53 protein-coding genes (2 of these 53 cut by a window edge) are annotated in these 56,551 nt (G+C 64.5%); 33 read left to right on the forward strand and 20 right to left on the reverse strand.

Going from position 1 to position 56,551, the window contains the following annotated elements:
• From M1P90_RS16000 to M1P90_RS16040, 9 genes are all read left to right on the forward strand, one after another.
• Positions 1–749, forward strand: partial view of a protein kinase domain-containing protein gene (locus M1P90_RS16000; protein ID WP_483703937.1) — the 3' portion only. Its footprint begins 721 nt before the window's first position; only the last 749 of its 1,470 coding nucleotides appear in the window; its start codon lies off the left edge, out of view; its stop codon occupies positions 747–749.
• Positions 750–837: 88 nt separating this feature from the next.
• A complete protein-coding gene (locus tag M1P90_RS16005) occupies positions 838–2,079 on the forward strand; it encodes a vWA domain-containing protein (protein ID WP_483703939.1) in 1,242 nt (413 codons plus the stop codon).
• 90 nt (positions 2,080–2,169) lie between these two features.
• On the forward strand, positions 2,170–3,645 hold the full coding sequence (locus tag M1P90_RS16010; protein WP_483703941.1) for a zinc-ribbon domain-containing protein: 1,476 nt from the start codon (positions 2,170–2,172) through the stop codon (positions 3,643–3,645).
• Between the two features lie 114 nt (positions 3,646–3,759).
• Positions 3,760–4,272, forward strand: a complete 513-nt coding sequence (locus tag M1P90_RS16015; protein WP_483703943.1) for a PD-(D/E)XK nuclease superfamily protein — start codon at positions 3,760–3,762, stop codon at positions 4,270–4,272.
• A gap of 311 nt (positions 4,273–4,583) precedes the next feature.
• Positions 4,584–5,774 carry a BMP family lipoprotein gene (locus M1P90_RS16020; RefSeq protein ID WP_483703945.1) on the forward strand — a complete coding sequence of 397 codons (1,191 nt, stop codon included), beginning with the start codon at positions 4,584–4,586 and terminating at the stop codon, positions 5,772–5,774.
• Positions 5,775–5,858: 84 nt separating this feature from the next.
• Entirely contained in the window at positions 5,859–7,415 is a 1,557-nt protein-coding gene (locus tag M1P90_RS16025; protein WP_483703947.1) for an ABC transporter ATP-binding protein, read from the forward strand.
• Entirely contained in the window at positions 7,399–8,532 is a 1,134-nt protein-coding gene (locus tag M1P90_RS16030) for an ABC transporter permease (RefSeq protein WP_483703949.1), read from the forward strand. Before M1P90_RS16025 ends, M1P90_RS16030 begins: the two co-directional genes overlap by 17 nt.
• Positions 8,533–8,561: 29 nt before the next feature.
• Positions 8,562–9,812 (forward strand): ABC transporter permease, encoded by a 1,251-nt coding sequence (locus tag M1P90_RS16035; RefSeq protein WP_483703951.1) that lies wholly within the window; start codon positions 8,562–8,564, stop codon positions 9,810–9,812.
• Between the two features lie 275 nt (positions 9,813–10,087).
• The gene (locus M1P90_RS16040) at positions 10,088–10,957 is read left to right on the forward strand and encodes a tetratricopeptide repeat protein (protein WP_483703953.1); all 870 of its coding nucleotides are present in this window, start codon (positions 10,088–10,090) and stop codon (positions 10,955–10,957) included.
• 77 nt (positions 10,958–11,034) lie between these two features.
• Here the strand turns inward: M1P90_RS16040 and M1P90_RS16045 are convergent, their stop codons facing one another.
• The gene (locus M1P90_RS16045) at positions 11,035–12,018 is read right to left on the reverse strand and encodes an alpha-ketoacid dehydrogenase subunit beta (RefSeq protein WP_483703955.1); all 984 of its coding nucleotides are present in this window, start codon (positions 12,016–12,018) and stop codon (positions 11,035–11,037) included.
• Between the two features lie 458 nt (positions 12,019–12,476).
• Positions 12,477–13,499: a thiamine pyrophosphate-dependent dehydrogenase E1 component subunit alpha gene (locus tag M1P90_RS16050; RefSeq protein WP_483703957.1), complete on the reverse strand. Its 1,023-nt coding sequence runs from the start codon at positions 13,497–13,499 to the stop codon at positions 12,477–12,479.
• 125 nt (positions 13,500–13,624) lie between these two features.
• Between M1P90_RS16050 and M1P90_RS16055 the strand changes: the two genes are divergently transcribed.
• A complete protein-coding gene (locus tag M1P90_RS16055; RefSeq protein WP_483703959.1) occupies positions 13,625–14,311 on the forward strand; it encodes a hypothetical protein in 687 nt (228 codons plus the stop codon).
• Between the two features lie 141 nt (positions 14,312–14,452).
• On the opposite strand, the gene M1P90_RS16060 is transcribed toward M1P90_RS16055, so the two are convergent.
• Both M1P90_RS16060 and M1P90_RS16065 read right to left on the reverse strand, forming a co-directional pair.
• On the reverse strand, positions 14,453–14,926 hold the full coding sequence (locus tag M1P90_RS16060) for a metallophosphoesterase family protein (protein ID WP_483703961.1): 474 nt from the start codon (positions 14,924–14,926) through the stop codon (positions 14,453–14,455).
• 2 nt (positions 14,927–14,928) lie between these two features.
• Complete coding sequence (locus M1P90_RS16065; RefSeq protein WP_483703963.1) at positions 14,929–16,077, reverse strand: methyltransferase; 1,149 nt, start codon at positions 16,075–16,077, stop codon at positions 14,929–14,931.
• 299 nt (positions 16,078–16,376) lie between these two features.
• Here M1P90_RS16065 and M1P90_RS16070 point away from each other — a divergent pair, with 299 nt between their 5' ends.
• The 7 genes from M1P90_RS16070 to abc-f all read left to right on the forward strand — a co-directional run bounded on the left by M1P90_RS16070 (position 16,377) and on the right by abc-f (position 21,357).
• Entirely contained in the window at positions 16,377–16,823 is a 447-nt protein-coding gene (locus M1P90_RS16070) for a DUF4395 domain-containing protein (RefSeq protein WP_483703965.1), read from the forward strand.
• 123 nt (positions 16,824–16,946) lie between these two features.
• Complete coding sequence (locus M1P90_RS16075; protein WP_483703967.1) at positions 16,947–17,354, forward strand: thioredoxin family protein; 408 nt, start codon at positions 16,947–16,949, stop codon at positions 17,352–17,354.
• 197 nt (positions 17,355–17,551) lie between these two features.
• A complete protein-coding gene (locus M1P90_RS16080; protein WP_483703969.1) occupies positions 17,552–17,971 on the forward strand; it encodes a YybH family protein in 420 nt (139 codons plus the stop codon).
• Positions 17,972–18,003: 32 nt separating this feature from the next.
• Complete coding sequence (locus tag M1P90_RS16085) at positions 18,004–19,095, forward strand: DNA topoisomerase IB (RefSeq protein ID WP_483703971.1); 1,092 nt, start codon at positions 18,004–18,006, stop codon at positions 19,093–19,095.
• Positions 19,096–19,143: 48 nt separating this feature from the next.
• Positions 19,144–19,224 carry a type II toxin-antitoxin system HigB family toxin gene (locus M1P90_RS16090; RefSeq protein WP_483704649.1) on the forward strand — a complete coding sequence of 27 codons (81 nt, stop codon included), beginning with the start codon at positions 19,144–19,146 and terminating at the stop codon, positions 19,222–19,224.
• A 3-nt stretch (positions 19,225–19,227) separates the two neighbouring features.
• Positions 19,228–19,452: a hypothetical protein gene (locus tag M1P90_RS16095; protein ID WP_483703973.1), complete on the forward strand. Its 225-nt coding sequence runs from the start codon at positions 19,228–19,230 to the stop codon at positions 19,450–19,452.
• 234 nt (positions 19,453–19,686) lie between these two features.
• On the forward strand, positions 19,687–21,357 hold the full coding sequence (abc-f, locus tag M1P90_RS16100) for a ribosomal protection-like ABC-F family protein (protein WP_483703975.1): 1,671 nt from the start codon (positions 19,687–19,689) through the stop codon (positions 21,355–21,357).
• Positions 21,358–21,402: 45 nt separating this feature from the next.
• On the opposite strand, the gene M1P90_RS16105 is transcribed toward abc-f, so the two are convergent.
• Genes M1P90_RS16105 through M1P90_RS16115 form a run of 3 tightly spaced genes read right to left on the reverse strand, consistent with a single transcriptional unit; the run spans position 21,403 to position 23,156 of the window.
• Positions 21,403–21,846: a low affinity iron permease family protein gene (locus M1P90_RS16105; RefSeq protein WP_483703977.1), complete on the reverse strand. Its 444-nt coding sequence runs from the start codon at positions 21,844–21,846 to the stop codon at positions 21,403–21,405.
• 18 nt (positions 21,847–21,864) lie between these two features.
• A complete protein-coding gene (locus M1P90_RS16110; RefSeq protein WP_483703979.1) occupies positions 21,865–22,245 on the reverse strand; it encodes a hypothetical protein in 381 nt (126 codons plus the stop codon).
• On the reverse strand, positions 22,242–23,156 hold the full coding sequence (locus M1P90_RS16115; RefSeq protein WP_483703981.1) for a TIGR02587 family membrane protein: 915 nt from the start codon (positions 23,154–23,156) through the stop codon (positions 22,242–22,244). The genes M1P90_RS16110 and M1P90_RS16115 overlap by 4 nt, the downstream gene beginning before the upstream one ends.
• 369 nt (positions 23,157–23,525) lie before the next feature.
• On the opposite strand from M1P90_RS16115, the gene M1P90_RS16120 reads away from it, so the two are divergent.
• Positions 23,526–23,897, forward strand: coding sequence for a nitroreductase family deazaflavin-dependent oxidoreductase (locus M1P90_RS16120; RefSeq protein ID WP_483703983.1), 372 nt, complete (start codon positions 23,526–23,528; stop codon positions 23,895–23,897).
• A 191-nt stretch (positions 23,898–24,088) separates the two neighbouring features.
• Here M1P90_RS16120 and M1P90_RS16125 read toward each other — a convergent pair whose 3' ends face one another.
• Entirely contained in the window at positions 24,089–26,167 is a 2,079-nt protein-coding gene (locus M1P90_RS16125) for a PP2C family protein-serine/threonine phosphatase (RefSeq protein ID WP_483703985.1), read from the reverse strand.
• Positions 26,168–26,194: 27 nt separating this feature from the next.
• Positions 26,195–26,602: a PPOX class F420-dependent oxidoreductase gene (locus M1P90_RS16130; protein ID WP_483703987.1), complete on the reverse strand. Its 408-nt coding sequence runs from the start codon at positions 26,600–26,602 to the stop codon at positions 26,195–26,197.
• Positions 26,603–27,423: 821 nt separating this feature from the next.
• On the opposite strand from M1P90_RS16130, the gene M1P90_RS16135 reads away from it, so the two are divergent.
• Positions 27,424–28,359: a hypothetical protein gene (locus M1P90_RS16135; protein WP_483703989.1), complete on the forward strand. Its 936-nt coding sequence runs from the start codon at positions 27,424–27,426 to the stop codon at positions 28,357–28,359.
• Between the two features lie 152 nt (positions 28,360–28,511).
• On the opposite strand, the gene M1P90_RS16140 is transcribed toward M1P90_RS16135, so the two are convergent.
• The 7 genes from M1P90_RS16140 to cofE all read right to left on the reverse strand — a co-directional run bounded on the left by M1P90_RS16140 (position 28,512) and on the right by cofE (position 35,425).
• Complete coding sequence (locus M1P90_RS16140; RefSeq protein WP_483703991.1) at positions 28,512–29,498, reverse strand: TIGR03557 family F420-dependent LLM class oxidoreductase; 987 nt, start codon at positions 29,496–29,498, stop codon at positions 28,512–28,514.
• Between the two features lie 23 nt (positions 29,499–29,521).
• Entirely contained in the window at positions 29,522–30,298 is a 777-nt protein-coding gene (locus M1P90_RS16145; RefSeq protein ID WP_483703993.1) for a carbon-nitrogen hydrolase family protein, read from the reverse strand.
• Between the two features lie 298 nt (positions 30,299–30,596).
• Entirely contained in the window at positions 30,597–31,244 is a 648-nt protein-coding gene (gene cofC, locus M1P90_RS16150) for a 2-phospho-L-lactate guanylyltransferase (protein ID WP_483703995.1), read from the reverse strand.
• 39 nt (positions 31,245–31,283) lie between these two features.
• Positions 31,284–32,219, reverse strand: coding sequence for a 2-phospho-L-lactate transferase (gene cofD / locus M1P90_RS16155; protein ID WP_483703997.1), 936 nt, complete (start codon positions 32,217–32,219; stop codon positions 31,284–31,286).
• Positions 32,220–32,770: 551 nt separating this feature from the next.
• Positions 32,771–33,943, reverse strand: a complete 1,173-nt coding sequence (locus tag M1P90_RS16160) for a GNAT family N-acetyltransferase (RefSeq protein ID WP_483703999.1) — start codon at positions 33,941–33,943, stop codon at positions 32,771–32,773.
• Between the two features lie 25 nt (positions 33,944–33,968).
• Positions 33,969–34,673, reverse strand: a complete 705-nt coding sequence (locus tag M1P90_RS16165; RefSeq protein ID WP_483704001.1) for a nitroreductase family protein — start codon at positions 34,671–34,673, stop codon at positions 33,969–33,971.
• Positions 34,670–35,425, reverse strand: coding sequence for a coenzyme F420-0:L-glutamate ligase (gene cofE / locus M1P90_RS16170; RefSeq protein ID WP_483704003.1), 756 nt, complete (start codon positions 35,423–35,425; stop codon positions 34,670–34,672). Before cofE ends, M1P90_RS16165 begins: the two co-directional genes overlap by 4 nt.
• Before the next feature lie 230 nt (positions 35,426–35,655).
• Here cofE and M1P90_RS16175 point away from each other — a divergent pair, with 230 nt between their 5' ends.
• The 4 genes from M1P90_RS16175 to serC all read left to right on the forward strand — a co-directional run bounded on the left by M1P90_RS16175 (position 35,656) and on the right by serC (position 40,803).
• Entirely contained in the window at positions 35,656–37,383 is a 1,728-nt protein-coding gene (locus M1P90_RS16175; RefSeq protein WP_483704005.1) for a peptide ABC transporter substrate-binding protein, read from the forward strand.
• A 62-nt stretch (positions 37,384–37,445) separates the two neighbouring features.
• Positions 37,446–38,387 (forward strand): ABC transporter permease, encoded by a 942-nt coding sequence (locus tag M1P90_RS16180; RefSeq protein WP_483704007.1) that lies wholly within the window; start codon positions 37,446–37,448, stop codon positions 38,385–38,387.
• Positions 38,388–38,471: 84 nt separating this feature from the next.
• Positions 38,472–39,419: an ABC transporter permease gene (locus M1P90_RS16185; RefSeq protein ID WP_483704009.1), complete on the forward strand. Its 948-nt coding sequence runs from the start codon at positions 38,472–38,474 to the stop codon at positions 39,417–39,419.
• A 301-nt stretch (positions 39,420–39,720) separates the two neighbouring features.
• A complete protein-coding gene (serC, locus tag M1P90_RS16190) occupies positions 39,721–40,803 on the forward strand; it encodes a 3-phosphoserine/phosphohydroxythreonine transaminase (RefSeq protein ID WP_483704011.1) in 1,083 nt (360 codons plus the stop codon).
• Positions 40,804–41,215: 412 nt separating this feature from the next.
• On the opposite strand, the gene M1P90_RS16195 is transcribed toward serC, so the two are convergent.
• Positions 41,216–43,444, reverse strand: coding sequence for an antitoxin AF2212-like protein (locus tag M1P90_RS16195; RefSeq protein ID WP_483704013.1), 2,229 nt, complete (start codon positions 43,442–43,444; stop codon positions 41,216–41,218).
• Between the two features lie 77 nt (positions 43,445–43,521).
• Complete coding sequence (locus M1P90_RS16200) at positions 43,522–44,403, reverse strand: metallophosphoesterase (protein ID WP_483704015.1); 882 nt, start codon at positions 44,401–44,403, stop codon at positions 43,522–43,524.
• 269 nt (positions 44,404–44,672) lie between these two features.
• Here M1P90_RS16200 and M1P90_RS16205 point away from each other — a divergent pair, with 269 nt between their 5' ends.
• The 10 genes from M1P90_RS16205 (at position 44,673) to M1P90_RS16250 (ending at position 54,160) form a co-directional block, all read left to right on the forward strand.
• A complete protein-coding gene (locus M1P90_RS16205; protein ID WP_483704017.1) occupies positions 44,673–45,038 on the forward strand; it encodes an FmdB family zinc ribbon protein in 366 nt (121 codons plus the stop codon).
• Between the two features lie 168 nt (positions 45,039–45,206).
• Positions 45,207–45,974: a serine O-acetyltransferase EpsC gene (epsC, locus tag M1P90_RS16210; protein ID WP_483704019.1), complete on the forward strand. Its 768-nt coding sequence runs from the start codon at positions 45,207–45,209 to the stop codon at positions 45,972–45,974.
• A gap of 90 nt (positions 45,975–46,064) precedes the next feature.
• Positions 46,065–47,486: a cysteine--tRNA ligase gene (gene cysS, locus M1P90_RS16215; protein WP_483704021.1), complete on the forward strand. Its 1,422-nt coding sequence runs from the start codon at positions 46,065–46,067 to the stop codon at positions 47,484–47,486.
• Positions 47,487–47,634: 148 nt separating this feature from the next.
• The gene (locus tag M1P90_RS16220) at positions 47,635–48,603 is read left to right on the forward strand and encodes a 50S ribosomal protein L11 methyltransferase (RefSeq protein ID WP_483704023.1); all 969 of its coding nucleotides are present in this window, start codon (positions 47,635–47,637) and stop codon (positions 48,601–48,603) included.
• Positions 48,600–49,547 carry a hypothetical protein gene (locus M1P90_RS16225; protein WP_483704025.1) on the forward strand — a complete coding sequence of 316 codons (948 nt, stop codon included), beginning with the start codon at positions 48,600–48,602 and terminating at the stop codon, positions 49,545–49,547. The genes M1P90_RS16220 and M1P90_RS16225 overlap by 4 nt, the downstream gene beginning before the upstream one ends.
• A 35-nt stretch (positions 49,548–49,582) precedes the next feature.
• Entirely contained in the window at positions 49,583–50,413 is an 831-nt protein-coding gene (locus M1P90_RS16230) for an RsmE family RNA methyltransferase (protein ID WP_483704027.1), read from the forward strand.
• A 61-nt stretch (positions 50,414–50,474) separates the two neighbouring features.
• Complete coding sequence (locus M1P90_RS16235; protein ID WP_483704029.1) at positions 50,475–51,824, forward strand: S41 family peptidase; 1,350 nt, start codon at positions 50,475–50,477, stop codon at positions 51,822–51,824.
• Between the two features lie 130 nt (positions 51,825–51,954).
• A complete protein-coding gene (locus M1P90_RS16240) occupies positions 51,955–53,442 on the forward strand; it encodes a phytoene desaturase family protein (RefSeq protein ID WP_483704031.1) in 1,488 nt (495 codons plus the stop codon).
• Between the two features lie 147 nt (positions 53,443–53,589).
• The gene (locus M1P90_RS16245; RefSeq protein ID WP_483704033.1) at positions 53,590–53,973 is read left to right on the forward strand and encodes a hypothetical protein; all 384 of its coding nucleotides are present in this window, start codon (positions 53,590–53,592) and stop codon (positions 53,971–53,973) included.
• 16 nt (positions 53,974–53,989) lie between these two features.
• Positions 53,990–54,160, forward strand: coding sequence for a hypothetical protein (locus M1P90_RS16250; protein ID WP_483704035.1), 171 nt, complete (start codon positions 53,990–53,992; stop codon positions 54,158–54,160).
• A gap of 542 nt (positions 54,161–54,702) precedes the next feature.
• Here the strand turns inward: M1P90_RS16250 and M1P90_RS16255 are convergent.
• A complete protein-coding gene (locus tag M1P90_RS16255; protein WP_483704037.1) occupies positions 54,703–55,449 on the reverse strand; it encodes a 3-oxoacyl-ACP reductase family protein in 747 nt (248 codons plus the stop codon).
• A gap of 257 nt (positions 55,450–55,706) precedes the next feature.
• Positions 55,707–56,551 carry the 3' portion of an ACP S-malonyltransferase gene (gene fabD / locus M1P90_RS16260; protein ID WP_483704039.1) on the reverse strand. It continues 82 nt past the right edge of the window, so the window shows 845 of its 927 coding nt (coding positions 83–927); its start codon lies beyond the right edge, outside the window — the gene reads right to left on this strand; its stop codon occupies positions 55,707–55,709.

The following is a 56,551-nucleotide window of genomic DNA, read 5'->3' on the forward strand; positions in this document are numbered from 1 at the left end:
CGCCCGAGCAGTATGGGCGCGGCCAAACCGATGGGCGCTCGGACATTTATTCGCTTGGCGTGCTGCTCCACCAGCTGCTCACCGGCCACGACCCGACGCTCACGCCCTTCCGCCTGCCAGCCGCCCGCCAGCTCAACCCGAACGTGCCGGCCGCCCTTTCCGACGCGCTGGCCCGCGCCACCGACAGCGACCCCGACCGGCGCTTTGCGACGATTGGCGATTTCCGTCAGGCGCTGCTGGGGGGCAGCGGGCAGGCACCCATAACCGGGCAGACACTGGTGCAGCCGCAGGCGAGCTACGCGCGGCCGGCTTCCACGCCCTACGCCCAGCCCGGCTCGCAGCCCTATTCGCAGCCCGGCTCGCAACCATATGATCGCCCGATTTCGCAGCCGTATGGCGAGCCAGGGACACAGCCGCTCACCACGCGCCTCGCCAACACTGCGCGCTGGATCAGCCTGGGGAGCCTGGCGCTGATGGCACTGTCGGCGCTGGTGGTGGGGCTGGCGAGTGCAACCAGCAACAGCAGCGGCACACTGGCTGGCCTGGGCTACATTCTGGCGTTTCTGCCGCTGCTGGGCGGGCCAGTGGGCGTGATTCTGGGCATCCTTGCGCTGCTGCAAACCAACACGCCGTTCACACTAAACGGGCGCAAGCACGCCGCGATTGCAATTGGCGCGGGGCTGGCAACGCTGCTGCTGTGCTGCGTGATTGGCTATATGGCTGGCACGTATAATGCATCGGGCGATTAGCGCGCCCGGCTGCAACATCGCGCGCGCCGCCAGCGTAGATCTGGCAAGAACTGTGTACGAAGCACACCGCGTGTGAGGAGATATGTTCATGGCTGATACTGTGACGCTAACATGCACCTGGGGCCGCGCCCCGCTGCCGGCCGGCGCAAGCCCGCAAGCCGCCTACCTGCTGGTCGAGGCGCAGCCCGGCGCGAAAAACGAAAGCGTGCCGCTGAACTTCTGCCTGGTGCTCGACCGCTCGGGCTCGATGCAGGGGCCGAAGCTGGCCGCAATGAAGGACGCCACCAAGCGCGTGATCGACACGCTCACGCCGCAGGATATTGTGGCGATTGTGCTGTTCGACGACACCGTGCAGGTGCTGACGCCCGCCACGCCCGCCAGCGATAAGGACGCGCTGAAAGCCCAGATCGACTCGATTGAGGAAGCCGGCGGCACTGCCATGTCGGGCGGCTTGCAGGCCGGCCTGGCCGAGCTGCAAAAAAACGCCACGCCCGACCGGGTTGGCGCGCTGCTGCTGCTGACCGACGGCCAGACCTGGGGCGACGAAGATCAGTGCCGCGCGCTGGCGAAAGACGTGAACGCGGCCGGCGTGCGCATCACCGCGCTGGGCCTGGGCGCGGAGTGGAACGAGAAGCTGCTCGACGACCTGGCCGAAACCACTGGCGGCGCTTCCGACTATGTGGCCGATCCGGCGCAGATCACCGGCTTCTTCCAGCGCGCCGTGCGCGCCGCGCAGGGCACCATCGCGCAAGACGCGCGGCTGCTGCTGCGCCTGGCGCGCGATGTTACGCCGCGCGCGGTGCATCGCGTCACGCCCGTCATCGCCAACCTGGGCTACCAGCCAATTGGCGCAAACGAAGTGGCTGTGAAGCTCGGCAACCTCGAAGCCGGCACAGCTGCCAGCGTCGTGATCGACCTGATGGTGCCGGCGCGCGCGGCTGGCTCGTTCCGCATCGCGCAGGCCGAGCTGCACTACACGCCGCTGGGCGGCAGCGAAGAAATCGTCAAGCAGGACATCCTGCTGGAATTCAGCGCCGACGCCAGCGCGCCGCAGTACGACCCACGCGTGATGAACCTGGTGGAGAAAGTCACCGCCTTCAAGCTGCAAACCCGCGCGCTTTCCGAAGCCGAAGCCGGCAATGTGGCGGGCGCAACCCAGAAGCTGCGCGCCGCTGCCACCCGCTTGCTCGACCTCGGTGAGCTCGACCTGGCGCAGAAAGCGCAGGAGCAGGCCACGCAGCTTGAGCAGGGCCAGAGCGTCAGCGCCGAAAGCCAGAAAGAGCTGCGCTACGCGACCCGCCGCCTGACCCAAAAGCTCGAGGAGCAGTAGACTTCCGGGTTTTGCACGCAAGTTGACAAACGCTATATAATTCGCACTCAGAAAGCAAAACTCAGAAGGTTTTGATATGAAGGAGCAACCATGAAATGCCCAACCTGCGGGGCCGACAACGAAGCTGGCAACCGTTTCTGCGAACAGTGTGGCTCGCGGCTTGATGTTGCGGCTGGTAGCCCAACAGCGCCAGCCAGCGTTGCCGCCCCGGCTGCGGCCGCAACCGCCACCTGCCCCTCGTGCGGGGCGACGGTTCTGCCGGGTGAGGCGTTCTGCGACGAGTGCGGCGCGTCGCTCAGCAATGTTGCGCCAGCGCCTGTTTCCCTGAACGACGCGCCAACCGTGCAGGCTCCCTCGGCCAGCAGCGCACCCAGCAACGGCCAGAGCGTGACATGCGCGGCCTGCGGCCACCAGAACCTGCCCGGCGACAGCTTCTGCGACAATTGTGGCGCATCGCTGAGCCAAGCCGCCGCTGCGCCAACCGCGCCGGCCATGCCGGTGAATGTGCCGCCGCCCGCCGAGCCCGCGCCTGCCGAGCCCGCGCCTGCCGCCCCGGCAGCGTCGGTGCCGGCCCAGGCCGACGCGCCCACTGCCGAGCACCCGATTATTGGCGGCCCAGCCGGTGACGATGCCCAGGCAGCCTACGACGCTGAAGTGGCGCGGCTGAACGACGAAATTGGCCGCCAGCAGAAGATCATCGAGCAGTTCGAGCAGATGCAGTCGATGTTTGGCGCGGCCACGCCGCCAGCCGTCACTCAGGGCCTGAGCGACGCCCGCGACGCCAAGACCCGCCTGGAAGGCGATCTGGCTGCGCTGCCGCCGCCTGCCCCGCCCGCTCCCGCCGTCGACCCGGCCGAGGTGGCGCGGCTGAACGACGAAATTGGCCGCCAGCAGAAGATCATCGAGCAGTTCGAGCAGATGCAGTCGATGTTTGGCGCGGCCACGCCACCCGCCGTCACCCAGGGCCTGAACGACGCCCGCGATGCCAAAGCCCGCCTTGAAACCGAGCTTGCTGGCCTGGGCAGTGGTGCTGCGGCTGCGCCGGTTGCTGCGCCCAGCAAGCCAGCACCGCCCGCCGAAAGCGCCCCGGTGCAGCCGGCCGAGAGCGCGCCCACGCCGCCCGCCCCCGAAAGCCCGCCGTCAACGGTTGAGGTTCCGCCCGAGCTGAATGTGCCCGCCCCGCCGCCGGTTGCGCCAGCAATGCCCGCCGAAAGCGCGCCCGCCACGACCGCGCCAGCCGCCAGCAGCGCGCCACGCCTGGTATTCGACGACGGCAAGCAGTTTATGCTGCCCACCGACAAGCGCGATCTGGTGATTGGCCGCGAAGACCCGATCAGCGGCATCTTCCCGGAGATCGACCTGACACCCTATGGCGGGGAAACCGGCGGCGTCAGCCGCCAGCATGCGCGCCTGACCAACACCAACGGCCAGTGGATGGTGACCGACCTGCACAGCACCAACTACACCCGCGTCGATGGCACGCGCGTCGAGCCCGATGTGCCGGTGCCGGTGAATAGTGGCGCGCGCCTGCAGTTCGGCCGCGTGACCATGGTCTTCCAAAGCTAAATGTAGGTGCATGGCGCATCACAAAAGGGCGAATGGCGTGCTTGCCATTCGCCCTTTTCATATTATGTTATACTACGGCCATCAATCGCCAGATTTTGATGAATGGTACGCCGTATGCCACCTGAGCGCGCCCGATCATTACGAGCAGAGGCCACCGGCAGTGTTGCCGAATCGACTGTGCGCGGTGTATTGACTGGCCGCGGTTATGTCGAGCTTTCGGTGCACGAATCGCAGCTCGCCGAGCCGGTGGCCGAACAAACTGCCATGTTCCGCGATTTTGCGCGGCGGCCGCGCCCGGCACGCCTGTTCGTGGCGCAGTACCCGATCGGGCCGAGCATTTATGGCCTGCCGCTCAACGCCGACTTCTGGATCTTTGGCGCGCCGCTGTTCCCCAGCGGGCTGGTGATCGAAGTCAAGTGGCAGCAATCGACCGGCAGCGTCGACGAAAAATTCCCCTACCTCGTCCACAACATCAAAGAATGCTACCCCTGCCCGGCGCTGGTGATTGCCGACGGCGGCGGGCAGCGCCCCGGCGCGCTGCAGTGGCTGCGCGACCAGGCCGGCGAGAACCTGCTGGCAGTGTTTTCGCTGGCCGAATTCCTGGCCTGGGCCAACCGCAAACTGTAGCGCGTGCCCCGAGACGCAGCGCATCAACGTGCCATCACGCTTGATACTCCCCTGGCTCGTACAGGCGCGATTTCCTCCTAACACCTGCACGCATCCCACACCCGCACATTCTTCACTTTGGTTGCGCAAACCAGGCATGGCTGCTATAATCGCTGCCACCCAAAGCCTCAAAGCGGATGCCTTGATGAAACACACTGATAGTGGCAGGTGCCGCCACGCGAGCACCCGCCCTTTCTATTGTTAAAGCAAGGCAGATGCCCGAGCAATGGGCCAGACTCCTGGTATGTCTTCACACAAGGAGGAAGATTCCAATGAAAAAGTCGCTGAGTGCGATGCTTCTGATGCTGGCGCTGATTGTGCCAGTGTTGGCAGCCTGCGGTGGTGCCGCCACCACAACCCCGACTGCCGCGCCGGCCGAGGCGCCAACCGCCGCTGCCGCGCCGACGGCTGCCCCTGCTGAGGCGCCGACCGCGATGGCCGAGCCGACTGCCGCGATGGCCGAGCCGACTGCGATGGCCGAGCCGACCGCGATGGCCGAGCCGACGGCTGCCACAACTGGCGGCACGGGCGCGAAGATCAAGGTTGGCCTGGTTACCGATGTTGGCAAGGTCAACGACGGCACCTTCAACCAGTACGCCTACGAGGGCCTGCAGCGCGCCGGCAAAGAGCTGGGCGTTGAGGTTGCGTTTGTTGAGACGCAGGCCCAGACCGACTATGACAAGAACCTCGAGCAGTTTGCCAGCCAGGGCTTTAACCTGATCATTGGCGTGGGCTTCCTGATGGGCGATGCCGTGAAGGCCGCCGCCGAGAAGCACCCCGACATCAACTACGCGATTGTTGACTTCGCGTACGACCCTGTGGTTAAGAACCTGCGCGGTCTGGTCTTCGCCGAGGACCAGGCGGCCTATCTGGCCGGCGTGCTGGCCGCATCGATGAGCAAGAGCAACAACATCGCCGTGGTCGGCGGCGTTGAGATCCCGCCGGTGCAGAAGTTCGTGCTGGGCTACGAGGCCGGTGCCAAGTCAGTCAAGCCCGACATCACCGTGCAGAAGGTCTACATCGACAGCTTCACCGACCGCGCGCGCGGTGGTGAGGCCGCCAAGAACTTCATCTCGCAGGGCGCGGATGTGATCTTCGGCGCGGGCGGCCAGACCGGCTCGGGCGGCATTCAGGCCGCCGCGCAGGCTGGCGTGTATGTGCTCGGCGTCGACCAGGACGAGTATGTCACGACGTTCCAGGGCGGCAAGGCCCAGGGCGCCGACAAGATCATCTCCAGCGCCACCAAGCGCGTCGACAATGCCGTGTTCCAGGCCATCAAGCTGGCCGTGGACGGCAAGTTCGAGGGCGGCACGGCGGTTGGCGATGCGTCGAACGAGGGTGTGGGCCTGGCGCCGTTCCACGACGCCGATGCCGCCATCCCGGCCGATGTCAAGGCCAAGCTTGAGGAGACCCTGAAGGGTCTGGCCGATGGCTCGATCAAGACCAACGTAACCCTGCCGTAACGGAAGGTTGCCGCGTACAGGTTCCGGGCGTGAGCCGGCATTGCGCCGGCCCGCCGGGAACCTGTACTTGCTTAGGAGACGCCGATGCCTCCCGTCCTCGAAGTGCGCGATATCACCAAGCGCTTCCCCGGCGTTCTCGCGAACGACCACATCAGCTTCACGCTCGAACCCGGCGAAATCCACGCCTTCCTGGGTGAAAACGGCGCGGGGAAGTCGACGCTGATGAACATCCTCTATGGACTGTACGACCCCGACGAAGGCCAGATTTTCATTAATGGCAAGCCCGCGACGATCACCGGCCCCAACGACGCCATCGGCCAGGGCCTCGGCATGGTGCACCAGCACTTCATGCTTGTGCCAACCCTCACTGTGGCCGAAAATGTCATGCTCGGCACCGAGATCACCAAAGGTTTGCTGCTCGACGAGCGCACCGCCAACACGCGCATCCGCGAGCTTTCCACGCGCTATGGCCTGGAAGTGCCGCCCGATGCCATGATCGAAGACCTGCCGGTAGGCGTGCAGCAGCGCGTCGAAATCATCAAGGCGCTCTATCGCGGTGCCGACCTGCTGATCCTCGACGAGCCCACCGCCGTGCTCACCCCGCAAGAAGCCGACGACCTGTTCGACGTGATGCGCTCGCTCAAGGCGCAGGGCAAATCGATTATTTTCATCAGCCACAAGCTGAAAGAAGTGCTCTCGATTGCCGACCGCATCACCGTGCTGCGGCGCGGGCGCGTGGTTGGCTCGGCCGACCCGAAAACCGCCACCGAGAACGAGCTGGCGGCGATGATGGTTGGCCGCGCTGTGACGCTGACGGTCGATAAAGAAGAAGCCACGCCCGGCGCGGCCGTGCTCGCGATCGACGACCTGGTGGTGCTCGACGACCGCCGCTCGATTGCCGTCGATCATCTTTCGCTGGAAGTGAAATCGGGCGAGGTGCTGGGCATCGCGGGCGTGCAGGGCAACGGCCAGACCGAGCTGGTGGAAGCACTGACCGGCCTGCGCGAAGTCGTATCGGGCCATGTCGAGCTGCTGGGCAAAGACGTGACGGGCGCGGTGCCGCGCACGGTGCTGGAAGCCGGCGTGGCGCACATTCCCGAAGATCGCCACCGCCACGGCCTGGTGCTGAGCTACCCGATCGCCGACAATCTGGTGCTTTCCTCCTACTACCACGAGCCATTTGCGCACGGCATTGTGACCGATGAAAGCGCGATTGACGCCAACGCCGAGCGCTTGATCAAAGAGTTCGACGTGCGCACGCCCAGCATCCGCACGCCGGCCTCATCGCTTTCGGGCGGCAACCAGCAGAAAGTCGTGATTGGCCGCGAATTTTCGCGCCCGATCAAGCTGCTGATTGCGGCGCAGCCCACGCGCGGCCTGGATGTCGGCTCGATCGAGTTTATTCACAGCAACATCATTCGCCAGCGCGACGAAGGCGCGGCCGTGCTGCTGGTTTCAGCCGAGCTGGACGAGATCCTGGCGCTTTCCGACCGCATCGCCGTGATGTTCAAAGGCAAGATCAACGCAATCGTATCGGCGGCTGAAGCCACGCGCGAAAGTGTCGGCCTGATGATGGCCGGCGTTGTTGGCGAGGATGCAGCGGCAGCCCACGTGGAGGACGCGCATGTCAACCGCGCCTAAAAATGCCCCCAGCGATGCCGCCGCGCCGCCGCGCTTTACGATCAACTGGCGCAGCCTGCTCACCGAGCTGCTGGTGCCGCTGCTGGCGATCTTCACCGCGCTGGCAATTGGCGCGCTGATCATCCTGTCCACCGGTGCAAGCGTCGTTTCAGCCTATAATGGCCTGTTCTTTGGCGCGCTGGGCAGCCCGGTGGCGCTGGCGAATACGCTGGTCGAAGCCACGCCGTATATTTTCGCCGGCCTGGCCGTGGCGCTGGGCTTTAAGTGCGGCCTGTTTAACATCGGCGTCGAAGGCCAGCTTGGCATGGGCTCGATTGCGGCGGCAGTGGCGGGCTACGCGCTGACTGGCCTGCCGCTGATCATTCATCTGCCGCTCGCGATCCTGGCTGGCGCGCTGGGCGGCGCGCTGTGGGGCGCCATCCCTGGCTACCTGCGCGCAAAAACCGGGGCGCATGAAGTCATCACGACGATCATGCTGAACTACATCTCCATCCGCCTGACCGACTACCTGATCAAAGGCCCATTCCGCGACCGCAGCTCCAGCGCGCCGCGCACGCCATTCATCCAGCCTTCGGCCGAGCTGCCCTACCTGTTCGGGCCGAACTACCGCCTGCATGCCGGTTTTATTCTGGCGCTGATTATGGTGGGCGTGATCTGGTGGCTGCTGAACAAAAGCACGATCGGCTTCGAGATTCGCACCGTGGGCGCAAACCCCAATGCCGCGCAGTATGCCGGCATGAGCATCACGCGCAACTTCGTGCTGGCGATGGCGCTGAGCGGCGGGCTGGCTGGCCTGGCCGGCGCCAGCCAGGTGCTCGGCCTGGAGCACAACCTCAAAGCCTCGTTCTCGGCGGGCTATGGCTTCGACAGTATTGCGATTGCCCTGCTGGCGAAAAGCAACCCGATCGGCATTATTCCTGCCGCGATCTTCTGGGGCGCGCTGCGCAATGGCGCGGGCCTGATGCAGCTCCAGAGCGGCATTTCGATCAGTCTGATCAACATCATCCAGGCGCTGGTGATTGTGTTTGTGGCCGCCGACGTGATTGTGCGCTGGATCTACCGGCTGCCACGCGGCAGCGGCGAGCAGGCCGTGTTCACGCGCGGCTGGGGCGGCTAGGCCTTCCGCGAGGATAAAGGACGAGTGTTATGACGGGCACATTTCAGCTTGGCCGCCACCGCATTGTCGCGATCCTGGGCATTGTCATCGCGGCAATCATGTTTCTGCTGGCGAGCGCCCGCGTGTCGGCCGGCAAAATCACCTACCTGCGCATCACCTACCCCGGCGCGGCGGTGGCTGCGCCCCCGCTGGTCGACATCCCGCTGCCAACGATCATCACCATTGGCATCATCTGCGCGCTGCTGGTTGGCGTGGGTATCTGGCTGTTTATTCGCCAGCCCGCCCACCTCACCCCGGTCTACATGGGCGCGCTGATCTTCTCGGTGATTTTTATCATCCTGATCTGGGCTGGCGCCGGCAACCGCATCGACATGGTCGATATGCTGGCGCGCATGGTGCGCCTGGCTACGCCAATCGCGCTGGGCGCCATGGCGGGCATTCTGTGCGAGCGCTCGGGCGTGACGAATATCGCCATCGAAGGCCTGATGCTGATGGGGGCGTGCGTGGGCTTTATTGCCGCCCTGCTGACAGGTAACACCTGGCTGGGCGTGATGGCGGCGATTGGGGCGGGCGGCATCACGGTGCTGCTTCACGCGCTATTATCTATTCGCTTCAAAATCGACCAGATCATCAGCGGCACGGTGATCAACATTTTGTCGATTGGCGTAACCGGCTTTTTGCGCAACAACGTCATTCTGCCGATGCAGCAGGAAGGCCGCGTTGGCAACGCATTGCCGGTGCTGCCCATCCCGGGCCTGTCGCAGATCCCGGTGATCGGCCCGCTTCTGTTCAACCACCAGCCAATTGCCTACGCTATGCTGCTGCTGGTGCCGCTGCTCAGCGTGCTGCTGTTCCGCACGCCGTGGGGTCTGCGCACGCGTTCGGTGGGCGAGCACCCGCGCGCCGCCGATACCATGGGTATCAACGTCAACCGCATGCGCTACATGAACGTCTTCCTCTCGGGCCTGGTGGCGGGTCTGGCGGGCGCGTGGTTCTCGCTTGAGGCGTCGTTCAACTTCGACGACCTGATGACCAACGGCAAGGGCTTTATTGCGCTGGCTGCGGTGATCTTCGGCAAGTGGACGCCGCTGGGCGCGCTGGGCGGCGCGCTGATCTTCAGCTCGGCCGACGCGCTCCAGATCAAGATTCAGGGTTTCAGCTTCGAGCTGCCCTCGCAGTTCCTGCAAATGCTGCCATATGTCATCACGATTGTGGTGCTGGCTGGCATCATCGGGCGGGCGCGGCCACCGGCGGCGGTTGGCAAGCCCTACGAGAAGTAGGCTGTCGGCACGCGCACCTCAGCTTTTCAAGAAAGCGTTGGCGCTACGAGCGATGTTTTCAGCACCGTAGTGCGTCATGCGCAGCCCGTGTTCTGGTAGCGTTCGAATTGAATATCAGCAAAAGCGTGGGTGGCCGGGCCGCCCGCGCTTTTTTTGTTGGGCCGCGCAGAACGGGTGTGCAAATTCCTGGCACACCTTTTGCACATGTGACAGTAGTTGTCACACAGATGTGCTACACTCGTACATAGAACCGAATGCCAGGAAAGGAATAGGGCATGGCGAGATTGCAGACCAGCGCCGCACCCAGTCGCCTCAGCGTCACTGCCGACGGGCGCGCGTTCCGCATGCTGCTGCTGGCACCCGAGGCCCCGCTGATTGTTGTGCTGATGGGCGTGTACTGGGCGATGGGCGACCCGCCGCTGGTCGGGGTGCTGCTGGCGCTCCTGATTGTGGGCTTTATTGCGCGCTGGCTGGCGCTGGAAGGCGCGCGGCGCTCGTACACCGTCGCGCACTACCGCGAGGCCAGCACGCTGGCGCAGCTGGCATTGTTTCTCAACCCCTGGTCGGCCGACGCGCTGGCGCTGCGCGGCTCGATCGCGCTGGCGCAGGGGCAGGCTGCCCGCGCCGAAGCGGCACTGCGCCGCGCCGCCCGCCTCATCCCCGACAGCGCCGGCATTCACACCGCCTTCAGCGGCGCGCTGCTGGCGAATGGTAACCCCGCCGAGGCAGCAGTTGCCGCGCACCACGCGCTGGCGCTGGCCCCAAACACGCCCCTGGCGCTGCTCTACCTGGCCGAGGCCGAGCGAGCGTTAGGCGTGCCCACGCTCGAAGTCGAGGATCGGTTGCGCGCCGGGCTGGCGCTGGAGCCCGCGCCCGAGGCCGAGGCTGCGCTGCGCTGCGCGCTGGCTGCGCTGCTGTTCGCCGAAGAGCGCGAGGCCGAGGCGATGCTGACGCTGCGCGGCGCCGAGGCGCTGCTGCCGCGCTGCCGCCCGGCCAGCCAGCTCGAGCTGCGCGTACGCCTGGGCGAGCTGATGATTGCGCAGGGCCAGCTCGAACGCGCCCGCGAGCAGTTCCGCACCGTCGCCGCGCTCGACCCGGGCGGGCGCTACAATGGCGCGGCCTGGCGCGCGAGCCACCTGCTGTAAGCTCAAAACCAGCCACAGAGCGCACAGAGGCCACTGAGGAAATACATCTCAGTGGCCTCTGTGCGCTCTGTGGCTTCTTAATAGGCCGCCAGTGCGCGGATCGCGTCAGCGATTTTGGCCGGGTTGAGCATGAAGTGCGCCTCAAGCGCGTCGTTGAAGGCCACGGCGTGCACGTCGGGCGAGGCCAGCCGCCGCACCGGGGCATCGAGCGCCTCAAAGGCGTGTTCGGCAATCAGCGCGCTGATCTCGCCGCCCAGCCCACCAGTCAGCTTGTCCTCGTGCACAATCAGCGCCTTGCCGGTTTTGCGCACCGAGCCAAGAATGGCCTCGCGGTCGAGCGGGTAGAGCGTGCGCAGGTCGATCACTTCCACATCGATGCCCTCGCCCGCCACAGTTTCAGCCGCTTCCTGGCTGTACTGCGCCATCAGCCCAAACGTGAACAGGCTCATATGCGTGCCGTCGCGCCGCACCGCCGCCTTGCCCAGCGGCTCGGTGTACGCGCCCTCGGGCACCTCGCCACGTGCGCCACGGTAGAGCTGCTTGTGCTCGAAAAACACCACCGGGTCGGGGTCGCGGATGGCGGCGATCAGCAAGCCCTTGGCGTCGTAAGGCGTCGAGGGCGCAACGACCTTGAGGCCGGGCGTGCTGGTGAACAGCGCCTCGGTGCTCTGCGAGTGGTAGAGCGCGCCATGCACGCCCGCACCAAACGGCGCGCGAATCACCAGCGGGCAGCTCCAGTCGCCATTCGAGCGGTAGCGAAAGCGCGCCGCCTCGTTCAAAATCTGGTCGATGGCGGGGTGAATATAGTCAGCGAACTGAATTTCGGCCACCGGGCGCAGGCCATGGAGCGACGCGCCAATCGCCATGCCGGCGATCCCGGCCTCGGCAATCGGCATGTCCACCACACGATCTTCGCCAAAGCGCGCCAGCAAGCCCTCGGTTGCCAGAAACACGCCGCCTTTCACGCCCACATCCTCGCCCAGCACAAACACGCGCTCGTCGGCGGCCATCTCGTCGTGGAGCGCGCTGCGAATCGCTTCGATCATATTGAGCTGGGGCATACAACCTCCCCTTGGAGTGTGCGGATACTGCGAAGAGAGCCAACGAAGGGCGTATTGCTATACGCCCAGACCAAGAACCGTAACCACCAAGACACCAAGGCACCAAGATCTGAAAGAACCGTAACCACGAAGGCACGAAGGCACGAAGAAAGAATTACATGCATTATTTGGTATATCTTAAATCAGCATGACTACTCTGGAAAATACGTTATTTCAGGCAACGGGCAAGCTTCCAGGAAGCTCATCTGGTTATCAGGTTGAAACAAAACTGGCTTTAGCTTCCTGGAAGCTGAGTACAGGGAAATTTATTTTCCAGAGTAATGACTTTCACTTGCTCAAATTACTGCTTCATTCCTTGGTGTTTTTGCGCACAGCGCAAAAACACCAAGAATAAATCGTAAAGTACCATGCTGCCGCAGGCAAGTAGCAACAAGCGAAAATGCGAAGGGAAAACTTCACTACTCACCATACAAATGATGAAGAAGTGAATCCAGCGGCGGCCCGGGCGCGCGTTCCGCTTCGTCAATTGCCACGTCAACGTCGGCCGCGACTGCCGTACGAAGATCGGCAAGCCCGGCAGAGTCGAGTAGCTCGCTGTGAAGCGCGTAGCGCTCCAGCCGCGCAATCGGGTCGCGCGCGCGCCAGCCATCGACTTCTTCGGCGCTGCGGTATTTGCGGTCGTCGTCGGCGTTGGAGTGCGGGCGCAGGCGGTAGGTTTTGCACTCCAGCAGCGTCGGTCCACCGCCGTTGCGCGCGCGCTCCATCGCCTCGTGCGCGGCGGCATACACCGCCAGCAGGTCGTTGCCATCCACAATCACGCCCGGCATGCCATAGCCGGCAGCTTTCGCCGCCACGTCGGCCACCGGCACCTCGCGCGCCTGCGGCACCGAAATGGCATACTGGTTGTTTTCGCACACAAACACCACCGGCAGCTGGTGGATGCCCGCAATCGTCATCGCCTCGTGCCACGCGCCCTCGGCAGTCGCGCCCTCGCCAAAAAACGTCATCGCCGCCACGCCCGCTTCTCGGGTGATGCGCAGCGCCCAGGCCAGCCCCACCGCGTGAATCGGGTGGCTGCCCACCGAGCTGGAGCCGCTGACGATGCGCAGGGCGCGGCTGTTGAAGTGGCCAAACATCTGCCGCCCGCCGCTGGCCGGGTCGTCGGCGCGGCCAAGCGCGTGGAGGAAAATGTCGAGCGGCGTCTGGCCGAGCGCCAGCGCCAGCGCCATGTCGCGGTAGTAGGGCACCACATAGTCGCGGCCAGCGTGTGCCGCCAGCCCGCAGCCAAACTGCGTGGCCTCGTGCCCGGCCGAGGTGATCACAAAATGTGCCTTGCCCTGGCGGCTCAGCAGCCACAGCCGGTCGTCGACAGTGCGCGACTGGATCATGCCGCGCAGGGCGGCTACTACCTGCGCGTCGCTCAGGCCCAGCGCGCCGTGGTCGCCCTGGAGGTCGTGCGGGGCGGGGGCGGGTTCATTCATCGGCGGCCTCGTATGAACAGGTGGATCGCGGCTATTGTAGCATTTCCTGCCCGCGCCGCTGCGGCGCACTTTTCCAATACAGCACGCCGCAGGGGTGGTATAGTGGCAGGGAGAAAGGAGCGGCAATGACAAAGAAGATCGAGGTCTATTTCGAGACGGGCGCGAAAAAGACGTTTGCGGGCGCGCTGGAGTGGCCGGGCTGGTGCCGGATCGGGCGCGACGCCGATGGCGCGCTCCATGCGCTGCTGGAGTACGCGCCGCGCTACGCAAACGTCGTGAAGGGCAGCGGCGTGGCATTTCACGCGCCCAAAGACGTGAGCGAGTTCACGGTGGTGGAGAAGCACCCCGGCGGCTCGGGGATCGATTTCGGCGTGCCCGAAACCGCCCTCGACGGCGACGACGCGCCGCTGAAGACCGCCGAGCTCAAGCGCATGGAGGCGATTCTGGCGGCTTGCTGGGATGCGTTCGCGGCGGCGGTGAAAGGCGCGCAGGGCAAAGAGCTGCGCAAAGGCCCACGCGGCGGCGGGCGCGATGTGGACAAAATCGTCGAGCATGTGCTGGGTGCCGAGGGTGGCTATATTTCGCGCCTGGGCATCAAGCTCGACAAGGAAGACGAGCCGGACACGCTCGCCAAACGAATCGCGCAGCTGCAAAAGCAGGCCTCGGCGGCGCTGGCGGCCAGCGCGCGCGGCGAAGCGCCGGAGCAGGGGCCGCGTGGCGGCGTGATCTGGACTCCGCGCCGCTTTGCGCGCCGCTCGGCCTGGCATATCATCGACCATGTGTGGGAGATTGAGGACCGTGTTGAGGAATAAGTGTTAAGTGTTGAGTGCTGAATGTTGAGTTACACTGGGCAGGTTGCAGTTTGCAGTTTGCAGCTGGCAGTAGACAGTAACCTGCAACGTTCTAACTTTCAACACGCAACTCAAAACCTTCGTGTCTTCGTGCCTTCGTGGTTAACGGCCTTCCAGCGGAACAATGTGCGCGCTGGCGCGGCCTTCTGTGATGTCGAGCAGCGCAACCGAGAGGCCGCCACCAAAGCGTGGCCGGCCAGCCGCGCCCGGGTTGAGGTAGAGCACGCCATCAAGTGTTTCGAGCAGGGCAGTGTGCGTGTGGCCGAAGATATACACGTCCGGGCGCGGCGTGGGTAATACGCGGGCTAGCTCGGCTGGCCGCCCGCCGATATGCGTCATGTGGATGGCGACGCCGCCGCGGGTGATGCGCTGCGTGGCCGGGTAGCGCCGGCCCATCGGCCCGTCAGCGTCGGTATTGCCGTGCACCGCAATCACGGGCGCAATGCGCTCCAGCGCCTCGATGATCGCGGCGGTGCCGATGTCGCCGGCGTGGAGGATGTGCTCGACCCCAGCGAGTGCCGTGATGGCGCGTGGATCGAGGGTTCCGTGGGTGTCGGAGATGACGCCAATACGCATGATTATTCCTTTTCCAGCACGTAGATCGTTGGGTGGCTGCCAAACAGGCTGATCACCAGCTCGCGGGCCGGGCGCAGCGCGGGCAATTCGGCCAGCGCCGCGCCGACCTCGGCCACACGGTCGGTGAGCAGCACGGCCCGCCCGCCCGGCCGCAGCACACGCGCCGCCTCGGCCAGCAGCGCGCGGTAGAACGCGCCCATGTCGGCGTCGGGCAGCACCTGCCGGCCCCACGGCGGGTTGCACACCAGCGCGTCGATGCTGCTTGCGGGCAGGGGCAGCGCGCCCGCATCCCCGTGGAAGAGCACGACGCCCGGGCTTTCTGCGGCGGGGTTGAGGGTTGCGCCCGGCGCGGCCACGCGAACCGGCGCTCCGCACGCTTCCAGGTTTGTTTTCGCCAGCTTCAAACCCTCGGCATCCACGTCGCCGCCGAGCAGCACGCCATCGGGCAGCAGGGCCAGCGCCTCGGCCAGGATCGTGCCCGCGCCGCAAGTCGGATCGAGCAGGGTCTGGCCGGGCGTGGGGCCAGCCAGCAGCGCCAGGCAGTAGGCCACTGGCGGCTTCAGCGCGCCGGGGCGCGCGGCCAGGCGGCCGGCGCGGCGGTGCAGCGGCGACTCGCCCAGGCGCAGGCCGAGCAGCGCCCAGTCGTCTTCCAGCAGCACGCGCAGATCGAGGTCGGGCTCGGGCTCGTTGGCGTCGTTCAGCACGAAGCGCCAGGGCAGCATCGGCGTCAGCGCCTGCTCGGCCGCGCCCTCGACATCGTAGCGCGAGTAGTTGCGCCGCCCGAGGTGGCTGGCGGTGACGCGGTATTTGGGATATTCGGGCAGAGCGCGGGCGGCGGCCACGGTGGCGAGCGCGGGCGCAAAATCGACCTTGCTGAGCTTGCTGCTCAGGCGCAGCAGCGTGAGGCGCGTGTGATCCAGGCCGTTCAGGCGCGCCACCAGCGCGTAGACATCATCGACACTGCGCAGATCGAGCAGCGTGGCGGGCGGCGCGGCGCAGGCGAAATCGACGCGGCGGTGGCCGATGCCGAGCAGGCGCGCGCCGGTGCGGGCGGCGATGTCGTCCCACGCCACCGACTCAAGGCCGGCGCTGACGCGCGCGAAGTAGCGGCGCTCGTGGGTGGCGGGTTGTGGCGCGTCGGTGTCGGTCATGGCTGTTATCAGGTTTGCAAGTCACAGGTCGCAGGTTGCGAGTTTGCAGGTTGCAGGTTTGCAGGTTGCAGGTTTGCAGGTTTGCAGGTTGCAGGTTTGCAGGCCGGGGCCTATTGCATAGGCCTGTTTGCGGGTTCTCTGCGTAGTATACCGCGCTTTGGCGCTTACATCAGCGCATCCTGCTTCGCTGGCTCCCGATCAGGCAGAGCAGGCATATGTCAAAACCGCTTGACAATATTCTTACGTGAGTTTATCATATTAGTACACTTATTTCAGCGAAAGAAACTGGAGGCTCCCCGATGCGGAGTATATCGGCCACGCAGGCGACGGCAAATGGGCGGGTGGATCGAACGGCACTGCGCACGAATCAGGCGTTTATTATCGCACTTCTGGCGCTGGCATTTGTTGCCGCGCAGCCCTGGCTGGTGGCGTTTGTCTGCGCTGTGATGGCGCTCGGCACCGCCGTGCCGCAGGCGGCCCTGTTCCAGCGCATCTACCGCGATGTGCTGCGCCCGGCTGGCCTGCTCAAGCCCGACGTGCACGAAGAAGACCCGGCCCCGCACCGCTTTGCGCAGGGCATGGGCGCGGCCGTGCTGCTGGCAGCCAGCGTGGCGCTGTTTGCAGGCGCAACGACGCTTGGCTGGGGACTTGCCTTTGTTGTCATCGCGCTCGCGGCCGTGAACCTGTTTTTTGGCTTCTGCGCGGGCTGCTTTGTGTATTTCCAGCTGGCGCGTCTGCGCGGCTAAAGTCGCGACTTTAATCCACAGATTTCGCAGATTGCACCGATTGGCATTCGCAAACGAAATCTAATCTGCGGCATCTGCGTAATCTGTGGATAAATGCTTTTCTCTGGTAGAATGGAAACCCCAATGATTGAACGAATGCTTATTCTTGGCGGGCTGGCGCTGGCGATTGTGGCCGGCTGGGCGATGGTGCGCGTGTGGCGGGCCTGGAAGCTGCGCGGGCTAGCGAACGACGCGCCGCTGGCGGATGTCGCGCCACTCGGCCGCCCCGCAATTGTGTCCTTTTCAACACCCAGCTGCGCCGAATGCCGCACCCGCCAGTCGCCCGCGCTGACGCGCCTGGCCGCCGCGCTTGGCGACGCCGTGACGATCCGCTCGCTTTCGGCGCTCGAACATCCCGAGCTGGTCGATCAGATCGGCATTCTGACCGTGCCCGCAACAGTTGTGCTCGACCGGCGCGGCGCAGTGCGGCACCTGAACCTGGGTTACACCAGCGACCAGAAGCTGCGCGAGCAGCTCGCGATGGTGGGCTGAGCGACGTAACCACGAAGACACGAAGGCACGAAGGTTTGAAAGCGACTGATGAAGCTCGAAACTGACTCCTGACTCCTGACTACTCGCAGAACGCGCTGGCTGGAAGGCATATGTCTTCCAGCCAGCGCTTTTTTCGCGGGTATCGTTCTTGCTTCCCCTCTATAAGCAGAACTGAGTTTTCGCGAAGGAGCATAAGAATGAGCAAAGATCTTCAGGACTTCGAGCGCTTTATGCAGCAGCGCGAGGCCGCCGCGCGTGCCTATGTTAATGGCGACCCCGCGCCGCTGGCCGAGCTTTCCGCCCGCACCGGCGACGCGACGTTTTTCAGCCCCTTAGGCAGCGTCATCAGCGGCGCAAGCACGGTATCGAAACGCTATGCGGAAGACGCCAAAGGCTTTGCGACCGGCAGCGACACGCATTTCGAGATTTTGCAGATGGCCGCCAGCGACGGCATTGCTTACTGGACCGGCTACCAGCGCGCCATGGCCAAACTGCGCGGTAAAGACGAGCCGGTGCCGTTCGACCTGCGCGTGACCGAGATTTACCGCCGCGAGGGCGACAGCTGGAAAATGGTGCACCGCCACGCCGACGCCGTCAGCGAAAAGCCTGCAAAATAAGTTCTGCGCCACGCAGCTAGAAATACGACCTTATGACAAGCGAAATGCTCGAACAAACCCGCCCCGACCCGGTTGCGTCGGCCAAAGAAGCGGGCCTGCGCTATGTGGCCGACACTGCGCCCGGCATCACGCGCAAGCGCGCCGGGAAGGGCTGGAGCTACACTGGCCCCGATGGCAGGCGCGTCACCGACGCCGCAGCGATCAAACGCATCAATAGTCTGGCGATCCCGCCGGCCTATACCGATGTGTGGATCTGCGCCGACCCGAACGGCCACCTGCAGGCCACTGGGCGCGACACGCGCGGGCGCAAGCAATACCGCTACCACCCGCGCTGGCGCGCCGCCCGCGACGACACCAAATACCACCGCATGATTGCCTTCGCCCAGGCGCTGCCAGCCATGCGCAAGCGCGTCGATCACGATCTGGCGCTGCCCGGTTTGCCACGCGAAAAGGTGCTCGCCGCCGTGCTGCGCCTGCTCGAAACCACGCTCATCCGCGTTGGCAACGACGAGTATGCGCGCACCAACAACTCCTATGGCCTGACGACCATGCGCGATCGGCACGTGGATATTGCGGGCGGCACGGTGACCTTTCATTTCGTGGGCAAGAGCGGCAAGCAGCACGAAATTACCATGAAGGACGCGCGGCTGGCGAAAATCGTGCGCCGCTGCCGCGACCTGCCCGGCTACGAGCTGTTTCAGTACCTCGACGACGACGGCAACCGCCAGGACGTGAAATCCGACGACGTGAACACCTACCTGCAAGCCATCAGCGGGCATGATTTCACCGCCAAGGATTTCCGCACCTGGGCCGGCACCATGCTTGCCTGCATTGCACTGCAAGAGTTCGAGGCGATCGACAGCGAGGCACAGCGGAAAAAGAATATTGTGCGCGCTGTCGAAAGCGTGGCCGAGCGCCTGGGCAACACGCCCGCCGTCTGCCGCAAGAGCTATGTTCACCCGGCCGTGCTCGATTGCTACCTCGACGGCACGCTGCTCGATATGTTGCAGCAGCGCGTAGAGCAGGAGTTTGCGGCTTCGGCCAGGCAGCTGCGCCCCGAAGAAGCGGCTGTGTTTGGTCTGTTGATTCGCCGCCTCGCGCAGGAGCAGGCGAAGGCGAGGTAGAACCATATATTCTGCCTTCGCCCATGTCGCTTTGCAGTTCGTGTTCCAATGAACTACATTCGTCAAAAAGTGTATATTCGCGCAGTTCTGACGCATGCGGAATATGATGGCGGTTCGTGGAAGGAATAAGCAATGACGACAAGCGAGATGGAAACCGTTGAGCAGGTTTGGCCTGCTTTAGCGCCACTGTTATTCGTACCGCATACTGAATACGAGTACGACCGCTTGGTTCAGATGCTTGACACCTTGATCGATGTGGTTGGCGAAAACGAAAGTCATCCACTTGCCTCGCTCATGGAAATTATTGGTGTCCTGATCGAGAAATACGAGGATGATCAGGTTCCCGAACTTGCATAATTTGGTTGGGGTGGCCCAATCGTTCGGATTGTGACGGCTTCATTGCTCCACCTTTCGGCGGATTGCGCACTTGCGCCGGCTGCGGTATCATACCGGGTGCCACGCCCCGGGCCACCCGCGGCCGGCTGAATTGTCCCAAGCAAGGAGCAGGCATGCTATCGATCTCTCACTAATACGCTGCGTACACGCTGCGGAGCGCCACCCCCGGCGGCTCCATTGTGAGAGGAAGATAGTATGCTTCAGGTTCAGAATCTCCAGAAATCGTACGGCATTGCCACGGTGCTTGCCGGCGCTTCTTTCATCATCAACGACGGCGAACATGTTGGGCTGATCGGCCCGAACGGCGCGGGGAAATCGACCCTGCTGCGCTGTATCGTTGGGCAGGAACAGCCCGACAGCGGCAGCGTGATCTTCTCGCCGGCCGGGCAAACGCTGGGCTATGTGCCGCAGTCGTTTGGCGAGCTGCTGGGCGGCAAAACCATTGCCGAGGTACTGGCCGGCGCGCAGGCCGCCTACAGCGCCGCCGAAGCCGCCCTGGAGCAGGCCGGCGCTGCCCTGGCCGACGCTGCCGACATGGACGCGGCGCTGGCGGCCTATGACGCGGCGCTGGCGCAGTTCGAGGCGCTGGGCGGCTACGAGCGCGAACACCGCGCCGCTGCCGTGCTGGAAGGCCTGGAGCTGGGCGCGCTCGACCCGGCCACGCCAGCGCGCACGCTCAGCGGCGGGCAGAAAACACGACTGGGACTGGCGGCACTGCTGCTGAGCGCGCCCGACCTGCTGCTGCTCGACGAGCCAACCAACCACCTGGACGTGGCCGCGCTGGAGTGGCTCGAAACGTTTGTGCGCGGCTATGGCGGCGCGGTGCTGGTGGTTTCGCACGACCGCGAGTTTCTTGATCACACCGTTGGGCGCATTCTCTACCTCGACCCGCTCGCGCGCACGGTCAAGAGCTACACCGGCAACTACAGTGATTTTGCCGACGCGCGCGATCAGGAGCGCACGAACCAGCTTGAAACCTGGAAGAAGCAGCAAGACTACATCGAACAAGTCGAGACGGATATTGCGCGCTTGAAGGGCCAAGCGCTTGGCGTGGAGTTAAGCACCACCCCGGCGCAGCCGACGATTCGCCGCTATGCAAAAAAAGTGGCAAAGAAGGCGAAATCGCGTGAGCGCAAGCTCGAACGCTACCTTGAGTCCGACGAGCGTGTGGAGAAGCCGAAAAACAGCTGGGGTCTCAAGCTCGACTTTGGGCCGCCGCCGGCTGGCGGGCGCGCTGTGCTGCGCGTGGACGATGTGCGGTTCGACTACAGGCGGCGGGCGGATGCACCGCTGCTGGCAGATGTGAGCTTCGAAGTGGCGTATGGCGAGCGCGTGGCGCTGGTGGGGCCGAATGGCGCGGGCAAAACCACGCTGCTGCGCCTGATTACGGGCCAGCTCGAACCGCAGGCTGGCGTCGTCAGGCTGGGCGCGAACGTGCGCCTGGGCGTGATGGCGCAGGAGCAGGAAACGCTCGACCCGCAGGCGACCGTGCTGGCAACCGTGCTGAACGCCCGCGCCATGAGCGAAACCGAGGCGCGCAACTTCCTGCACTTCTTCCTGTTCGGCGGCGACAGCGTGTTCCGCCCGGTGGGCGCGTGCTCGCTGGGCGAGCGGAGCCGCCTGCAACTGGCGCTGCTGGTGCTGCGCGGCTGCAACCTGCTGGTGCTCGACGAGCCGCTGAACCACCTCGACATCGAGGGGCGCGAGCACTTCGAGCAGGCGCTGGATGCCTTTGAAGGCACGGTGATCGCCGTGGCGCACGACCGCGCCTTTCTGCGCAGCTTCGCCGAGCGCGTGATAGAAGTGGCAGGCGGGGGCGTGCGCGTCTTTGCCGACGACTACGATGGGTATCTGCGGCGGCGCTAGATGCGGCAGCGGGCGCGTGGGCAATGGCTCACGCGCCCGGGCTGGCTACGCCGCACTTTTTTCTTCCTCACGGTCCTCGATCTCATCTTCCAGCGCGTCGAGATGCTTTTCGACATGCTCTTCCACATTGCCGCCCTGTTCTTCGCGCATCTGCTTGAACTGCTGCTGCAAGCGGCGCAGCTCATCGTCGGAAAGGTCTTCCAGATCGACCAGCTCGTCGCGTGCGCCTTCCACGCTGCGGATCAGCTCGTCGAGCTTGAGGTGAATGGCCTTGGCGTCGCGGTTTTGCGTGTTTTGGATGAGAAAAACCATCAGGAAGGTGATGATCGTGGTACTCGTGTTGATTATCAGCTGCCATGTGTCGGAAAAGCCGAAAATCGGGCCGCAGATCGCCCAAATGATGATAACGCCTGCAGCGATAATAAACGCCCACGGCGAACCGACGATCTCAGAGGTTTTGTTGGCAAACTTGCGGAATAGATCGTTCATTGTTGTTCCTGGCAGCGATCATGGGGTTGTGTACCCCACAATGCGCGTTGAAAGCGCTCCGCTGCGAGGATCGCTGGAAAAGGTCGCCCAGCCGTTGCCCTCGCCGCCACCGGGCAGGTAGCTAACCGAGAACTCGGCTTCTTCTGGCTCGCCGCCGCTGTCGAGCGTGACGCGAACTACCACGTCTTCGGCGGGGCCATCGCCCTGGTTGCTGACGGCAACCGGAATGCTGTAGTGCTGACTTTGCTGCACTGGCGCGCCAAGCTGCACCACCAGGTCGGGCGGGGCATCGCCCTGAGTCACGCCGGAGTAGAGCAGGTAGGCAAGCACGCCGGCAACCAGCAGCACGCTCGCGCCAAACACCGTCCATTCCAGCCAGTTTTTCTTGGGCAGATTCATGACGTTCCTTGCTCCCCGCTTGCCGCTTGAATCAGCAGCCGGCCCGCCGATGCGCCCAGCGTCGAGGCCACGCCCAGCACCACCACGGCGGCCATGCCCGTGGTGGTGCCCAGGCCCGACAGGCTATCGAAGAACCACAGCGCGCCCGCCGAGGCAAGCAGCGCGATGGCGTAGTTGACCATTGCGCCCGTAACGATGGAAAGCGGGCCTTGCTGCGGGCTCACCCGGTCGGCGGCATGAAAACCGCTAAAGAAGAGGATGAGCGCGGCCAGCAGCAGCGAGACGGCCGCCAGCCCAACGACATACCAGGGCGGCAATTCGACCGCCAGCTTGATGATTTCTTCGGTGGGCGCGACATTGCTGGCAATCAGCATGGCTCCGCAGAAGCCGAGCACGACCTGGCTGGCGAAGGTCGGCGTGGCATCTTCTTCGTCGTCGCCGCCCTGATCGTCGCCATCGGTGTCGTCGCCGCTGGTGCCAAGCTGGGCGGTGCCAATCGACACACCGATTGCCATCGTCATCGCCTCGACGACGATTTTGCCCATGATTTCATTGGCAGGCATGGCGGTGGTGATACGACCAAGCATAATCAGCAGGACGGTTGCGAGCACAAAGCCCAGCCCCAGCTCCTCAACCGAGTCGATTGCGATCTCGGTCCAGCCGGCGTCTTCGCGCAGGCCGGCGTAGCGGTTATAGCCCAGCAGAAGCACAATCGTAGCAATTACTCCGCCGAGCAGCCGCAGCGGGTGCATGGTGATGCCGGCCTGCCACATTTCCATGGTGTAGAGCAGTGGCAAACTGAACAAGAGGCCGCCAGCAATGCCGCGCCCATACTCGCGCAGCGAGTCGGCCACGCTGCGCTGGCTGGTTGCTTTCTGCCGGGAGCTTGTCTGCGCCAGAGTCGACTGCATTGTCCGCCTTCTTTGCGTGCAGGTCATACACCTGCGGAGAGGCATAAAGCAAACATCGCGCCACGAATGGTTCGGGGTGGCGACGACCGGCGACCGACGAATGACGACCGAAAGATTCACCACAGAGACACAGAGGCACAGAGGTTTTTGAGTTGCGGGTTTACAAGTTTGCAAGTTACAGGTTTTACGATTCTCTTCGTCCTTCGTGTCTTCGTGCCTTCGTGGTTACAGTTTCTGGTTCTGCGCTCACCCCTTCACCTCTTCACCCGTTCACCCACACTCTTGCCCGAAAGAACAGGTTGACACACCGCGCCTTTGCCGTGATGATCAAGCACGCATTTTGTTCTCACAGAAATTGGAGAAGCCAACATGGCAAGCGATTTCCAGGCATTTGCCGAGGATGATTTCTGCTACCTGACGACCACTGGGCGCGTCAGCGGGCGGCCACACACCATCGAGATCTGGTTTGCGCTGGAGGGCGGCGCGCTGTATATGCTGGCCGGCGGGCGCTACGACGCCGATTGGGTGAAGAACCTGCTGCGCACGCCAGCGGTGCAGGTGCGGCTGCGCGACGACGTGTTCGCTGGCACGGCGCGCGTGGTCGATGCGCCAGCGGAAGACGCGCTGGCGCGCGAGCTGGTGGTGGGCAAATACACCGCGCGCGGCGAAGGCGATCTGGACGAGTGGGGCCGCACGGCGCTGGCGGTGGCGGTGGATATGGGCGACAGGGTGACAGGTTAGCAGGTTTCAGGTTTGCAGGTTGCGCCGGGGCGTATTGCATACGCCGATTGCAGGTTGCGCTGGGGCGTATTGCATACGCCGATTGCAGGTTGCGCCGGGGCGTATTGCATACGCCGATTGCAGGTTGCGCCGGGGCGTATTGCATACGCCGATGGCAGGGTGCGCCAGGGCTGATGCATACCTACGGTTGATTACGCCGCGCCGGCCAGCACGCGCACCACAATCAGCGTCAGGTCGTCGTGCGGGGGGACGGGGCCGGTGTGCGCGCCAACGGCGGCCAGCACGCCCGTGAGGATGGCGTGCGCGTCGGCGTCGGCGGGCAAAGCGCCCACCACGCCAGCCAGGCGCTCGAAGCCATACATCTCGCGCGCGGCGTTCATCGCCTCAACCACGCCGTCGCTAAACAGCAGCAGCACATCGCCCGGGGCAAGGTGGGTGTGCTGCTCGCGCCACTGCGCGCCGGCAAAGGTGCCAAGCGGAAAGCCGGCCGTCTCGATCCAGCTACAACTGCCGTCGGCGCGGCGAAGCAGCGGTGTCACCGCGCCCGCGCCCACAGTTTGCAGCGCCCAGCCGCCCGTTTCCTGCGTGAGCAGGCAATAGCAGAACGCGATTGTCATGCGGCTGCGGCTGGTGTAGGGGTGCATAGCCTCGTGCAGCGCGCGTGCCACCTGGGCGGGCGGGGCATCGCTGGCGGCGACCGTATTGAGCGCCACAACCGTTCCACTCAATAATAATGCGGCCGCCAGACCCTTGCCCGAAATATCGCCCACGGCCACGCCCAGGCGGCGCTGCAAGCCAGCCTCGGGCTCGGCACCGCGCGGGAAATAGCCCACAAAATCGCCGCCGATCTCGGCTGCGGGGCGAACCAGGGCCGCAATGTCGAGATCGGGCATAAGCGGCGGCTGGGTAGGCAGCAGGCTTTGCTGCATCCGGCTGGCAATCGCCAGCTCGGTTTGTTCGTCTTCAGGCAGTTCGCCGGGCACGAGCGCCGCGCCCACAAAACGCTCGGCCAGCAGGCGCTGCGCCCATTCCGGCTCGATGCCGTGGCCGGCGGCGTAGACCAGCAGCGGCTCGATCGTGTCGGGCAGCCACCAGTTGCAGGTCAGCAGCTCTTGCGCGGCGGCGTGGCCCAGGAAAGCGCGCAGCCCCGCCTCAAGCAAGGCAGTGTTGCCCAGCGCCATGCCAGCGGCGGCGCGGTAGAGCTGCACGCTCACCACGGCATAGTTGAAATCGGTGGTCTGGTAGAGTTCGATTGCCTGATCGAACAGGGGCAGCGCGGCGGCGGGCTGGCCGCTGGAAAGCTCGACCAGGCCAAGCAGGAAAAAGGCATCGCCTTGCGAGCTGGCGGCCGGGCTGATGCGCTGCAGCATCTCGCAGCTCCAGCGCGCTTCGGCCAGGTGGCCCTGGCGCAGCTGGATGAAAGCCGGGCCTTCCGGGTCTTCGCCCCAGCAGTTTGCAAGCTGGTACGCCGCCAGCGCCGCCTCCAGCCGATCCTGGTCGCGCAGCACATGGCCCTGCGCGGCAACCGCCCAGCGCCACAGCTCGCGGTGCTGCCACTGCTCGGCCAGGCGGCGCGCGTGGTCGAGGGTTTCGGTGGCGGCGGCAAGCTGCCCGTAGCGCCAGCGGGCCAGCCCCAGCTCGTAGAAGCACCAGGGCTGCATGTCGGCGGTGTCGGCGTGGGAGTGGGCCAACGCGGCGGCCTGCTCGGCGGCAGCAACCGAGCGGCGGCTTTCGCCATAGTAGTGGTAGCCGGCCGCAATGTTGCGCTGCATCTGAATGCGGCCAATCCGTTGCAGCCAGGGGTCGCTTTCGCCCTCAAGCGCATCGAGCGCGGCTTCGCCGGCCGCAACCGCATCGCGCACATTCCCAAGCCCAATCGCGCACAGGAAGTGGCCGAACAGCAATTCGGCGCGCAGGTAGGGGCGCATGGGTTGGGCCAGCGCGTCGAACAATTCTTCCAGGCCAGCGGTGAAATCGCCGTTGTGGTAGCGCATCACCAGCCACTCGGCCAGCGCCCACAGCTCGCCCTCGCCGTCGCCAGCGGCGCGGAAATGCGCCAGCGCCGCGTCGATCAGGATGGTGGCTTCCGCGAAGCGACTATGCAGGCGGCACAGGCGGCGGCCCTGCAAGAGCGCGGCCCAGGGCAGCGCCAGCAGCTCGGGCTCGGCAAGCGCATCGAGACGCGCCAGCACCTCGTCGGGGTAGCGGCGTTGTTGCAGGGCTGCGCGCGCGGCGCGGCTCAGATCGTTTGGCGGCGTGTGGTGCGTCATCGTCGGAGCATTGTACCATGCCGGGGTCTACCAGTGCTCGCTGACGCGCTCGATTGTCATGCGCAGGGTCACGCGCTCCTGGCGCGAGAACTGGTTTTCGACCATCTGCGCAGCTTTTTCAGCGGGGTGGTAGCGATGCGCCAGGTGCGCGATGTCGGCCTGGGCGGTGGCCTGATCTTCGACCAGGCGCACTGTGCCCGTCACCGTGACGTACTGGTAGCCTTCTTCAAAGCACAGCGCCACGCGCGCATCGCGGCGCATGTTGCGGTCCTTCAGGCGGCCGGCGAGCGTGTTCATCATGATCTCGTCGCCCTGCAGTTCGTACCACATAGTGGTGAGCTGGGGCGAGCCGTCGGCGTTGATAGTTGCGAGCACACCAAAGCGCGGTTCGGTCAGAAAGGCGCGAGCGCGCTCGCTGAGCTGATTCGTGGGCATGGGCTTCTTTCTATTCAGTATGCGTCGAGAGCCGTGGAATCAGAATCATCCACAGATTACGCAGATTATGTACGCTGTGCTTTTGCCTGCGGCAGCAAGGTAGAAACGATCATTTTGAGTGCGATTTTCTGCGCTACGACATGGTTTCAGGCAGACCAAGCCAGCTTTACAGTCTTTCCCTGCCTGCTGACAGACAAACTCCCTAGTGGTATGGTTGAAGGGCCAACCACAACCAATCACTAGGGAGAACCCAATGGGTCGCACACATCCTAGCACGCCCGAGATGCGTGCACAATCCGCAGCGCTGCTGCTGGCACATCAAGGCGAGTATGGTATCGTGACACGCCTCAGCCGCATACATCACGTCTCGCGCCCGACCTTGTATGCTTGGCGCGAGCACGCCCGACGCGCCATCACGGCTGCCTTTTCGCCGCCGTCTGCTCACGCGCCTGCCCGCTCCAGCGCTCGCCACATTCTGACGCTGTGGATCGCGCATGCCTCTCAGCGTGGCATTCAAGCCGCGACCCAGGAATTGCTCGGACAGGGCCTCAGTTTGCCCACCATCGTCGCAGTCCTGCACCAGGCTCAGCAGCGCGCTCTGACCTGGATGCACACGCACCTTCCTTCTTCCACTCGCGCCTTGGCGCTCGACGAAATCTTTCCCGCTCACGGTCGAGCCGCCTATCTGAACGTGGTCGATGTGCACAGCGGCGCAGTTTGGGCCTCTGAAGGACCGCTGGCGGTCGATACCGAGAGTTGGACCTTGCTGTTGTGGAGCTTGCAGGAGCGTGGCCTGCGATGGGAGCGGGTTGTGATGGACGATGGCGCACCCATGCACAAGTGCCTGCCAGCACGTCACGCCCGATGTGCTGGTGCAACTCGACCACTGGCATCTGTTCCAAGCCTGCTCGCTGGTGCAGGCTCGCCTGCAGCGCCGCCTGAGCCAGATGCACGCGCGTACAGCGGCAGTTGAGCGCCAAGCTGCCTGCCTCGAGCTTGGGACACGTCAGCGCGGTCGGCCGACCAAGCGCACGCTTGAGAGCCACAGCCAGGAATTGGCGGCAGCGACCGATGGTGTCGCTGCGCTGGCCTATTTGACCGACGAGTTGCATCGATTGCTGGCGGTGGTGGTGGTCGGGCGCAAGCGGTTGCTGAGCTTGGCCGAGCGGCAAGACGAACTGGACGCGCTGCTGAGCTTGTTGGACGAATTGGCAGAAAGCAGCGCGGGAGAGCAGCAGGCCGAACTGGGGCGCCTGGCGCGCCGCATTCGGAGGCAAATGCCAAAGCTGCTGAGTTTTGGTGCCCAGGTGCAGCAGGTGCAGCAGGAGCTGAGTGGAGTGCTGGCAGCCGAGCGGCAAGCGCTGCTGGGATGGGCTTGGCTGAGGCGGAAGGAATTGGCGTGGACCGATGCGGAGGTGATAGCGGCGGTGCCAGTGGACTGGCGTGCGGCGGCGCGAGTGCTGCTGACAGCCTGGCAGGAGGCGGTGCAGGTTTCGAGCGCGGTGGAGCGGTGGCATAGCATCCTGCGCCCACATCTGGCGGTGCGGCGAAGGCTGACAAACGGTATGCTGGCGTTGCTGGCAGTTTGGCACAACCATCGTGTGTTTACTCGTGGGAAGCATAAAGGTCAGAGCCCGCTGCATCTGAGCGGGATGCGCGATGCGCCGACTGACTGGCTGGTGGCATTAGGCTATCCACCAGCCAGCACGGAGCATTCACCAGCGCATCTGATGCCTGAGTGGACGCTGGCCGCCTAATCACAAACTGTAAAGTACCTACAAACCATGTCTACGCGCAGAAAATCGCACTCAAAGAAGAAACGAGTACAGCGGTTCCCGAACTTGATGAGGGGCTAACGCCTACGCCCAAACCCTAACCCCTATTCCCTAACCCCTGCGCTGAAAGCGCACTAATGCAGCTTGGAAATGACCTGCTCGCCAAAGGCCTTGATGAACTGTTCCTGGTTACGCCCAACGTTGTGAATATGAATCTCGTCGAAGCCCAGGTCGATGAAGCGCTGAATGTACTCGCGGTGCTCATCGAGGTCGGGTGAGATCAGCATGCGGTTCTTGTAGTTCTCGGGCCGCACCAGCTTGGCGATCTCGGCAAAATCCTCGGGCGAGCGGATGTCTTGCTTCGGGAAGGGCATGCCGCCGTTCGGCCACTCGACCATGGCGTTTTGCGTGGCTTCTTCCTGCGTGTCGGCCCAGGAAAGGTGCAACTGCAAGAGCTTGGGCATCTTGGCCGGGTCTTTGCCGCCAGCGCGCGCGCCCTTCTCAAAGGCGTCGAGCAGGCCCTTGAGCTTTTCCAGCCCCGCGCCCGGCGTGATGATGCCATCGCAGTTTTCGCCGGTCCATTTCGCGGTGATCGGGCCGGCTGTGGCGACAAAGATCGGGCACGGCTCGGGCGGCAGCGTCCACAGGCGCACACGCTCCATGGTGAAATATTTGCCGTCGTCGTGCCGCGCGACCTTGCCGGTGAACAGCTTCTTGATGATGTCAATCGCTTCCTGCATCATCTTCAGGCGCACGTGCGGCTCGGGCCACACCCCGCCGACGACGTGCTCGTTCAGCGCCTCGCCACTGCCCAGGCCCAGCCAGAAGCGGCCAGGCGTCATGGCGGCCTGCGTGGCGGCGGCCTGTGCGATCACGGCCGGGTGGTAGCGGAACGAGGGGCAGTTCACGCCGGGGCCGAAGGTGACTTCTTTCGTCGTCGCGCCGAGCGCAGCCATCCAGCTCCACACAAAGCCATTGTGCCCCTGCTGCGGCACCCAGGGCTGGAAGTGGTCGGCGGCCATAATTCCCTTGAAGCCGTGCTGCTCAGCCAGCTGGCTGTATTCGAGCAGCTCGGTGGGGTGGAACTGCTCAAGCGCGGCGGCGTAGCCAATCGTTGCCATGGTTCTCTCCTTATGGAAAAACGCTAGTCGCGCACATAGCGCGGGTAGGTTTGCCTGGCGTGCTCGGCCTGCGCGAGGTCGAGCGTGGCGGTGGCGAATGGTTCGTCTTCGGATGTGAGCGCCAGCACCGCGCCGTCCGGGTCGATGATCCAACCCTGGCCGCCGAGTGTCACCAGCGGGTTGGGACGGCTGACAAGGTTGGAAGAAAGCACGAACGCGCCCGCGATCACGGCGGCGGCGCGGCCGCCCGCCAGCCACTTGTCGAGCGTTGCCAGCTCGGTGGCGCGCGGAACGGCCAGCAGGTGCGCACCGGCCTGCCCGTAGGCGCGGGCGTGCTGCGGGAACCACAGCTCGGTGCAGATTTGCATGCCAGCCAGCGCCGCGCCGCACGCGAACGGCTCGAAGCTGCCGTCGCCGCGCCCGTACCACGACGCTTCCCAGAATCCCGGCTCGTCGGGCAGGTAGTATTTTTCGTGCACGGCGCGGTAGCCACCCTCGGCGTCCCACACAAAGCCCTGGTTGCGACGCTCGGCACCCACGTCGAGCGGGCGCGTGCCAAGCACGGTGGCGGGCGCGAGGTCGCCCAGCTGGAGCATCCAGGCATCGTGCGCGGCCACCGCCGTGAACCAGACGATCATATCAAAGCGGCGGGCCACTGCGAACCAGGGCGCAAAGGCCATTTCCGGCAGCACAACCACGTCGCTCGCGTTTGCGCGCACGTGCTCGGCAAGCCGCTCCCAGTCGTCGGCAAAGTCGTCGGGCGTGTTGCGCAGCTGGCAGACCGTGGCGCGAATCTGCATGACAATGACTTTCTGCTATACCAGGCCTGCTAAAAACGTAACCACCAAGACACCAAGACACCAAGAGAATATACGCCTCTTTCTATGGAGCCTTGTCTCTTGATGTGATGGTAATCCGATTTTTCAAGACCAACGATCACCAACAGCGCTATTGGCAGTTCCCAGCAGCAATCATTCGTCCTTCGTCCTTCGTCATTCGTCCTTCGTCCCTCGGCAACCTATAACCTTCAAACCTGCGAACATTCAACCCTCATTGCCTCTGTGGTGAATCTTCCCGTGGTCGGTCGTCGGTCGTCGTTCACACACACATCACGCGCTCGGTGACGCTCAGTTCGCGCAGCAGGCGCTGCGTGGCGGTTGCGCCTTCGCGCTCGGCCAGCAGCAGCAGGTCGTCAGCATGATCGACATCAAGATTCACGCCAGCGATGTCGGCCACGACGAACGGCAGGCCACGCTCCTGCGCGGCGCGCGCGTGCTGCGCGAGGCTGCCCGGCCCAAAGCGGAACGGCAGCGCCAGCGGCGGCCGCACCAGCAGCGCATTCGTGCCGCCATCGCGCGAAGGCACAATCACCGCGCCCTGCTCTGGCGCTGCCGAAATTAGTTGCTCCAGCGCGGCAGGCGTGGCCAGCGGAACGTCGGCTGGCAGCACCAGCACGCCCTGCGCGCCCTCGGCAGCGTAGTAGCGGGCGGCCTGCGCCAGCGCGGCATTCAGGTCGGCGGCCTGGTCGCGCAATGGCTCCGCGCCAAGCGCGCGCGCCTGCGCCAGCACATCGGCGTCGGCGCTGATCACGCCCACGCGGGCGATGCCGCTGGTCGCCAGCAGGGCATGAAGCACATCGCCAAGCATGGTTTGCACCAGCGCGCGGCGCTCGGCGGGGTGCAGAACACGCGCCAACCGACCTTTGGCCTGCGGGAGCGTTTTCACCGGAACAATTGCAGCGAGCATGGGTGCCTATCGTTCAGAACCGGAGGCCAGCGCGCCCGCTTAAGCCGCGACCTGGCGCGCCGCGTCGAGGGCAGCCTGCGCCAGCGCGCGCTTCTCGGCCGGCCCACGCATGATCGTATCCGTCACCACCACCTCGATGCCCATTGCGCGAATATCGTCGGCCAGCGCCGCGTCGACCTGATCAATCACAAGCGCGTCGATCAGGCCAGCGTAGCACTGCGCCACGCCACGCGCCGAGACTTCGTAGCCCAGCGCGGTGAGCATGGGTGCGGCCGGCCCCTTGATTGCTGCGCCGCCCACAATCGGGCTGACGGCCACCACCGGCGCGGCGCTTGCCTCGATTGCGGCGCGCACACCCGGCACCGCCAGAATTGTGCCGACGCTGACGATCGGGTTGCTTGGTGCGATCAGAATCGCCTCGGCGTCGCGGATGGCTTCCAGCACGCCCGGCGCGGGCTGCGCTACATCTGCGCCAACGAACTGCACGCCACGCACGGCATCCTGCGCGCGCCGCTGCACCAGAAAGTGTTCGAAGTGCATCAGGCCCGCGTCGGTGTCGATATGCGTGCTGACTGGCTCGTTGCACATCGGGATGACCTGCGTGGCCACGCCCAGCGCGCGCCGAAATTCATCCGAAATCTCAGCCAGCGTGCGCCCGGCGCGCATTAGCTCGGTGCGGCGGATGTGCACGCCCAGGTCGCGGTCGCCCAGCAGAAACCATGTGTCAACGCCAAGCTGCTTGAGCATGCCCAGGGTGTTGGTGCTGTCGCCGGCGATGCCCCAGCCGTTCACCGGCTCGACAATCCCGGCCAGCGTGTAGGTCACAATATCGACGTCGGGCGAGATATACAGGCCGTGCAGCGTAATGTCGTCGCCCGTATTGACGATTGCCGTCACCTGCTCGGGCGGCACCACCTGCACCACGCCTTCAAGAAATCGGGCCGCGCCCACGCCGCCCGCAAGCGTCACGATCATGAAAAACTCCTCGTTCGTTGGGAGAACCAAGAACCAAGAACCACGGAACCGAGAACCAAGAACCACGGAACCGAGAACCGGCAACATGCAACCTGCCAACATTCAAACCTGCAACCTGCAACCGCAGAACCACGGAACCGAGAACCAAGAACCACGGAACCGAGAACCGGCAACATGCAACCTGCCAACATTCAAACCTGCAACCTGCAACCGCAGAACCACGGAACCGAGAACCAAGAACCAAGAACCGCAGAACCACGGAACCCGTAACCTGCAACCTTCAAACCTGCAACCTGCAACCACAGAACCAAGAACCAAGAACCAAGAACCAAGAACCAAGAACCGCAGAACCACGGAACCCGTAACCTTCAACCTTCAAACCTGCAACCCGTGACCTGCCAACATTCAACTTAAAAACATCATGCCCTGACGCGGTGAAATCGTGCCTTCGTCGGCCGTTATTCATCTTGCCACGCGCCCTTCGATACGCGGCTGCGCCGCACTCAGGACGCTATACTTGATATTCGTCCTTCGTCCTTCGTCCTTCGTCGCTAGAACATATCAGGCAGCCACGGGCGCGGGCCGGCGAATACCAGCCCGGCGGCGGCCAGCGCCTCGGGTGGTGCTTGGAGCATACCTGCCGCCACCAGTTCGTGCGATGTCAGGTAGCCGGTGTAGAGGGCCGCCAGCGCCCGCGCGTCGAGCTTGAGCGTGCCGCTGCCGCCTTTTTCCACGGTTCCACGCCCATCGGCCACGCGCAGCACGAAGTGCCCGCGATTATTCGGCAGCAGGGCATCGTCCACGTCGAGGTGCAGTTCGGCCTGCACGCCGGGCGAATAGCCGCGCGCCGTCAGCGCGCCCGCCACGTCGAGCACGCGCAGCATCAGGTCGAGCGACCAGTGCGTCTTGTGGCGCTGCTCGGGCATCAGGAACAGCAGGCCATCGTTTGCGCCGCCGGGGATGCGCATGGTCTCCAGCATCGAGCGATGGTCGGCCAGCAGCGTCAGAATGCGGCGACCGGCGGCCGGTGTGAGCGCCACGTAGTCGCGCACCTGCAAATGTTCGCCAAAGCTGGCGTGCATAAAGACCACGTAGCCCTCGGGCACGCCGTCGCGCCGCACAATGAACTTGTACGAGCGTTTGGTCTTCGGTTCGAGGAAGTTGTCCCAGTAAAACGCCGGCCGGTCGATCAGCGCCGACGACTGCGCGGCCTTCTGGGCGTAGATCTGCTTGATCAGCGCGTATTCTTCGGGCGCGGCCGGCGCGGCGTCGAGTGTGTAGTCGCGCACGCCAACCCCGCTGAGCGGCACCTCGTAGATAATGCGGTGGGCGGCGCGCTCAAAGCCCGAGCGGCGATAGAAGTTGGTGGTGGCCGGGTAGAGCGTGGTGATTGGCGCGCCCTGGCGCTGCTGCTCGATCAGCGACTGCTGGAGCATAAACAGGCCCACGCCGCTGCCGCGCTGGTCGGGCGCGACGCCCACAGCCGTGATGCCGCCAGCCGGCACGCTGCGCCCGCCAAAATAGTGGCCCATGGGAATAATGCCCATGCCCGCGACCACGCGGCCATTCCTGCGCACCACGCGCACGTTCTCGTGGCCGAGCGTGGCGAGCCACTGGCCCATATCGCCAATCGGGAAGGTCAGCGCCTGCTCAAGCAGGGCGTTGGTCGTCTCGACTTCGTCCTCGCGGATCGGGCCAAACTCAAGCCCATCGTGATGGTTCATGCTTTCTCCTTGTGCGGCCAGCCACCTACTCAAAATGCACAATCAGCTCGTCGAGCGGGCGGCGCGGCCGGCGCACCGGGTCGGCGGCGGCGTAGCCCAGCGTGATCAGCGCGTGCGGCGTGAGGCCGGGCGCAAGCCCAAGCGCCGCCGCGACCACGTCGGGGCAGAACAGCGGCGCGCACATCCAGCCGCCGTCGAGGCCCAGGCCATAGGCCATGAGCAGCATGTTCTGCACGGCGCAGCCCAGGCTCTGCACGGCCATGGTCGTCTCGGCGGCGTCGCGCTCGGCGTCGGGGTATTTGTCGAGGTCAGCCAGATACAGGCAGGGAATAATGATAGCTGGCGCGCGCAGAATGCGCTCGTGCGACTTGCGCCGCCGCAGCTCGATCACCGCCGCGTCCTGCCCGTCCATCGCCAGCTGCCGCCGCCATTCCGCGCCCATCGAATCGGCTAGGCGCTGCTTGGGCGCGGGCTGCGTCAGCACCGCAAAGCGCCAGGGCTGGCGGCCGTGCGGCGAAGGCGCCCAGCGGGCAGCTTCCAGCACCTGCTCAAGCAGCTCGCGCGGCACCGGGCGTTCCTGGTACTGGCGCACTGAGCGGCGACCGCGAATGATTTCCTGCAAAGTCAGGTCTGTACGCCCATCCGACGAAAGACGAACGACCGAGGACGAAGGGTCGCCTGACATCGGTCGTCGGTCGTCGATCGTCAGTTGTTGGTCGTCGGCCATCATCGAAAGAGATCCTTTTCGGGCGCGCGGATGAGCTGCTGCGCGCTGGCTTCGGCCGGCACATACGGGTAGCCGCGCACAATCGCCACCGGCACCGCGTCGACTTTGCCCATCACCAGCTCAGCCGCCGAGGCCAGCTCGTCGGCGACGGCGATGTTGCTGGCGTGCATCACATAGCCATAGGCGTCGGGCTGGTTGGCGTAATCGGCCAGCGGCGCGATGCCGGCCACGCCGATCGCCACATTCACCTGTCCTTCGCGCCAGGGCCGGCCAAACGTGTCGGAAATGATCACCGCCACGTCCACGCCGGCGCGCTCGCGAATAGCCGCGCGCAAGGCCCGCGCCGACGCATCCGAATCGACCGGCAAGAGCGTCACGGTGCGCCCGCCCGCCACATTCGATTCATCGACGCCCGAGTTGGCGCAGATCAGGCCGTGGTGCGTTTCCGTCACCAGCACGCCGCGATCCATCTTGACGATGCGGCGGCTTTCGCGCAGCACCACCTCGTAGTAGTTCGCGTCTTTATGGCCCTGCGCGGCGGCCATGCGCGCCATGTGCGAAGGCTCAACGTCCTGCGGGTCGACAATGCGATCTTCGGCTTTGGAGATGATTTTTTGGGTAACAACCAGCACGTCGTGGTCGGCCAGGGGCTGCTGTTCGTGCGCCAGCGCCGCGAGAACAAGCGCCGCGACATCGTCGCCGGGGCGCACTTCGCCTATGCCGCGCACCGGGATGATCCGAATCTCTGAGGGCATACGATTATGAGACTTTCTCCTGGGCAATGTTCCGAGCGCGTATTGTACCACGCAGCGCCGGGCGAGTGGGCGCGCACCACAGCGCGGGCCGCGAAATCGGCCAAAAGGCGGAGCCCCACGCCTTGACAAGCCCATGCCTATGGCTTTACACTCCCTTGCGCACCTCACCACCAATTGACGTCAGCGCCAAACCAGAATCGGGCGACCGGCGGTCGCAGAAAGGCTTGTGTATGCGCGCGCGGATGTTCCCAGCCTTTGGGGTTCTTATTGTGCTGGCTGCGCTGCTCATGGCAGCCTGCGGCCAGGGCGGCGCAACCGAGCAGCCCACGGCGGCCGGCGCGCAGCCCACCGCCGCATCAGATGCCCTGCCAACTGCCGACATGTCGAGCGTGCCAACCGTGGCCAGCGAGCCAGCCGGCAACGCCCCAGCCGACACCCTGCGCTGGCCGGTCGAGGGCCTGAGCGACCTGACCACGCTCGACCCGGCCAAGCCCGGCGATGCGCCCAACAACACCGTTATTTCGCTCATTTACGCCGGCCTGGTGCGGCTCGACCAAAACCTCGAAGTGGTGCCCGACGGCGCTGAGAAGTGGTCGGTGAGCGGCGAAGGCAAAATCTACACCTTCACCATCCGCGAGGGCCTGAAATTCGGCGACGGCTCGCCCGTCACCGCGAACGACTTTGTCTACTCGTTCAACCGCGCGCTTTCGCCCGAAATTGGCGCGTTTGGCGCGTCGGCGCACTTCGGGCATATTGTTGGCGCGCAGAATGTGATCGACGGCAAGGCCGAAACCGCCAGCGGCATCAAGGCGATTGACGACAAAACGCTTGAGATCACGCTCGATGCGCCGATCGCATACTTCCTGGCGCTGCTAACCTACTCCGACACGTTTGTGGTGCAGCAAAAGCTGGTGGAAAGCGGCGCAAACTGGCCTGACCAAACCTATGGCACTGGCCCATACATGGTGAAGGAATGGAAGCGCGGCCAGTCGATTGAGCTGGCAGCAAACCCGAACTACTGGCAGGGCACGCCCGGCGTCCCGAAGATTCTGATGCCCTTCACCAAAGACAGCGAGACGGCCTACCAGCTCTACCAGACCGGCGAGCTTGATATTCAGGGCAGCGGGCAGAACCCGGTGCCAGCCGCGCACATCCCCGACGTTCAGAGCCTGCCCGATTTCAAATCGGCCGCGCAGCTCACCACCCGCTACATTGGCTTTAACACCGAAAAGCCGCCCTTCGACAACCCCGACGTGCGCCGCGCCTTTGCGCTGGCCACCGACAAAGCCACACTCGCCAACCAGGTGCTTGTCGGCAGCGTTGTGCCGGCCGACCGCATCCTGCCCACGGGTTTGGTTGGCACGCAACTGCCGATCAAGCCGCTGGCCTACAGCCCCGACGATGCCAAGGCTGCGCTTGCGACCGCCGGCTTCGCCAACGGACAGGGCTTCCCTGAAATTACGCTCGCCTATGGCCAGGAAGGCGACAACGAAACCGTGGTGCAGGCGCTGCAAAGCATGTGGGAGCAAAACCTGGGCCTGAAGGTCAAGCTCCAGTCGTTTGAGCTGGCCACCTTCAGCAAGAACCTCGACACCACCTACTACACGCCAACCGAGGGCTTGCAGTTCTACTACAGCGTCTGGGGGGCCGACTACCCCGACCCGCAGAATTTCCTGTCGCAGCTGCTCCACACCGGCAACCCAAACAACAACGGCCACTTCTCCGACCCGCAGTTCGACCAGCTGACCGAAGAAGCCGACACCATGGGCGACCGCGCACAGATCGAGCAGCGGCTCCAGCTCTACAACCAGGCCGAGCAGATCGCGATCGACAAAGTCGCCTGGATTCCGCTGTTCTACCCCAAGCTCAACATCCTGGTGCGCCCGCGCGTCGAGGGCATGGTGCTCACGCCGCAGGGCCTGATCGTGCCCGACTGGTCGCAGCTTAAATTGAAGTAGCCGCTTGTGGGTAGGAAGGCGCGTGTGCGGCGCAGCCTTCCCGTTCGCAGGTGCACACTGTTATGGTTCGTTTTTTTGCCCGCCGCGCGGTAAGCCTTGTGTTTGTGCTGTTCAGCCTGACGTTTCTGACGTTTCTGATCGGCCATCTCGCGCCCGGCGACCCAATTCTGGTGCTGATGGGCGCGCGCCGCGACCCGGCCACCTATGCGCGCCTGGAGCACCTGTACGGCCTTGATCAGCCACTGCTGGCGCAGTATGGCAACTATGTCATGGGCCTGCTGCGCGGCGATTTCGGCCTGTCGTTCCAGTACGAAGGCCGGCCCGTGAGCGCGCTGCTGCGCCAGGGCGTGGGCATCTCGCTGATGGTGGGCGGGCTGGCGCTGATCTTGAGCATTGTTGTGGGCGTGCCGCTGGGCATGCTGGCGGCGCTGCGGCAGCACACCCTGGCCGACCGGGGCATCGTTGGTGCGGCGCTGGTGCTCTACTCGGTGCCGAGCTTTGTGCTCATCCCGGTGATCTGGTCGATCAACCTGGCAGCCTACCGCGCCGGGCTGCCAAACCTGCCGCAGGCGGGCTGGGGCCGGCCCGAACACGTCGTTCTGCCCGTGCTGGTGCTGGCCGCCGCGAACGTCGGCTATATCATCCAGCTCACGCGCGCTTCGATGCTGGAGGTGCTGCGCGAAGATTATGTGCGCACCGCACGCGCCAAGGGGTTGCCCGCCTTTCTGGTGTTCAACCGCCATGTGCTGCGTAACGCCGTGCTCCCGCTCATCACATTCGTTGGGCCAGCGGCGGCCTTTCTGGTCACTGGCGCGTTTGTGGTCGAAGTGCTGTTCAACATCCCGGGCATGGGCCGCATCGCCGTCGAAGCGGTCGGTCGGCGCGACTACCCGGTGATCCAGGGCACTACCATCATTCTTGGCATCGCCGTGGTCGTAATGAACCTGCTCAGCGACATGCTGTACCACGTGTTCGATCCGCGCATTCAGCTTTCCGAAGGCTAAGCGGGCGCAGCGAGACAAAGGGGTTTGTGACATGATGACGTTCGCCGTAATTGTTGCCGGAACCGGCGCACACCAGGCGCGCTGATGCGTGCGACCCGGCCGCAACCACATACCAGCAAGCGCAGGCGCGCCCCGCGCTGGTGGGAACTGCCCGGCCTGGCCGACATGCGCCGCCCGCAAAGCTTCTGGCGGCGGCTGCGGCGCAGCCGCACCGGCTTCGCCAGCCTGATTGTCGTCATTCTGCTGGTTGCAACCGCGCTGCTCGGCCCACTCCTCTACCCAATCTCCCCGGCGCTCACCGACTTCGGCCATATCAACGCCGCGCCCTCGCTGGCGCACCCACTCGGCACCGACCGCCTGGGCCACGACACGCTGGCGCGCCTGATGGCCGGCCTGCGTGTGTCGCTGCTGGTGGCGGGCGTGGTTGAAGCAATCAACATCACCGTTGGCGGCATACTTGGCCTGCTGGCCGGCTACTTCGGCGGCTGGGTCGATCTGGTGATTTCGCGCCTGGCCGACCTGCTGTTCGCCTTTCCCGGCCTGCTGCTTGCCATTCTGGTGGCGGCTGTGTTCGGCCAGTGGGTGACCGACCACTACGGTGGCACGGCGCGGCTGGTGCTGGTGGCCGCCTCGATCAGCCTGGTGAGCTGGCCGCTGATGGCGCGCTATGTGCGCGGCCAGACGCTCAGCCTGCGCGAGCGCGATTTCGTGCTGGCGGCGCGCGCCATGGGCCAGAGCGAGCTGGGCGTTCTGCGCTACCATCTGCTGCCGAATGTCGCTGGTCTGGTCATCACCGCCGCCACGCTCGATGTCGTGAGCGCGATTGTGGGCGAAGCGACGCTCAGTCTGCTTGGGCTCGGCATTCAGTCGCCCGCCACCAGCATCGGCAAGATGATCGTCGAAGCCACGCCGCAGATTTCGCAAAATGCCCTGCTGGTGCTGGCCCCCGCTGCCACGCTGGCGCTGCTGGTGCTGGCATTCTCCTTTCTTGGCGACGGCCTGCGCCAGGCATTCGACCCCGACGGGCGCTAGCGCGCTTTCGCGCAGGTGGTCGGCCATCTGTGGTCGTCATCATTCAGCAACCAGAATCCATTTTCGCCAGAGCCATGCCATCATTCATCCACAGATTACACAGATTGCGCAGATTATAGCTCCCATATCTGTGTAATCTGCGTAATCTGTGGATAGATCACGTTCCCATTCCAACGTTGACATGGTTCTGGTATTTCGAAAAGCTGCGCTAGAAACACGCCAGGGATGTGCTATACTCGCGGGCGCTGCAATCGCGCATCCGCGCGGCCGCTGTGTCGCGCTCTACCAGGAGGTTCTGCCGATGTCTGTTTTTAACTTCAACGCCGGCCCGGCCATTTTGCCGCAGCCCGTGCTTGAGCGCGCCCGCGCCGAGCTGCTCGACTACCAGGGGCGCGGCATGTCGATCATGGAAATGAGCCACCGCTCCAGGGAATTTGAAGCGATCAACAGCGGCGCCGAAGCCGCCTTCAAGCGGCTGATTGGCGTGGGCGACGACTACCGGGTGCTGTTTGTGCAGGGCGGCGCGAGCACGCAGTTCGCCATGCTGCCCATGAACTTCCTGCCGCCCGGCGGCGCAGCCGACTACATCGTCACTGGCGCGTGGGGCGAAAAGGCGCAGGAAGAAGCCAGCAAGTTTGGCCGCGCCAACATCGCCGCCAGCACCAAAGACAGCAACTACTCGCGCAACCCGCGCGCCGACGAAATCACGCTCAGCGACGACGCGGCCTATGTGCACATCACCTCGAACGAGACGATCCAGGGCGTGCAGTTCCCGAGCTTCCCCGACCTTGGCGCGCGCCCGCTGGTGGCCGACATGAGCAGCGACATCCTGTCGCGCCCGATCGACGCCAGCAAATTCGCGCTGATCTACGCGGGCGCGCAAAAGAACCTCGGCCCCTCGGGCGTGACGGTGGTGCTCATCCGGCAAAGCTGGCTCGACACGGCCGCGAAAACCCCGCCGACGATGCTGCGCTACAGCACGCACGCCAAGAACAATTCGCTCTACAACACGCCGCCGGTGTTTGGCGTGTATATGCTGAACCTCGTGCTGGAGTGGATCGAAGAGAATGGCGGCGTGGAAGGCATGGCCGCGCGCAATGAGCAGAAGGCCGCGCTCATCTACGGGGCGATTGACGGCAGCAATGGCTTCTACCGTGGCCACGCCGCCCCCGCCGACCGCTCACGCATGAACGTCACTTTCCGCCTGCCCAGCGAGGCGCTGGAGAAGCAGTTCGTGGCCGAGTCGGTTGCGGCGAATATGGTCGGGCTGGCGGGCCACCGCTCGGTGGGCGGCATTCGCGCCTCAATCTACAATGCCATGACGCCCGAAGGCTGCCAGGCGCTGGCCGCGTTCATGGGCGAGTTTGCGCGCAAGAACGGCTAGCGCGCCAATCGAAACCACGAAGACACGAAGGCACGGAGAGAAGGCTCTTCGTGCCTTTGTGGCTAGTGATAATCGTTTTACAATGACCCTGCGCCACAGCCCTCGCGGGCCATGCCGGCCTTACGCGCCCGCGCAATCGCCTGGGCGCGAGCAGAAACTTCGACCTTGCTGAAAATGGCAAGTGGTACCCAAGAATGAGCCACAGAGAGCGCTGAGTATTCTGGAAAATAAATTTCCCTGTACTCAGCTTCCAGGAAGCTCAAGCCAGTTTTGCTTCAATCTGATAACCAGATAAGCTTCCTGGAAGCTTGCCTGTTGTAGAAAAGAACTTTCTTTCCAGAGCACTGAGGGCGCAGAGCGAGAAACGAAACTCGGTAGCTCAATAAATTGGCCTTCGGCAGTGCTTGTACCCCTAGCGCAGCGTCAGCTCGCGCAGGTGAATATGCACATCTTCGGTGGGCTGCAATTCGCTAAACTCCAGCCGCAGCTGGCTCACAGTCTGCGCGCCATCAGGGAAGCGGAACTCCGTCACCGTATCATCAGTGATGGTGGGGTAAGTCTCAGTATAGGTTTTGGGCGGCGCAGCATTCGGGCCAGTCGCCACCACTTTCAGGCCCAGGTGCATGTTGGCGGTGCGCAGCGTAAAGCCGCTAAGCTGGCGCGGCGCGGGGAAGCGCAGCTCGACAATCAGCGGGTTGGCCTCGCGCCCGCGTATCAGCGTTTGGGCGCGGCCATCGAACAGGTCGGCAATCTGCCCAATGTCAATGGCAGAAAAGCGCACATTCACCTGCTGGCCATCCAGCTCAATCGTCTGCTCTTGCAGCGTCAGGCGGGCGGCTGCCTCAGCGGTAAAAATATCGTCGGCCCGGTCGCTGTAGCGCATGCGCTCGAAATAAAAGCCCGGCGTGCCGTCGGGGTAGGGCAGCACCTGCTGCGGCTCGAACACGAATTTACCGCTTTCCACGGCCTGCTTTTGCTCGTTCGGCGGCCAGACATACAGCGCATTCGGGTCGAGTTCGCGCCGCTTCGCCAGGTAGTAGTTGATGTCGCGCAGGGCCAGGCGCGGGCGCAGCACCTCGGGCACAAAGAAGTTCATGAGTGCGGTGGTGTTGTTGGCCCAGTTGGGCGAAATAACGATGTGCATGTCTGGATTCACCGCCAGCTCATTCGTAATCGCGCCAAACGCCTGCTCGGCACCATACTGCATGCCATACAGCCCATAGTCGGGGTACCACGTCGGCCCGTCGGCCAGCGCCGCGCGCAGCATCACCGCGCACAGCACGCACAGCGCCGCGCCACTGCCAAGCGCAAACCAGCGCTGCCGGCGCGGCGCGCGCAGCCACACCGAAATCTGCTCGAAGCCCAGCCCGATCAGCAGCGCCGCCGGCACAATCATAAACAGCACGCGCGGAATGAGAATCGCCACCAGCGAGGCCGAAAAGGGCGCGGCCAGCAGTGCGGCCAGCACCGCGCGGTATTCCGGCCCACGCCAGCGCCGCAGGCACACAATCAACCCGATCAGCACAAACGGCAGCGCCAGCACCGAAAGGTGGCCTATGCCCTTCATCTGGTGGCGCACCAGGTCGGTGGTGTTCGGCAGGAACCAGTACAGCGGGCTGATTCCCTGAAGATATGTTTGGCCGAGCAGCAGCAGCTTCTGGCTGAGCGGAAATGGTTTCAGCCAGTAGGAATCGAGGGTTTGCAGGTGATAGGCGACTGCCTCGGGGTGCAGCAAACGAAAGCGCAGATATGGCGTGGCCAGCAGCAGCACCAGCAGCGCCGCCGTGACAAGCGTGCGCCAGCTTTGCCGAAAATGGTAGCGCAGGTCGGAAAGGAGCAGCAGAATGCCGACCGCCAGCATCATGCCCTGGCCGTTGGCATAGCTATAGAAGGTTGCCGCGCCACACAGGAGCGCCAGCGGCAGCCAGCCCGGCGAGACGCAGCGATACAGCAGGTAGGCGCACAAAAAGCACGCAAAGAACGACACCGCCAGCACCGTTTCGAAGCCAGTGCGCGCATGGAGAAACCAGGCCGGCAGCGCGGCCACCACCAGCGCGCCCAGCCACCACGTGCGCGCCTTGAACACCAGCTTGAGCGCCAGCGCCACCGCCAGCGGGCAGAGCATGCTGATCAGCGCCGAGATTCCGCGCGTCACCAGCACCGATTTGCCGAACAGCGCCACGCCGATCAGCTGCGCATACACGCTCAGGCTCAGCGTCCAGCGGTCGTCGTTTTTGAAGTAGGGCGGCAGCCAGGTGCCAGTCGCGTCGCGCAGGCCGTTGCGCAGCAGTTGCTGGGCCAGCAGCGGGTTTACGGCTTCGTCGGAGAAGAAGTAGATTGGGAAGCGAGCAATGCCAACGAAGCGGGTGAGGGCGTAAACGGCCAGGCCAAACACGAGCAGCAGGGCATCCTGGCGGGTAAAGGCGGATAATACGCCCGCGACCAGCGGCTGATCAAGTGGGCGGGGAGTGGGGAGAGGAACAGATCCTGCCGCAGCCTCAGCGCCATTCGGCACCAGCTGCACGCGCACATGCGCGCCTGGCTCCAGGCTCAGCGGGGCCAGCGGCTTGAGCACGCCGTCTTCGTAGATCGCATCAAACGCGCCAGGCGCGCCGGCCGGCTCGTGGGAATCAGCAGCCATTGAACGATGACGCTCTGGCGAGCGCCAGGGCGCTCGAATGGATACGCGGTGGGGTTGCGCTCAGTATACCAAGTGCGTCAAGCCAGCGGCTCGTCTTCGGCGCTCACCACCATGTCGTCGAGCGCCTCGAGCGGCTCAGCCGGTGGGGGCGGGCCGTGCAGCACCCAGCCGTCGGCGGGGCGATAGAGGAATCCAGGGCCGTCGAGGTACATCCCACCATCAACATTGACGCAGACGCCATTTGCATAAATCATCGGCCCAAGCACTTCTTCTGGCAGGCAGCGCCGCACCGAGCTGATCGGCGTGTGGCCGTGGATGATCTGCTGCCCGCCAAAATCGAGCAGCATCTGCGCGGCGCGCAGCGGGCCGTCGGGGTCGTCGTCAAGGAACTCTTTGCGCCCGCTAAACTGGTCGAGCAGGTGATCCCAGGCGGGTGGGTCGTCGGTGTGCAGCAGGGTGCGCAGCGCGCGATTCACCTGGTCGATGGTTGCGCCGTAGCTGGTGTAGAAGGAGGAATCGGCGTGAATCAGCAGGTACTCATCGACTACTGCCATGGCGGGCAGGCTGCTAAGCCACTCGATATGCCTGGAGGTCAGCCGCGCCAGGTCGTTGTCGTCGCCGCCGTTGCGCCGCCACGACCACAAAAAGGTGCCGCTGCGCGCGGTTCGCGTTTCGCCAAAGCGCTTGGCCGCCAGGATCAGCGGCTCGTGGTTGCCCAGCAGCGCCTCGACCTGCCCGCCCGCGTCGGCGGCTTCGGCCTGCAGGCGCATCACCATGTCTACCGTCTCAATCGCGCCCGGCCCACGGTCGAAGAAATCGCCAATAAACCACAGCCGCGCCGCGCCGCCCATCCAGCTCAGCTCATCGTCCACCAGCCGGGCGTCGCGTAGCAACGTGGTCAGCTTTTCAAACTGGCCGTGAATATCGCCCATGATATACAGCGGTGCAGAAAGTGTCATAGCGCTCGGTTCTCCTTGCCGTGCCGAAACGCGGCCGTCAGCAAGAGCGGATGCAGCGCATGCAACGACGGGGCATGCGCACCCCCGGCCACTTGGTATGTACCACGCTGATTGTACACACGAAATGTGATCCAAACATAAAGATCAGTGATCCAAAAGCTGACCGATCTCTAACAAAACTCCAACTCGCGGCGGTTTGATTCGCGCACCCGGATCGTGTAAAATAGCGCAAGGTTTACAACACCAGGTTTCAGGAGGATCTCAAGGGTATGCCTACCTACGTCTACGCCTGCGATTCATGCGGGGCACAGTTCGAGCAAGTGCAGTCGTTCAAAGATGACCCACTGCGAACATGCCCATCGTGCGCGGGGCCGATTCGGCGCGTGTTTCAGCCGGTGGGCATTGTGTTCAAGGGTTCGGGCTGGTATATTACCGACAGCCGGAAGTCGAGCAGTGCCAGCGTCGCAGCCGACGATTCCGCCAAATCGGAAACCAAAAGCGACACCAAGGCCGATACCAAAGCCGACACAAAAGCCGACACCAAGACCGACAGCTCAGCGAATGGCGCGGCCGCCAAGCCCGCGCCGGCAAGCGAAACCAAGAGCAGCAGTGACACAACACCTGCCAAAGCATAAGCGCTCAACTCACCTCTTCGCCGCTCAAACCTCCCTGCCACCTCGGCGCCGCGGGGGCAAGGCGGTGGTCTGCGTCTGTCGTTAGGGGCGTCATCATCCCGATGGCGTCCCTGATCGCTGTACCACCCTTTGCACGTACCGGCACCGACTGTCACGGGAGGTTTTTCCATGTCTTTCTCCGAGCAACTGCAGGCCCTGCGCGCCGATGTGCAGGCGATTTTTCGGAACGACCCGGCCGCGCGGAATATTGCCGAGGTGCTGCTGTATCCCGGCCTGCATGCGATCACCCTGCACCGCGTGGCCCACGCGCTCTGGCTGCGGCGCGTTCCCTTCCTCCCCCGCCTGATCTCGCAGATCGGGCGCTTTTTCACCGGCATTGAAATTCACCCCGGCGCGACCGTCGGCAAGGGCTTCTTTATCGACCACGGCATGGGCGTGGTGGTGGGCGAAACCTGCGAGATCGGCGACAACGTCACGCTCTACCAGGGCGTCACGCTTGGCGGCACCGGCAAGCAGCGCGGCAAGCGCCACCCCTCGCTGGAAAATAACGTCACCGTGGGCGTGGGCGCGATTGTGCTGGGCGCGATTACGCTGGGCGAAGGCTCGCGCATTGGCGGCGGCGCAGTGGTGGTGAAAGATGTTCCGCCGCACTCCACTGCCGTGGGCGTGCCGGCGCGCATTGTCGCCACGCGCGACCCGCACACCGGCGCGGCGCGGCGCGTCGAGGATCTGCCCGACCCCGAGGGCCAGATGCTGCGCGGCCTGCGCATGAAAGTGCTGGAGCTGGAAGAGCGCATGACCGAGGTCGAGGTCGCGAACAACCAGCACCACATGGAGCACCACCTGGCCTTCGATGCGCTGCCTGCCGGCCTCTGGGCCACCCTGGGCGAGAACGGCCCCGCCGACGACGAGTTCACGCTGGGCGCAGGCATCTAGCACCGCTGCCCGAAAACCAGCCGGCCCGCGCGTTTGATCGGGTAAGCCGGCGCGCGCCGGTGCCGCCGAAATATTTGAAGGACCGAGCACATGACCATCAGCATGTATAACACCCTGAGCCGCAGCAAAGAGCCGCTCGAAACCATCGAGCCGGGCGTGGTGAAAATGTATGTCTGCGGCGTCACCGTCTACGATCAGGCCCACATCGGCCACGCCATGTCGGCGCTGGTGTTCGACATCATCCGCCGCTACCTCGAATATCGCACCTTCGAGGTGCGCCATGTCGTCAACTTCACCGACGTGGACGACAAAATCATCAACCGCGCCAACCAGCTTGGCCGCGACCCGAAAGAGCTGGCCGAGTCGTATGTGACCGAGTTCATGGATGACCTGAAGGCGCTGAATGTCCAGCCCGCGCAGGAGTATCCGCGTGCCACCGAAACCATGGGCGAAATCATTCGCTTTATTGCCGGCCTGATCGAAAGCGACCACGCCTACGAGGCCGGCGGCGATGTTTACTTCAGCGTGCCATCCGATCCCGACTACGGCAAGCTTTCGGGCCGCAACCTGCAAGACATGCTTTCGGGCACACGCTTCGAGGTCGATGAGCGCAAGAAGCACCCGGCCGACTTTGCGCTGTGGAAAGCCGCCAAGCCCGGCGAGCCTTCCTGGCCCAGCCCGTGGAGCGAAGGCCGCCCCGGCTGGCACATCGAGTGCTCGGCCATGAACCTCAAGCATCTGGGCGAGCAGATCGACATCCACGGCGGCGGCAACGACCTGGTGTTTCCGCACCACGAAAACGAGATCGCCCAAACCGAAAGCCTGACCGGCCACCCCTTTGCGCGCTTCTGGGTGCATAACGGCATGCTCCAGATCCACACGCGCGCCGAAGATGGCAGCATCAAGATCGAAAAAATGTCGAAGTCGCTCGGCAATGTCGTGACGATCCGCCAGTTCCTGAGCGAGCACGACGCCGACGTGCTGCGCCTGATTGTGCTTTCGAGCTACTACCGCAGCCCGCTGCTGTATGGCAGCGAGATCGTGGCCGACCAGGAGCGCAAGCTGGCGCGTCTGCGCGGCGCGTTCGAGCCAGCGCACGGCAGCACCAGCAGCGGCCCGCTGGCCGAGCAGCTGAACGGCATCGCCAGCAGCGCCCGCGACCGCTTCACCGAGTCGATGGACGACGACTTCAACACCTCGGGCGCGCTGGCCGCGCTGTTCGAGCTGGTGCGCGCAATCAACACTGCCCGCGATGCGGGTGTGGGCGGCACGCCCTTTGCCGAGGCACAGGCCACCCTGCGCGAGCTGACCGGCGTGCTCGGCCTGTCGATTGCCGCGCCCACGGCCAGCGCGCAAGAAGCCGCGCCCTTCATCGAGCTGCTGATCGAGCTGCGCGCCGAATTGCGCAAAGCCAAGCAGTTCGCCCTGGCCGACATGGTGCGCACGCGCCTGAGCGACCTCGACATCACGCTTGAGGACGGCCCGCAAGGCACACGGTGGAAAACCAAATAATATTTACGATTTTGGATTTGCGATTTACGATTGATAAGGCATTTGCCGCCTCGTACATCGCTACGTAGAAAGTGATTGGACCGGTTTACGATTTTGGATGTACGCTGAAACAAAGCTCGTAAATCCAAAATCGTAAATCGTAAATGCTATGACCTGGCTAGAACTTTCCGTCGACGTCGAGCCCGAAGCGGTCGAGTCGATCAGCGAGCTGCTCGCGCACTATGGCTACAACGGCGGCGTCGTCATCGACCAGCCGATCATTACGGGCGCGGACGGGCCGGACTACACCTTCGACACCAGCCGCCCGGTGACGATGCGCACCTACATCCCGCTCGACGCGCAGGCCGAAGAAACCCGCCAGCGCGTTGAGCAGGCGCTCTGGCATTTCGGGCAGATGCGCGCAGTTGGCCCGCTGACGGTGCGCTCGCTGGAAGAAGAAGACTGGGCTAACGCCTGGAAGCAGCACTACAAAGTCCAGCGCATTGGCCGACGCACCGTAATCGTGCCCTCGTGGCTGGAGTACGAGCCGCAGGACGGCGATATTGTGCTGAAGCTCGACCCGGGCATGGCTTTCGGCACCGGCCTGCATCCCACCACCCAGCTTTGCGTCGGCTTTGTCGAGGATTATGTCAAATCTGACATGCAGGTGCTCGACCTGGGCTGCGGCTCGGGCATTCTCGCCATTGCCGCCGCGCGCCTGGGCGCGCAGGTGCTTGCGCTCGACACCGACCCGATTGCCGTGACGGCCACGCAGGAAAATGTGGATCGCAACGAGGTGGCGGCACTCGTGCGCGCCGCCGAAGGCAGCCTGGGCGCGGGCGTGCAGATGGGCCACTGGCTCTACCCGAATGCCACCGAAGCGACCGCCATCCCTGCTACGCCCGCCGATCAGCCGCTGTTCGACGTGATCGTCGCCAACATCATTGCGCGCGTGCTGGCCGCGCTCGCGCCCGACATGGCCGGCGCGCTGCTGCCTGGCGGCACGCTGATTGCCTCGGGCATCATCGCCGAGCGCGAGGCCGAAGTGGCGGCCGCATTCGCCGCAGCGGGCCTGGCAGCGCGCCAGCGCCAGCAGGACGGCGACTGGGTGGCGCTGGTGTATGGGAAAGAAGCATGACAGAGACGCCAAACGATCTCAACGAAGCGTATGGCTGGGGCGGCGACGGCAGCGACCTGCACGACCCGGTGGCCGCGCACGTTCGCGCTGCCCTCGCCAGCACCGACGCGCCTTATCCCGCGCCGCTCGACCAGCTGCTGAAGCTGGGCGACCCGCGTGAGGGCAGCGGCGACAAGCTGGCTGGGTTGGAAATCACGCAGGAACACGTGCCCGATCTGGTGCGCATGGCCCGCGACCGCGCGCTCAACACCGGCCAGAGCGACAGCACCGAGGTGTGGGCGCCAGTACACGCGCTCGACGCGCTCGCCAAGCTCGACGCCAGCGCGCACGTGGACGAGCTGGTGCCGCTGTTCGATGTCGATACCGACATCTTCGGCGAGCGCCTGAGCGCGGTTCTCGTGGCTATTGGCGCGGCTGCGCTCGCGCCCTTGCGCGCCTATATTCAAGACCCAACGCGCTGGATATATGGCCGCGCCAATGCATCGGATATGCTGCCAAAGTTTGTCGAACACCACCCCGAGCTGCGTGGCGACGTTGTGCAGATCATAAGCGATACGCTCGCCCAGCAGAAGGGCGACTATCCTGAGCTCAATGGCATGATCATGGGCGACCTGCTTGAGCTCAAGGCGGTTGAGGCACTGCCGGTTATTCGCCACGCCTTTGAGCGCGACCTGATCGACGAAACGCTATCTGGCGACTGGGGAACCGCGCTCAAGGAGCTCGGCCAGCCCGTCGACAAGCACGACCCGCTGGTGCATCGCTCGCGGCGGCGCTGGGATGCGAAAAAAGCCGAAATGCGCGCCATGCTGCCGCCAGCCTGGCGGCCCGAACCCGAAGCGAAACCTGCCGCCGCTGCGCCCAAGCAGAACCCGAGCGCCGCCCGCAAAAACAAGCGCAAAATGGCGGCGTCGTCGCGCAAAGCCAACAAGAAAAAACGCAAATAACCCGCCCGGCCCAGCCGCCAGCAAAGTGGACCAGCATGCCAAAACGTTCGCGCGCCCCACAGCGCCAAACGATCAGCAGTAATACCTACCGCTTCTTTGTCGAAACCGGCGCGCTGCCGGGCCGCGAGGTCGAGATCGACGACACGGAGCTGGCCCACCAGCTTGGCACCGTGCTGCGGCTGCGCCCCGGCGAGCGCGTGGTGCTGCTCGACAACAGCGGCTGGCAGTTCACGGTGCTGCTTAGCGCGATTGAGCGCGGGCGCGTGGCTGGCACCGTCGAGCGCAAGGAACTGGCCGGCGGCGAGCCGCGCACTAAAATCACGCTTTACGCCGCACTGATGCGCCCCGAGCGCTTCGAGTGGGTGCTTCAGAAGGGAACCGAGCTGGGCGTTTCGGCCTTTGTTCCCCTGATCTGCGAGCGCAGCACTATCGCCGACGCCGACGCCCTGAGCGAGCACAAGCAGGAGCGCTGGCGGCGCATTATTCGCGAGGCCGCCGAGCAATCGCGGCGTGGCAAGCTCCCGCGTCTCGCGCCGGCTGTGTTGTTCCCGCCCGCCTGCGACCAGGCCACCAAGCGCGGCACCGCTCTGCTGCTCTGGGAAGGCGCGGGTGTGCCGTCCCTGCGCCATGTTCTCCACACCACGGTTGGCCGCGCCGCCGATGGCGTGCCCGCCACTCCGCCCGCGCAGCCTTTCTCGGTTGCGCTGTTCAGCGGGCCAGAAGGCGGTTTCAGCCAGCAGGAATTCGAAGCCGCCAGCCGGTATGGTATGATACCCGTGACGCTCGGGCCGCGCACACTGCGCGCCGAAACCGCGCCGCTGGCCGCTACGTCGGCCATCCTCTACGACATGGGCGATCTCGAATAACGCCGACACCTGGCCCCGGCACGCGCCACAGCCCTTGGTGTCGCTAGCACCGGGGCTGCGAATGCGCACACACACATTGTTGATCATCCAGCGCGGTATTTTCGCCGGTATTCTGCTGTGCGGCGGCTTTCTGGCCGGCTGGTTCAGCGCCATCCTCCTCGGCGGGCGCATCCCCTACGACGGCGATTTTGCCGCCTTGTTCGGGCCGGGCCGCGCCGCCAACCAAAGCACGCCCGCCGAGCTGCGCACGCAGTTCAATGTCTTCTGGGAAACCTGGAACCTTGTCGAAGGCGAGTTCTATCACCGTGCCCCGCTCGACCGCACCAAAATGATTCAGGGCGCGATTCGCGGCATGCTCGATTCGCTGGGCGACCGCTACACGGTCTACCAGGAGCCCGATCTGGCCGCGCAAACGCAGGATCACATGCAGGGCAAGCTTGGCGGCATTGGCACCTACCTGCGCATCACCGACGGCAAAGCTTTTCTCTACAAGCCATTTGTGAACGCGCCCGCCGCGCAGGCTGGCCTGAAGCAGGACGACGAAATCGTCAGCGTCGATGGCACCGCAATCGAGCCGCTGATCGCCGGACTGGATGTCAACCAGTCTGCCGTGAAGGTCACCGCCCTGCTGCGCGGCGACGCCGGCACAACCGTCAGGCTTGGCATCCGGCGCAGCCAGAACGCGCCGTTCGACGTCACGCTCACCCGCGCCGACATTGTGGTGCCCAGCGTCGACAGCCAGCTCTTACCGCAAAACCTCGCCTACATTCACATCAACGAGTTCAAAACTAACACTACCGCCGAGTTCGACGCCGCGCTGCGCGAGCTGCTGCCCAAACAGCCACGCGGCATCATCCTCGATCTGCGCAACAACCCGGGCGGCTTCCTGCAAAATGCCCAGGACGTGCTAGGCCACTTTTACGATGGCGTTGCGCTGTATGAAGATAAAAATGGCCAGGATTTGCTGGAACTGCGCACAAGCGGAAGCGCAAACGCCACGCGCGCCTTCGACGTGCCACTCGTGGTGCTGGTGAATACTGGCTCGGCCAGCGCCAGCGAAATTGTGGCCGGCGCGCTGCGCGACCGCCGCCCCAACACCGTCCTGATGGGCGAAACAACCTTCGGCAAAGGCTCGGTGCAGAACATTCACACGCTCAGCGACGGCGGCAATGCGCGCATCACCATTGCGCACTGGCTCACGCCCAACAAGAACGAAATTCATGGCATTGGCATCACGCCACAGTATCTTGTGCCTTATAGCGAAACACCGGCCGACGCCGCGCCCTGCGTGAGCGACCGCAAGCCCGCCGAGGGCGCCAGCACCTGCGCCGACTCGCAGCTCGCCAGCGCGATCACGCTGCTGAGTACCGGCCAGGCGCCGCCGCCCGTCACGCCCACGCCGAAGCCCTAGTGCGCTTTCAGCGCAGGGATTAGGGAGTGGGGAATAGGGTTTGGTTATTCAAAAGCGGAAGTTCTTTCCTGATTTCCGCGCCGCTTTCCTGATCATGCACTAGCCCGCGACTAGCACGGTGAGTAGAACTGTGAAAGAATCAACCATCATCGTTGGCGGCGGGCTGGGCGGGCTTGCTACCGCCATTCACCTCGCCGCCGCTGGCCAGCGCGTGATTGTGCTGGAGAAAAACGAGCGCGTGGGCGGCAAGCTCAATATTGTGGCCGAAAACGGCTACACCTTCGACACCGGGCCGTCGCTGCTGACCATGCCGTGGGTGCTGCGCGACCTCTACGCCACTGCTGGCGCGCGCCTGGAAGACGAACTCGACCTCGTGCCGGTCGAGCCGACCTGCCGCTACGCCTGGCCCGACGGCACGCGCTTCGACGCCTGGCAGACCATGCCGCTGCTGCTCAACGCCATCGGCGCGCTGGAGCCGCGCGACGTGGACGGCTTTCTGCGCTTTATGGCCTACACCTCGCGCATCTACGGCGCGGTTGTCGGCCCCTTCCTCACCGAGCCGTTCGACAGCCTGCGCGAGCTCATCACGCCCGCGCTCTTCCGCGATAGCTGGAAAATCGACCCGCTGCGCACGGTCGATCAGGCGGTGCGCAGCTTTTTCCACAACCCCTACCTGCGCCAGGTCTTCAACCGCTACGCCACCTACAACGGCTCATCGCCCTACCGCGCGCCCGCAACCTTTAACCTGATCGCCTATGTCGAGTTTGCCGAGGGCGGCTGGTACCTGCGCGGCGGCATGTACACGCTGGCGCGCGCGCTGGAAAAACTGGCCCGCAGCATGGGCGTCGAAATCCACACCAGCACGCCCGTCGAGCGCATTATGCTGCGCAACAACACCGCCTGTGGCGTGGCGCTGGCCGATGGCGAGCGCATCGATGCCGCGCGCGTGGTGGTGAACGCCGACCCACGCTACGCCTACACGCACCTGCTGCCCACCCAAACGCGCACCGCCGCCCGCCTGCGCCGGCTTGAGCCGTCGTGCAGCGGCTTTATTCTGCTGTTGGGCGTCGACCGCATCTACTCGCGGCTGGCGCACCACAATATTTTCTTCAGCGACGACTACCCGGGCGAGTTCGCGGCCATTTTCGACCACCACATCCCCGCGCCCGACCCAACGATCTACGTCTGCAACACCTCCGCCGCCGACCCCGAGCACGCGCCGCCCGGCCATAGCAACCTGTTTGTGCTGGTGAACGCGCCCGCGCTGAGCCCGGCCACCAACTGGGAACATGAGGCCGGCCCGTACCGCGACATTGTGGTGGAAAAGCTCTCACAGATGGGCCTGCCCGACCTGAACGAGCGCATCGCCTACGAGCGCATCATCACCCCCGACGACCTGCAATCGCGCTATAATGCGGCGGGCGGCGCGATCTACGGCCTCGCTTCGAACCAGCCCTTTACAGCATTTATGCGCCCGCCGCTGCGCGCGCGCGACCTGGATCGGCTGTATTTTGTGGGTGGGGGAACGCACCCCGGCGGCGGAATTCCGCTGGTGCTGCTCTCGGGCCGCGCCGTTGCCCGCCGCGTGCTGGCCGACAGCACAGGCCGCCGCGCCTAGCCAAAGGAGGCCAACCTGCGAACGCATTTCCTGCTTGTCGCCCTCGCCGGCGCGCTGGTTGCCTGCGCGCAATCCCCAGCCGAGCGCGCCACGCTCCCCACCGCCAATATCAATCTCGCCCCGGCGGCGCCAGTTGTCGCCGCGCGCGTGCAAAGCGCCGCAGCATCGCCAATCCCCGCCCAGCCCACGCCCGAGTTGCCCACACCTGTGCCCGCCACACTCCCGCCCGAAGCGCCCGCGCCGCCCGCCACCGATTTCGAGCAGTTCCGCCAGTGGATGGACGAAGCCCGCGCGCAATACCCCTACACCGAGCCAGTTGAGCGCATGTGGGACCTGATGATCTGCGAGTCGTCGGGCCAGCCCGAGGTCGTCGCGGGCGAGAACTACGGCCTGTTCCAGTACAACGCCGCCACCTGGGCCAGCGACTGGAACCCCTACCGCGACCAGTCGATCTTCGACGCCCGCGCGCAAATCTTCGCCACCGCCAAAGCCTGGCACGACGGCAATCAGGACTGGTGGGGATGTTATTAGCAGTTTTGAGTGTTGAATGTTGAGTGTTGAGTTTCAGCGAACCTTCAAACTTGCGCACCTGCAACCTGCAACTTGCGAACCTTCAAACCTGCAAACCGACGCCATGCAAATCATTACCATCCGCGCCCAGCGCACCATGAAAATTCATGCCATAGCGCTGCCACATGCGGTGGAGCGCTTGACATAGGCGGCTGGTTAATCGTTAATTTTCGATAAAAGAAGGGTTGACTCAGGCGCGCGCGCAGGCGTATGATAGCTGCGAAGCCTCACGAGAACATCGCACTCGATCCAGTACCTACACAGCCAGACGACGACCCGAGAGTAGGCAAGCGGCGCACCCCCACAGGTGTCACGATGACGGGGGCCGACCGCAAGTCAGAGGGAAATGGCGCACTTCCAGGGGGGAACCGCCAGGGATACTGACGAGCAAGCGCCGCGCTGTTGATGGAGCAGGCGGATGCTGTGTAAGCCGAAACGGGTTCTTTGAAGCAGGCTCTCACTGTGGAAGCTGTAATGCTGGTAGCCACAGAGAACGAGGGCATTGCCTGAGCGTAACAGCTGGCGCGGCCAGGGATGGCCAAGCGTTGAGCGACGCGCAGACCGCTGCAAAGTAGGAAGGCTGCACCTGTGCTGGACGCGATGTTCTCTGAGGCGTCATTGTGCCCGGAATCATTTCCGCAAGGCACTTCCCTCCCTATCCCCCATCTCCCAACCCGCGCTGCAAGCGCCCTACGTCATTCGCCAGCCGCCATCCACCGCCAGCGTCTGCCCGGTGATGTATGACGCCTCTGGTGACGCCAGAAATACCACCGCCGCCGCGACTTCTTCGGGGCGGCCGACTCGCCGCAGCGCAATAACCCTCTCGCCCCACTCGCGATCCGCCGCCGGCAGATCGGCCAGCATCTCGGTCTCGATCAGGCCGGGCGTCACTGCGTTGACCGTGATATCCCACGCGGCGGCCTCGCGCGCCAGCGCCCGCGTCAGCCCAAGCACGCCGCCCGTCGCCGCCGAATAGTCGGCCTGCTGCGGGCCGCCGCCAACGCCGTGCAGCGCGCTCACATTCACAATTCGCCCGTAGCGCCGCCGCATCATGGGGCGCAGCGCGGCCTTGCATGTGTGAAACACGCCATCCAGGTTGGTGGCGAGCATGGCGTTCCACTGCGCCATGTCGATCTGGCTGAATGGCGCGTAGGCAGCCAGACCGGCGCTGTTCACCAGCACATCGATCCGGCCCCAGCGCTCCAGCGTGCCTGCCACCAGCGCATCAACCGACTCGCGGGCGCGCACGTCGCACTGCTGCGGCACCACCGCGCCCGGCAGCTCGGCGCAGCTTGCCGCCAGCGCCTCGGCCTCGGCGGCGCGGGTGTGGAAGCCCGCCACCACGCGTGCGCCCTGCGCAGCCAGCTTGCGCACCACCGCCGCGCCAATGCCACGCGAACCGCCCACCACAATTGCCACTTGCTCAGCAAAATCCATATGCGTCACCATCAGCTTTTCTCGGTTGCGGTGCAGTTCCACCGTATGCTTGAACGCTCGGTGAAGGCGTGCGGATACGCTATTTGATGCGGCGCGTCCATGCTGGTTGGCGTCTGCCGGCTGCCAACCGCAACCGCATGAGGGTTTAGGGTCTGGGGTTTTGGGATTGAACCTGCAAACCTGCAACTGGCAGTCGTATGCAATACGCCACGACTGCAATCCTGCCAACTTGCAACCTGCAAACCTGCTACTTGCAACTAGCCCTGGCCCACAAATGCGCGCAAACTCGCAAGATCGCTGATATTCACGAGCTGCGCACTCGGCGCGATCCGCTTGATCAAGCCGGTCAGCACCGTGCCGGGGCCGATTTCAATAAAGGTATCGACGCTATTGGCGGCCATATACTGCACCGACGCGATCCAGCGCACCGGCGACGTTACCTGCGCCACTAGCTCGGCGTGAAGCTGCCTGGCCTCGCTGAGCGGGCTTGCCAGCACGTTTGAAACGACCGGCACGCGGGCGTCGGCAATCGCAGCCTCGGCAATCGCCGGGGCCAGGCCCTCGGCGGCGGCGCGCATCAGCGGCGAGTGGAACGCCGCGCTCACTTTCAGTGGCAGGGCGCGCTTGGCCCCACGCGCCTTCGCCAGCGCCGACGCGCGCTCGATTGCGGCGCTTGCCCCGCTGATCACCAGCTGGCCGGGCGAGTTGTAGTTCGCAATCACCACTGGCTCATGTGACTCCGAGGCGTCGGCGCACACTGCCTCAAGCGCATCTTCATCCATGCCAATAACCGCCGCCATGCCGCCCTGGTGCGCTTCGGCCATAAGCTCGCCGCGCCGCCGCACCAGCCGCACCCCCGTCGGGAGATCGAACGCACCAGCGGCCACCAGCGCCGAGTACTCGCCCAGACTGTGGCCGGCCACCAGCGCGGGCTCTGCGGTGTAGCCAGCTTCGCGCAGAGCCGCCAGCGCCGCAATGCTGCATGCCAGCAGCGCAGGTTGCGCGTTCTCAGTCGCAGTGAGCGCAGCTTCTGGCCCTTCAAAACACAATTGCGTCACGCCAAAGCCCAGCGCCGCGTCGGCCTGCTCAAACACTGCGCGTG

This window comes from Kouleothrix sp. 19917 (assembly GCF_057073505.1).

What these genes read in the sequence shown, in the direction of transcription:
- M1P90_RS16060 (WP_483703961.1), bottom strand. Translation starts at nt 14,926, where the DNA reads ATGCGTATTGGCGTCATCTCCGACACCCACGGAACCCTCGATCCACGC.
- M1P90_RS16010 (WP_483703941.1), top strand. Translation starts at nt 2,170, where the DNA reads ATGAAATGCCCAACCTGCGGGGCCGACAACGAAGCTGGCAACCGTTTC.
- M1P90_RS16085 (WP_483703971.1), top strand. Translation starts at nt 18,004, where the DNA reads ATGACAAGCGAAATGCTCGAACAAACCCGCCCCGACCCGGTTGCGTCG.
- M1P90_RS16095 (WP_483703973.1), top strand. Translation starts at nt 19,228, where the DNA reads ATGACGACAAGCGAGATGGAAACCGTTGAGCAGGTTTGGCCTGCTTTA.
- M1P90_RS16025 (WP_483703947.1), top strand. Translation starts at nt 5,859, where the DNA reads ATGCCTCCCGTCCTCGAAGTGCGCGATATCACCAAGCGCTTCCCCGGC.
- M1P90_RS16120 (WP_483703983.1), top strand. Translation starts at nt 23,526, where the DNA reads ATGGCAAGCGATTTCCAGGCATTTGCCGAGGATGATTTCTGCTACCTG.
- M1P90_RS16115 (WP_483703981.1), bottom strand. Translation starts at nt 23,156, where the DNA reads ATGCAGTCGACTCTGGCGCAGACAAGCTCCCGGCAGAAAGCAACCAGC.
- M1P90_RS16255 (WP_483704037.1), bottom strand. Translation starts at nt 55,449, where the DNA reads ATGGATTTTGCTGAGCAAGTGGCAATTGTGGTGGGCGGTTCGCGTGGC.
- M1P90_RS16055 (WP_483703959.1), top strand. Translation starts at nt 13,625, where the DNA reads ATGACAAAGAAGATCGAGGTCTATTTCGAGACGGGCGCGAAAAAGACG.
- epsC (WP_483704019.1), top strand. Translation starts at nt 45,207, where the DNA reads ATGTCTTTCTCCGAGCAACTGCAGGCCCTGCGCGCCGATGTGCAGGCG.
- cofC (WP_483703995.1), bottom strand. Translation starts at nt 31,244, where the DNA reads ATGCTCGCTGCAATTGTTCCGGTGAAAACGCTCCCGCAGGCCAAAGGT.
- abc-f (WP_483703975.1), top strand. Translation starts at nt 19,687, where the DNA reads ATGCTTCAGGTTCAGAATCTCCAGAAATCGTACGGCATTGCCACGGTG.
- M1P90_RS16045 (WP_483703955.1), bottom strand. Translation starts at nt 12,018, where the DNA reads ATGCCCCAGCTCAATATGATCGAAGCGATTCGCAGCGCGCTCCACGAC.
- M1P90_RS16250 (WP_483704035.1), top strand. Translation starts at nt 53,990, where the DNA reads ATGTTGAGTGTTGAGTTTCAGCGAACCTTCAAACTTGCGCACCTGCAA.
- M1P90_RS16090 (WP_483704649.1), top strand. Translation starts at nt 19,144, where the DNA reads ATGAACTACATTCGTCAAAAAGTGTATATTCGCGCAGTTCTGACGCAT.
- M1P90_RS16230 (WP_483704027.1), top strand. Translation starts at nt 49,583, where the DNA reads ATGCCAAAACGTTCGCGCGCCCCACAGCGCCAAACGATCAGCAGTAAT.
- serC (WP_483704011.1), top strand. Translation starts at nt 39,721, where the DNA reads ATGTCTGTTTTTAACTTCAACGCCGGCCCGGCCATTTTGCCGCAGCCC.
- M1P90_RS16070 (WP_483703965.1), top strand. Translation starts at nt 16,377, where the DNA reads ATGCGGAGTATATCGGCCACGCAGGCGACGGCAAATGGGCGGGTGGAT.
- M1P90_RS16145 (WP_483703993.1), bottom strand. Translation starts at nt 30,298, where the DNA reads ATGCAGATTCGCGCCACGGTCTGCCAGCTGCGCAACACGCCCGACGAC.
- M1P90_RS16200 (WP_483704015.1), bottom strand. Translation starts at nt 44,403, where the DNA reads ATGACACTTTCTGCACCGCTGTATATCATGGGCGATATTCACGGCCAG.
- M1P90_RS16020 (WP_483703945.1), top strand. Translation starts at nt 4,584, where the DNA reads ATGAAAAAGTCGCTGAGTGCGATGCTTCTGATGCTGGCGCTGATTGTG.
- M1P90_RS16015 (WP_483703943.1), top strand. Translation starts at nt 3,760, where the DNA reads ATGCCACCTGAGCGCGCCCGATCATTACGAGCAGAGGCCACCGGCAGT.
- cofD (WP_483703997.1), bottom strand. Translation starts at nt 32,219, where the DNA reads ATGATCGTGACGCTTGCGGGCGGCGTGGGCGCGGCCCGATTTCTTGAA.
- M1P90_RS16105 (WP_483703977.1), bottom strand. Translation starts at nt 21,846, where the DNA reads ATGAACGATCTATTCCGCAAGTTTGCCAACAAAACCTCTGAGATCGTC.
- M1P90_RS16205 (WP_483704017.1), top strand. Translation starts at nt 44,673, where the DNA reads ATGCCTACCTACGTCTACGCCTGCGATTCATGCGGGGCACAGTTCGAG.
- M1P90_RS16160 (WP_483703999.1), bottom strand. Translation starts at nt 33,943, where the DNA reads ATGAACCATCACGATGGGCTTGAGTTTGGCCCGATCCGCGAGGACGAA.
- M1P90_RS16005 (WP_483703939.1), top strand. Translation starts at nt 838, where the DNA reads ATGGCTGATACTGTGACGCTAACATGCACCTGGGGCCGCGCCCCGCTG.
- M1P90_RS16235 (WP_483704029.1), top strand. Translation starts at nt 50,475, where the DNA reads ATGCGCACACACACATTGTTGATCATCCAGCGCGGTATTTTCGCCGGT.
- M1P90_RS16180 (WP_483704007.1), top strand. Translation starts at nt 37,446, where the DNA reads ATGGTTCGTTTTTTTGCCCGCCGCGCGGTAAGCCTTGTGTTTGTGCTG.
- M1P90_RS16030 (WP_483703949.1), top strand. Translation starts at nt 7,399, where the DNA reads ATGTCAACCGCGCCTAAAAATGCCCCCAGCGATGCCGCCGCGCCGCCG.
- M1P90_RS16195 (WP_483704013.1), bottom strand. Translation starts at nt 43,444, where the DNA reads ATGGCTGCTGATTCCCACGAGCCGGCCGGCGCGCCTGGCGCGTTTGAT.
- M1P90_RS16135 (WP_483703989.1), top strand. Translation starts at nt 27,424, where the DNA reads ATGGCGCACCCATGCACAAGTGCCTGCCAGCACGTCACGCCCGATGTG.
- M1P90_RS16175 (WP_483704005.1), top strand. Translation starts at nt 35,656, where the DNA reads ATGCGCGCGCGGATGTTCCCAGCCTTTGGGGTTCTTATTGTGCTGGCT.
- M1P90_RS16040 (WP_483703953.1), top strand. Translation starts at nt 10,088, where the DNA reads ATGGCGAGATTGCAGACCAGCGCCGCACCCAGTCGCCTCAGCGTCACT.
- M1P90_RS16110 (WP_483703979.1), bottom strand. Translation starts at nt 22,245, where the DNA reads ATGAATCTGCCCAAGAAAAACTGGCTGGAATGGACGGTGTTTGGCGCG.
- cysS (WP_483704021.1), top strand. Translation starts at nt 46,065, where the DNA reads ATGACCATCAGCATGTATAACACCCTGAGCCGCAGCAAAGAGCCGCTC.
- M1P90_RS16130 (WP_483703987.1), bottom strand. Translation starts at nt 26,602, where the DNA reads ATGCCCACGAATCAGCTCAGCGAGCGCGCTCGCGCCTTTCTGACCGAA.
- M1P90_RS16065 (WP_483703963.1), bottom strand. Translation starts at nt 16,077, where the DNA reads ATGACCGACACCGACGCGCCACAACCCGCCACCCACGAGCGCCGCTAC.
- M1P90_RS16185 (WP_483704009.1), top strand. Translation starts at nt 38,472, where the DNA reads ATGCGTGCGACCCGGCCGCAACCACATACCAGCAAGCGCAGGCGCGCC.
- M1P90_RS16125 (WP_483703985.1), bottom strand. Translation starts at nt 26,167, where the DNA reads ATGACGCACCACACGCCGCCAAACGATCTGAGCCGCGCCGCGCGCGCA.
- M1P90_RS16035 (WP_483703951.1), top strand. Translation starts at nt 8,562, where the DNA reads ATGACGGGCACATTTCAGCTTGGCCGCCACCGCATTGTCGCGATCCTG.
- M1P90_RS16165 (WP_483704001.1), bottom strand. Translation starts at nt 34,673, where the DNA reads ATGATGGCCGACGACCAACAACTGACGATCGACGACCGACGACCGATG.
- cofE (WP_483704003.1), bottom strand. Translation starts at nt 35,425, where the DNA reads ATGCCCTCAGAGATTCGGATCATCCCGGTGCGCGGCATAGGCGAAGTG.
- M1P90_RS16075 (WP_483703967.1), top strand. Translation starts at nt 16,947, where the DNA reads ATGATTGAACGAATGCTTATTCTTGGCGGGCTGGCGCTGGCGATTGTG.
- M1P90_RS16225 (WP_483704025.1), top strand. Translation starts at nt 48,600, where the DNA reads ATGACAGAGACGCCAAACGATCTCAACGAAGCGTATGGCTGGGGCGGC.
- M1P90_RS16050 (WP_483703957.1), bottom strand. Translation starts at nt 13,499, where the DNA reads ATGAATGAACCCGCCCCCGCCCCGCACGACCTCCAGGGCGACCACGGC.
- M1P90_RS16140 (WP_483703991.1), bottom strand. Translation starts at nt 29,498, where the DNA reads ATGGCAACGATTGGCTACGCCGCCGCGCTTGAGCAGTTCCACCCCACC.
- M1P90_RS16220 (WP_483704023.1), top strand. Translation starts at nt 47,635, where the DNA reads ATGACCTGGCTAGAACTTTCCGTCGACGTCGAGCCCGAAGCGGTCGAG.
- M1P90_RS16080 (WP_483703969.1), top strand. Translation starts at nt 17,552, where the DNA reads ATGAGCAAAGATCTTCAGGACTTCGAGCGCTTTATGCAGCAGCGCGAG.